General features: G+C 71.3%; 42 protein-coding genes and 3 tRNA genes. 21 read left to right on the top strand and 24 right to left on the bottom strand.

Annotated features, from left to right (window positions below; all coding sequences use genetic code 11):
- Nucleotides 1-647, bottom strand: a 647-nt coding sequence (locus tag AIIKEEIJ_RS19155; protein WP_274387067.1) for an alpha/beta hydrolase family protein, incomplete at its 3' end; no start/stop codon positions are given.
- Nucleotides 648-745: 98 nt separating this feature from the next.
- Between AIIKEEIJ_RS19155 and AIIKEEIJ_RS19150 the strand changes: the two genes are divergently transcribed.
- Nucleotides 746-1,579: a tryptophan-rich sensory protein gene (locus tag AIIKEEIJ_RS19150; RefSeq protein ID WP_161996354.1), complete on the top strand. Its 834-nt coding sequence runs from the start codon at nucleotides 746-748 to the stop codon at nucleotides 1,577-1,579.
- Here AIIKEEIJ_RS19150 and AIIKEEIJ_RS19145 read toward each other — a convergent pair.
- From AIIKEEIJ_RS19145 to AIIKEEIJ_RS19115, 7 genes are read right to left on the bottom strand one after another with little or no spacing between them, the layout of a single operon-like run.
- Nucleotides 1,576-3,609, bottom strand: a complete 2,034-nt coding sequence (locus AIIKEEIJ_RS19145) for a cytochrome c oxidase assembly protein (protein ID WP_161996353.1) — start codon at nucleotides 3,607-3,609, stop codon at nucleotides 1,576-1,578. The genes AIIKEEIJ_RS19150 and AIIKEEIJ_RS19145 overlap by 4 nt on opposite strands.
- A 31-nt stretch (nucleotides 3,610-3,640) precedes the next feature.
- On the bottom strand, nucleotides 3,641-4,861 hold the full coding sequence (locus tag AIIKEEIJ_RS19140; protein WP_161996352.1) for a VWA domain-containing protein: 1,221 nt from the start codon (nucleotides 4,859-4,861) through the stop codon (nucleotides 3,641-3,643).
- Nucleotides 4,858-5,727: an AAA family ATPase gene (locus AIIKEEIJ_RS19135; protein WP_065922679.1), complete on the bottom strand. Its 870-nt coding sequence runs from the start codon at nucleotides 5,725-5,727 to the stop codon at nucleotides 4,858-4,860. Before AIIKEEIJ_RS19135 ends, AIIKEEIJ_RS19140 begins: the two co-directional genes overlap by 4 nt.
- A gap of 25 nt (nucleotides 5,728-5,752) precedes the next feature.
- Nucleotides 5,753-6,640, bottom strand: coding sequence for an XdhC family protein (locus AIIKEEIJ_RS19130; protein ID WP_161996351.1), 888 nt, complete (start codon nucleotides 6,638-6,640; stop codon nucleotides 5,753-5,755).
- Between the two features lie 28 nt (nucleotides 6,641-6,668).
- On the bottom strand, nucleotides 6,669-9,065 hold the full coding sequence (locus AIIKEEIJ_RS19125) for an aerobic carbon-monoxide dehydrogenase large subunit (RefSeq protein WP_043798973.1): 2,397 nt from the start codon (nucleotides 9,063-9,065) through the stop codon (nucleotides 6,669-6,671).
- Nucleotides 9,062-9,541, bottom strand: coding sequence for a (2Fe-2S)-binding protein (locus AIIKEEIJ_RS19120; RefSeq protein WP_006946620.1), 480 nt, complete (start codon nucleotides 9,539-9,541; stop codon nucleotides 9,062-9,064). Before AIIKEEIJ_RS19120 ends, AIIKEEIJ_RS19125 begins: the two co-directional genes overlap by 4 nt.
- Nucleotides 9,542-9,545: 4 nt before the next feature.
- Complete coding sequence (locus tag AIIKEEIJ_RS19115; protein WP_161996350.1) at nucleotides 9,546-10,427, bottom strand: FAD binding domain-containing protein; 882 nt, start codon at nucleotides 10,425-10,427, stop codon at nucleotides 9,546-9,548.
- Between the two features lie 120 nt (nucleotides 10,428-10,547).
- On the opposite strand from AIIKEEIJ_RS19115, the gene AIIKEEIJ_RS19110 reads away from it, so the two are divergent.
- Both AIIKEEIJ_RS19110 and AIIKEEIJ_RS19105 read left to right on the top strand, forming a co-directional pair.
- Nucleotides 10,548-11,270 (top strand): dienelactone hydrolase family protein, encoded by a 723-nt coding sequence (locus tag AIIKEEIJ_RS19110; RefSeq protein WP_029543048.1) that lies wholly within the window; start codon nucleotides 10,548-10,550, stop codon nucleotides 11,268-11,270.
- A gap of 35 nt (nucleotides 11,271-11,305) precedes the next feature.
- A tRNA-Arg gene (locus tag AIIKEEIJ_RS19105) sits at nucleotides 11,306-11,379 on the top strand.
- Nucleotides 11,380-11,531: 152 nt separating this feature from the next.
- On the opposite strand, the gene AIIKEEIJ_RS19100 is transcribed toward AIIKEEIJ_RS19105, so the two are convergent.
- Both AIIKEEIJ_RS19100 and AIIKEEIJ_RS19095 read right to left on the bottom strand, forming a co-directional pair.
- On the bottom strand, nucleotides 11,532-12,401 hold the full coding sequence (locus AIIKEEIJ_RS19100; protein ID WP_161996349.1) for an SDR family NAD(P)-dependent oxidoreductase: 870 nt from the start codon (nucleotides 12,399-12,401) through the stop codon (nucleotides 11,532-11,534).
- On the bottom strand, nucleotides 12,398-12,928 hold the full coding sequence (locus AIIKEEIJ_RS19095) for an NUDIX domain-containing protein (protein ID WP_044476531.1): 531 nt from the start codon (nucleotides 12,926-12,928) through the stop codon (nucleotides 12,398-12,400). Before AIIKEEIJ_RS19095 ends, AIIKEEIJ_RS19100 begins: the two co-directional genes overlap by 4 nt.
- 100 nt (nucleotides 12,929-13,028) lie before the next feature.
- On the opposite strand from AIIKEEIJ_RS19095, the gene AIIKEEIJ_RS32685 reads away from it, so the two are divergent.
- From AIIKEEIJ_RS32685 to AIIKEEIJ_RS19075, 5 genes are all read left to right on the top strand, one after another.
- A complete protein-coding gene (locus AIIKEEIJ_RS32685) occupies nucleotides 13,029-13,196 on the top strand; it encodes a hypothetical protein (RefSeq protein WP_006946627.1) in 168 nt (55 codons plus the stop codon).
- A gap of 141 nt (nucleotides 13,197-13,337) precedes the next feature.
- Nucleotides 13,338-13,619 carry a hypothetical protein gene (locus AIIKEEIJ_RS19090; protein WP_006946629.1) on the top strand — a complete coding sequence of 94 codons (282 nt, stop codon included), beginning with the start codon at nucleotides 13,338-13,340 and terminating at the stop codon, nucleotides 13,617-13,619.
- A gap of 121 nt (nucleotides 13,620-13,740) precedes the next feature.
- The gene (gene otsB / locus AIIKEEIJ_RS19085) at nucleotides 13,741-16,992 is read left to right on the top strand and encodes a trehalose-phosphatase (protein ID WP_161996348.1); all 3,252 of its coding nucleotides are present in this window, start codon (nucleotides 13,741-13,743) and stop codon (nucleotides 16,990-16,992) included.
- A 165-nt stretch (nucleotides 16,993-17,157) separates the two neighbouring features.
- Nucleotides 17,158-17,676 carry a hypothetical protein gene (locus tag AIIKEEIJ_RS19080; RefSeq protein WP_161996347.1) on the top strand — a complete coding sequence of 173 codons (519 nt, stop codon included), beginning with the start codon at nucleotides 17,158-17,160 and terminating at the stop codon, nucleotides 17,674-17,676.
- Nucleotides 17,663-18,247, top strand: a complete 585-nt coding sequence (locus AIIKEEIJ_RS19075) for a hypothetical protein (protein ID WP_029543039.1) — start codon at nucleotides 17,663-17,665, stop codon at nucleotides 18,245-18,247. Before AIIKEEIJ_RS19080 ends, AIIKEEIJ_RS19075 begins: the two co-directional genes overlap by 14 nt.
- A gap of 73 nt (nucleotides 18,248-18,320) precedes the next feature.
- On the opposite strand, the gene AIIKEEIJ_RS19070 is transcribed toward AIIKEEIJ_RS19075, so the two are convergent.
- From AIIKEEIJ_RS19070 to AIIKEEIJ_RS19060, 3 genes are all read right to left on the bottom strand, one after another.
- Complete coding sequence (locus AIIKEEIJ_RS19070) at nucleotides 18,321-20,663, bottom strand: heavy metal translocating P-type ATPase (RefSeq protein WP_029543037.1); 2,343 nt, start codon at nucleotides 20,661-20,663, stop codon at nucleotides 18,321-18,323.
- Between the two features lie 120 nt (nucleotides 20,664-20,783).
- A complete protein-coding gene (locus AIIKEEIJ_RS19065; RefSeq protein ID WP_161996346.1) occupies nucleotides 20,784-22,175 on the bottom strand; it encodes an FAD-binding oxidoreductase in 1,392 nt (463 codons plus the stop codon).
- Nucleotides 22,172-23,812 carry a lactate permease LctP family transporter gene (locus AIIKEEIJ_RS19060; RefSeq protein ID WP_161996345.1) on the bottom strand — a complete coding sequence of 547 codons (1,641 nt, stop codon included), beginning with the start codon at nucleotides 23,810-23,812 and terminating at the stop codon, nucleotides 22,172-22,174. Before AIIKEEIJ_RS19060 ends, AIIKEEIJ_RS19065 begins: the two co-directional genes overlap by 4 nt.
- A gap of 153 nt (nucleotides 23,813-23,965) precedes the next feature.
- Between AIIKEEIJ_RS19060 and AIIKEEIJ_RS19055 the strand changes: the two genes are divergently transcribed.
- Together AIIKEEIJ_RS19055 and gdhA are read left to right on the top strand one after the other, a co-directional pair.
- A complete protein-coding gene (locus AIIKEEIJ_RS19055; protein ID WP_010596353.1) occupies nucleotides 23,966-24,649 on the top strand; it encodes a GntR family transcriptional regulator in 684 nt (227 codons plus the stop codon).
- Between the two features lie 138 nt (nucleotides 24,650-24,787).
- Complete coding sequence (gdhA, locus tag AIIKEEIJ_RS19050; protein WP_161996356.1) at nucleotides 24,788-26,131, top strand: NADP-specific glutamate dehydrogenase; 1,344 nt, start codon at nucleotides 24,788-24,790, stop codon at nucleotides 26,129-26,131.
- Nucleotides 26,132-26,224: 93 nt separating this feature from the next.
- On the opposite strand, the gene AIIKEEIJ_RS19045 is transcribed toward gdhA, so the two are convergent.
- Genes AIIKEEIJ_RS19045 through AIIKEEIJ_RS19035 form a run of 3 tightly spaced genes read right to left on the bottom strand, consistent with a single transcriptional unit; the run spans nucleotide 26,225 to nucleotide 28,810 of the window.
- On the bottom strand, nucleotides 26,225-26,452 hold the full coding sequence (locus tag AIIKEEIJ_RS19045) for a hypothetical protein (RefSeq protein WP_006939021.1): 228 nt from the start codon (nucleotides 26,450-26,452) through the stop codon (nucleotides 26,225-26,227).
- A gap of 13 nt (nucleotides 26,453-26,465) precedes the next feature.
- On the bottom strand, nucleotides 26,466-27,671 hold the full coding sequence (locus AIIKEEIJ_RS19040) for a fatty acid desaturase (protein ID WP_161996344.1): 1,206 nt from the start codon (nucleotides 27,669-27,671) through the stop codon (nucleotides 26,466-26,468).
- Between the two features lie 26 nt (nucleotides 27,672-27,697).
- The gene (locus AIIKEEIJ_RS19035; protein ID WP_006939017.1) at nucleotides 27,698-28,810 is read right to left on the bottom strand and encodes a ferredoxin reductase; all 1,113 of its coding nucleotides are present in this window, start codon (nucleotides 28,808-28,810) and stop codon (nucleotides 27,698-27,700) included.
- Nucleotides 28,811-28,905: 95 nt separating this feature from the next.
- On the opposite strand from AIIKEEIJ_RS19035, the gene AIIKEEIJ_RS19030 reads away from it, so the two are divergent.
- From AIIKEEIJ_RS19030 to AIIKEEIJ_RS19020, 3 genes are read left to right on the top strand one after another with little or no spacing between them, the layout of a single operon-like run.
- Complete coding sequence (locus AIIKEEIJ_RS19030; protein WP_029543027.1) at nucleotides 28,906-29,607, top strand: TetR family transcriptional regulator; 702 nt, start codon at nucleotides 28,906-28,908, stop codon at nucleotides 29,605-29,607.
- Between the two features lie 23 nt (nucleotides 29,608-29,630).
- Nucleotides 29,631-30,470: an alpha/beta fold hydrolase gene (locus AIIKEEIJ_RS19025; protein ID WP_161996343.1), complete on the top strand. Its 840-nt coding sequence runs from the start codon at nucleotides 29,631-29,633 to the stop codon at nucleotides 30,468-30,470.
- Between the two features lie 4 nt (nucleotides 30,471-30,474).
- Nucleotides 30,475-31,416, top strand: coding sequence for an SGNH/GDSL hydrolase family protein (locus tag AIIKEEIJ_RS19020; protein WP_051359185.1), 942 nt, complete (start codon nucleotides 30,475-30,477; stop codon nucleotides 31,414-31,416).
- Here the strand turns inward: AIIKEEIJ_RS19020 and AIIKEEIJ_RS19015 are convergent.
- Nucleotides 31,400-31,999, bottom strand: coding sequence for a TetR/AcrR family transcriptional regulator (locus tag AIIKEEIJ_RS19015; RefSeq protein ID WP_006939010.1), 600 nt, complete (start codon nucleotides 31,997-31,999; stop codon nucleotides 31,400-31,402). The genes AIIKEEIJ_RS19020 and AIIKEEIJ_RS19015 overlap by 17 nt on opposite strands.
- A 95-nt stretch (nucleotides 32,000-32,094) precedes the next feature.
- Between AIIKEEIJ_RS19015 and AIIKEEIJ_RS19010 the strand changes: the two genes are divergently transcribed.
- Complete coding sequence (locus AIIKEEIJ_RS19010; protein WP_006939009.1) at nucleotides 32,095-32,916, top strand: acyl-CoA thioesterase; 822 nt, start codon at nucleotides 32,095-32,097, stop codon at nucleotides 32,914-32,916.
- Here the strand turns inward: AIIKEEIJ_RS19010 and AIIKEEIJ_RS19005 are convergent.
- The gene (locus tag AIIKEEIJ_RS19005) at nucleotides 32,901-34,232 is read right to left on the bottom strand and encodes an MFS transporter (protein WP_006939008.1); all 1,332 of its coding nucleotides are present in this window, start codon (nucleotides 34,230-34,232) and stop codon (nucleotides 32,901-32,903) included. The genes AIIKEEIJ_RS19010 and AIIKEEIJ_RS19005 overlap by 16 nt on opposite strands.
- Before the next feature lie 165 nt (nucleotides 34,233-34,397).
- On the opposite strand from AIIKEEIJ_RS19005, the gene AIIKEEIJ_RS19000 reads away from it, so the two are divergent.
- From AIIKEEIJ_RS19000 to cmrA, 3 genes are read left to right on the top strand one after another with little or no spacing between them, the layout of a single operon-like run.
- Complete coding sequence (locus tag AIIKEEIJ_RS19000; protein ID WP_065922688.1) at nucleotides 34,398-34,943, top strand: PadR family transcriptional regulator; 546 nt, start codon at nucleotides 34,398-34,400, stop codon at nucleotides 34,941-34,943.
- Entirely contained in the window at nucleotides 34,940-36,967 is a 2,028-nt protein-coding gene (locus AIIKEEIJ_RS18995; protein WP_161996342.1) for an FAD-dependent oxidoreductase, read from the top strand. Before AIIKEEIJ_RS19000 ends, AIIKEEIJ_RS18995 begins: the two co-directional genes overlap by 4 nt.
- 26 nt (nucleotides 36,968-36,993) lie before the next feature.
- A complete protein-coding gene (cmrA, locus tag AIIKEEIJ_RS18990; protein ID WP_006939004.1) occupies nucleotides 36,994-37,797 on the top strand; it encodes a mycolate reductase in 804 nt (267 codons plus the stop codon).
- Nucleotides 37,798-37,803: 6 nt separating this feature from the next.
- Here the strand turns inward: cmrA and AIIKEEIJ_RS18985 are convergent, their stop codons facing one another.
- Nucleotides 37,804-39,552, bottom strand: coding sequence for a helicase HerA-like domain-containing protein (locus AIIKEEIJ_RS18985; RefSeq protein WP_161996341.1), 1,749 nt, complete (start codon nucleotides 39,550-39,552; stop codon nucleotides 37,804-37,806).
- Between the two features lie 83 nt (nucleotides 39,553-39,635).
- On the opposite strand from AIIKEEIJ_RS18985, the gene orn reads away from it, so the two are divergent.
- Both orn and AIIKEEIJ_RS18975 read left to right on the top strand, forming a co-directional pair.
- Nucleotides 39,636-40,235, top strand: a complete 600-nt coding sequence (gene orn, locus AIIKEEIJ_RS18980; protein ID WP_029543010.1) for an oligoribonuclease — start codon at nucleotides 39,636-39,638, stop codon at nucleotides 40,233-40,235.
- An 83-nt stretch (nucleotides 40,236-40,318) separates the two neighbouring features.
- Nucleotides 40,319-40,396, top strand: a tRNA-His gene (locus AIIKEEIJ_RS18975).
- A gap of 147 nt (nucleotides 40,397-40,543) precedes the next feature.
- Here the strand turns inward: AIIKEEIJ_RS18975 and AIIKEEIJ_RS18970 are convergent.
- Entirely contained in the window at nucleotides 40,544-42,004 is a 1,461-nt protein-coding gene (locus AIIKEEIJ_RS18970) for a selenium-binding protein SBP56-related protein (protein WP_161996340.1), read from the bottom strand.
- A gap of 271 nt (nucleotides 42,005-42,275) precedes the next feature.
- A complete protein-coding gene (locus AIIKEEIJ_RS18965; protein ID WP_050036335.1) occupies nucleotides 42,276-43,418 on the bottom strand; it encodes a L,D-transpeptidase in 1,143 nt (380 codons plus the stop codon).
- Nucleotides 43,419-43,768: 350 nt separating this feature from the next.
- Here AIIKEEIJ_RS18965 and AIIKEEIJ_RS18960 point away from each other — a divergent pair.
- A tRNA-Lys gene (locus tag AIIKEEIJ_RS18960) sits at nucleotides 43,769-43,841 on the top strand.
- A 126-nt stretch (nucleotides 43,842-43,967) separates the two neighbouring features.
- Here the strand turns inward: AIIKEEIJ_RS18960 and AIIKEEIJ_RS18955 are convergent.
- The 3 genes from AIIKEEIJ_RS18955 to AIIKEEIJ_RS18945 are packed head-to-tail and all read right to left on the bottom strand — an operon-like array spanning nucleotide 43,968 to nucleotide 45,907.
- Nucleotides 43,968-44,537 carry an SRPBCC family protein gene (locus tag AIIKEEIJ_RS18955; RefSeq protein WP_161996339.1) on the bottom strand — a complete coding sequence of 190 codons (570 nt, stop codon included), beginning with the start codon at nucleotides 44,535-44,537 and terminating at the stop codon, nucleotides 43,968-43,970.
- A complete protein-coding gene (locus tag AIIKEEIJ_RS18950; protein ID WP_161996338.1) occupies nucleotides 44,537-45,244 on the bottom strand; it encodes a hemerythrin domain-containing protein in 708 nt (235 codons plus the stop codon). The genes AIIKEEIJ_RS18955 and AIIKEEIJ_RS18950 overlap by 1 nt, the downstream gene beginning before the upstream one ends.
- A gap of 6 nt (nucleotides 45,245-45,250) precedes the next feature.
- Nucleotides 45,251-45,907 carry a TetR family transcriptional regulator gene (locus tag AIIKEEIJ_RS18945; RefSeq protein WP_202917262.1) on the bottom strand — a complete coding sequence of 219 codons (657 nt, stop codon included), beginning with the start codon at nucleotides 45,905-45,907 and terminating at the stop codon, nucleotides 45,251-45,253.
- A gap of 249 nt (nucleotides 45,908-46,156) precedes the next feature.
- Here AIIKEEIJ_RS18945 and AIIKEEIJ_RS18940 point away from each other — a divergent pair.
- Nucleotides 46,157-46,591: SDR family NAD(P)-dependent oxidoreductase (locus AIIKEEIJ_RS18940; RefSeq protein ID WP_161996337.1), on the top strand; the 435-nt coding region annotated here is incomplete at its 3' end.

The raw sequence follows: 46,591 nt of genomic DNA, 5'->3' as shown, positions 1-46,591 counted from the left end.
AACACCGTCTCGAGGTTCGACGGCGCGCCGGTGGCGATCATGCCGCGGAAGTCGAGTTCCGGGGCCCGCGACGTGGCCAGGCGCGCGGTGTGCAGGGCGGCGTGACCGCCCTGCGACTGGCCGATCACGATCCACCGGTTCGACAGCGAGGGCTCGGCGGCGCGGGCGGCCCGGACGACGTCGACGACGCTGTTCGCGGCACTCGGCCCGTCGAGGTAGGTGTGCAGCCCGTCGCTGCCCAAGCCGGGATAGTCCGAGGCGACCACGGCGTAGCCTCGGGACAGCCAGTGGCCGAGGTATGCCCGGTCGCGGTCGGCGCGCGGGTTGCGCGACGGGGCGCAGTCGTCGCCGATGCCGACGGTGCCGTGCGCCCACGACACGACCGGCCAGCCGCCCGCGGGGGCCTGGCCGGGCGGCAGGTACAGGACACCCGACACGGTGGTCTCCGCACCGGACCGCCACTGGGTGCGGAAGGTCAGCCGCTCGGCCGTGGCCGCACCCGGCACCGACAGCGCACCGGGCAGTGACTCGACCGCGACCACCTCGCCGGGCGCGGGCTGCGCGCCGGCCGTCGCGGGCACGACCAGCCCGGCCGCCACGGCGCCGATGCACGCGAGCGCCCGCAGCCGCCACCCCGTACCCCTCATCGCGCTCCTTCCGTCGTCGGTGCCAGGCGCTCAAGTTAACAGCCGAGCCCGAACGGACGGGACGTTTCGGACACGGCGACGCCGGGCATCTTCCGGGGATGACGACTTCCCCGGCGAGCTCGACGCGACCCCAGGCCACCTCCGCCGACCGGCTCCGCGTCGCAGGCGTCGCCGTGTCGGCGATCGCCGCGGTCGCTCTGTCCTTCCTCGGTTCCGGGGCCGTGGTGGGCACACCGATCTCCGAGGTGGCCGGTGGGGCGCTGTCCGCCGACGCGACGGCGGTGGCGCCGGGCGGTCCGGCGTTCTCGATCTGGTCGGTGATCTACCTGGGCCTGCTGGCGCTCGCGGTGTGGCAGGCCCTGCCCGCGCACCACGCCGACCCTCGCCAGCGGGCGCTCGGCCGGTGGATCGCCGCGTCGATGCTGCTCAACGCCGCGTGGATTCTTGTCGTGCAGCTCGAGCTGCTCGCGCTCAGCGTCGCGGTCATCGTCGCGCTGCTGGCCGTGCTGGTCCGGATCTTCCTCGGCCTGACCCGCACCGCGCCGTCGTCCCGCCTCGAGGGCGTCGTCGTGGACGGCACCATGTTCCTGTACCTGGGCTGGGTGGCGGTGGCCACGGTCGCGAACACCGCGGCGGCGCTGCGCGCCGCGGAGGTCGACCCGTTCGCGCTGGGCGCCGACACCTGGGCGGTGCTCGTCCTGGTCGTGGTCGCCGCGGTGTCGGTGCTCCTCGCCGTCGCCGGGCACGGGCGGCTCGCCGTCGCCGCGGCCATGGCGTGGGGGCTGGTGTGGATCGCGGTGGCCCGCAGCGGCGACACCGGCTTCACCTCCACCCCGGCCGCCGTCGCGGCCGGCGGCGCGGCGGCCGTCGCGCTGCTCTCCGCGGTCGGCGTGCGACTGCGCACCGAGACCGCGCGGCGCCGGCGACCCTAGTGGCCCTCGCGGTCCCGCCGCGCCAGCTCGGCGAACATCGCGTTGTGGGCGGCGAGATCGGCGTCGTCGTCCCGCTCGGCGGCGCGGTCCACCCGTCGCGCGGTGCGCTCGTCGCTGCGCGACCACTGCACCAGCAGGGCCAGCATCACCAGCACCAGCGGGATCTCCCCGGCCGACCAGGCGATGCTGCCGCCCACCTTCTGGTCGGCGAACAGGTCGCTGTTCCAGGCCAGGCCGAGACCGCGGTAGTAGGACTCGGCCATCACCGTGCCCATGCTCATCAGGGTCACACCGAAGAACGCGTGGAACGGCAGCGAGCCGAACACCATCGCCAGCTTCGTCACCGGCGTCACGTCGCGCGGCGACGGGTCCACGCCGATCACGACCCAGTAGAACAGGTAGCCGCTCATCAGGAAGTGCAGGTTCATCAGCACGTGCGCGGCGTGACTGTCGGCGTTGGCCTCGAAGATCCCGCCCAGGTACAGCGCGTAGAAGCCGCCGACGAACATCACCGACGCGACGACCGGATGGGTGAAGAACCGCGACGGCGGGCTGTGCAGGAACGCCAGGAGCCATTCACGCGGGCCGGGGTAGCCGTCGCGGCCCGCCGGTTTGAAGGCCCGCAGCGCCAGGGTCATCGCCCCGCCGAGGGCGAGCAGCACGGGCGCCAGCATCGACATCGCCATGTGGGCGCCCATGTGCACGCTGAACATCGCCGGCGAGTACATGCCCACGCCCGACGACGTGGCGACCAGCAGCACGAAGCAGCCGGAGAACCAGGCGATCGACCGGCCGACGGGCCAGCTGTCGCCGCGCCGGCGCAGCGTCCACAGCCCGATCGCGTAGCCGACCGCGAGAACCAGGGCGATCGTGCCGAAGATCAGGTCGAAGCGCCACGCGCCGAAGAAGAGGGTGCCGACCGTCGGGGGGCCGTCCAGGTTGTAGCCCAGCTCCACCTCGAGCAGCGACGGCACCGTCGCCGGCGGGGGCGGCGGGGTACGGCCCAGCCCCACGGCCAGTCCGACGGTGGCGGCCAGGATGACGGCCTCGACGGCCGCGAACCGGACGAGCGCGCCCCGGTCGTCGGGGTTCGCCTCGAGCGCGGGCAGCGCGCGGCGCCGCTGCATCCATCCGAGGGCGCCCAGGGCGATCAGCGCCAGCGCCTTGGCCAGGACGAGCCGGCCGTAGGTGCTGGTGAGCAACTCGTCGGCCGGCAGCCGCACCGCGGCGTTGACGATGCCGCTCAGGGCCATCACCGCGAAGGCCACCCCGGCGACGAACGAGAACCGGCGGGCGGCGAGGTCGGTGTGCGCGCCGCGGCGCCACCCGTGGGCGAGCAGGGCGAACAGGCCGCCCGCCCACACCGCCGCCGCGACCAGGTGCAGCACCAGGCTGTTGGTGGCCATGTCGTGCGATCCGCCCGACGACGAGTGCCCCGTCAGGGCCAGCGGCATCAGCGTCACCAGGGACAGCAGGAGCAGGTACGGCACCCACGACCAGCGCACCGCGGCGCGGATCAGCACCGCCAGGATCAGGGCGAGCGCCGCCGTCCACGCCCACGCGAGCGCGGTGTCGATCTGCCCGATCGCACCCCACAGGTTCTCCGGCTTCAGCGCCTCGGCCAGCGGCTGCCCGGATGTGTCGGACAGGGTCAGCGGCACCAGCACCGCCGAGCAGAACGCCCAGATCAGGGCGGCGGCGCCCGCGGTGCGCACGGCCCTGTAGCCGTCCACGTCGAGCACCCCGCTGCGCTGCGGCGGCACCAGGAACGCGGCGAAGAACAGCGAACCGAACGCGGCGACGGCCGCGACCTCCGCGATCGCCCGCACCGCGGGCAGCCCGTAGGTGGTGAGCGGACCGGGGTCGGGGATGCCCAGCAGCACCAGCGCCTGCGCGGCGGACAGGCCGACCACAATCGGCGCGACGACCGCGGCGACGAGCCCGAGGAGGACGTACAGTGCCGACGTGTTGCGCCGCCCGGCCGGCGGCGAGGACGTCGGCGCGGCCGACGCGAGCTCGGGTGATGCCATACCTAACAGGGTAGGACCTCGACGAGCGCCGCTACGACGGGCCGTCGGAGACGTGCGCCACCCGGCCGGCAGCCGGGTCGAGATCGAACGCCGCGCGCAGGGCATCGAGGGTGTCGGCCGCCAGCAGGGCGTCGCAGTGCGGCAGCGCCGCCGCCATCGGCCCGGTGTCGGGACGGTACCCGGGCCGGCCGGCCCGCGGGTTGAGCCAGATCAGCCGGTGTGCGCGGCGGCGCACCCGCGCGACGGCCCGGCCGAGGGCCTGCGGATCGTCGCTGTCCCACCCGTCGGAGGCGACGAACACGACGGCGCCGCGCAGCAGGTTGCCGTGGTGGGAGGCGAGCAACGCCTCGAGGCTGCCGGCGATGTGGGTGCCGCCGTAGCGGTCGACGACCGTGTCGTTGGCGCGGGCGACCGCGTGCTCGGCGGAGCGGTGCGCCAGGGTCGCGGTGAGCCGGGTCAGGCTCGTGGAGAACGCGAACACCTCGGCGTCGCCGGCGCGCACCGCGGCCCGCATCAGGTGCAGGTAGATGTCGGCGTAGCCGTGCATGGAGCGGCTCACGTCGCACAGCACCACGATCCGGCGCGGACGGCGGATCGGGCGGGCGCGGCGCAGGCGCACCAGTTCGAACCCGGTGTGCCGGGACGCGTCGAGGGTGGCGCGCACGTCGAGGCGGCCGTGGTGGTGCGGCGTGCGGCGGCGGCCGAGGCGCCGCGGCCAGCGCACCCGGGCCTGCTCGAGCCACTGTCCCAGGGTGCGCAGGTCCTCGGGCCGCAGGTCGGCGAACGGCTGGTCGGCGCGGATCTCGACGGGGCTCGGGGCCCACGGCCCGGGCCGGACCGTCTCGGGCGGTTCGCCGGACCGGCGCGGCCTGCGGGTGTGCCACGGCACGCCCGGCTGCGGCGACGCCGGCGCCGGGTTCGGCGCCGCACCCTGCACGACGGCGTCGCCGGCACCGACCGTCCCGTCGGGGCCGGTGCGGCGGGCGTGCGGGTCGACGGCGAGGACCTGGTGGTCGAAGACCTCGGCGAACACGGCGTCGAACGCCGCGAGCGCGTCCTGCCGATCGACGAGGGCCACCCGCGCGGTCCAGTACAGCCGGCTGCGGGTGCGCGGCGGGTACAGCCGCAGCGCCCGCACCAAGGTCGCGGCGGCGGTCGCGGCGACGGGCACGCCGGCGCGGCGCAACCGGTCGGTGAGCGCCACGGTGAACGCGGCGAGGTCGACGCCGCGCAGCAGCAGCGCGGTGCTCACGCCCGGTACTCCTCGTACTCGGCACGGATCGTGGTCCGGTCGTCGGGGGTCTTGGCGAGCGCGGTCAGCGTCGCCACCGCGCCCGGGTGGACCAGATCCCCCACCCCGAGCGCGACGAGCGCGGACACCCAGTCGATGGTCTCGGCGATGCCCGGCGCCTTGTCCAGGTCCAGCCGGCGCACGGAGGCGACGAAGTCGGCGGCCGATTCGACGAGCGCGAGGTTCGCGGCGGGGACGGTGCGGCGCAGGATCGCGACGGCGCGGTCCCGGTCCGGGTAGTCGATCCAGTGGTAGAGGCAGCGCCGGCGCAGCGCGTCGTGCAGGTCGCGGCTGCGGTTGGAGGTGAGCACGACGATCGGGGGCCGCACGGCGGTGAGGGTGCCCAGTTCGGGGATCGTGACGGAGAACTCGCCGAGGAACTCGAGCAGCAGCGCCTCGAACTCGTCGTCGGCCCGGTCGATCTCGTCTATGAGCAGTACCGGCGCGGTGGGGCCGCGGTGCCGCACGCAGCGCAGCACCGGCCGCTCGAGCAGGAACTCCTCGGTGTAGAGGTCGGCCTCGCTCAGACTCTCACCCCGGGTCTCGGCGAGCCGGATCGCGAGCAGTTGCCGCTGGTAGTTCCAGTCGTAGAGGGCCTCGCTCGCGGCGAGGCCCTCGTAGCACTGCAGCCGGATCAGCTCGGTGCCCACGGCGGCGGCGAGGGCCTTGGCGGCGGTGGTCTTGCCGACGCCGGGCTCGCCCTCGAGCAGCAGCGGCCGGCCGAGCTCCACCGCGAGATACAGGGCGGTGGCGGTGCCCTCGTCGAGCAGGTAGTCCTGGTCGTCGAACCGGCGGATGACGTCGTCGACGCCGCCGAACACGCTCATCGGCCGGCTCCCGGGGCCGGTCCCGTCACGAACACGCGGCGTGTTCCTTCTGGTAGGTGCGGCGGCAGCCCGGGCAGCAGAACCACACGTCCGCGCCGGCGTCGGTCAGGTGCGGGGTGTCGGCGGTGACGGTGACGGTCATCCCGCACACGGGGTCCACCGCGGTGTGCGGCGGCGCGGCCGGCGCGACGGGCGCACCGAGGCCCTCGCGGCGGATCGCCTGCACCAGTTCGGCGACGATCGACAGCCCGATCTCCGCGGCGGTGCGCGCACCGATGTCGAGACCCGCGGGGGTGTGCACGCGGGCCCGTTCGTCGGGGCGCACCTCGGCCTGCGCGAGCACGTCGGCGCCGCGCCGCCGGCTGGCGACGAGGCCGACGTAGCCGATGCCGGCGTCGAGGGCGGCCCGGATCATCCCGGCCTCCTCGCCGCCGAGGCTCGCGACGACGACGGCGGTGGCGTCGGCGTCGGGGGCGGCGCCCGGGCCGGGGCGGGTGACGGCGAAGTCGAGCCGCGCGGCGATGTCCGCGACGGCCTCGGCCACCGGCGTCGACCCGGAGACGACGAGGATCGGGGTGGGCAGTTGCGGCTCGAGGAAGATCTCCGTCGCGCCGCCGGACAGGCACGGGTTGACCGCGACGGTCGCCCCCGGAGTGTCCGGGAAGGTCTGCGTCGCGCCGGGCAGGACCCGCAGCAGGATGCTTTCCCCCGTGTTCAGGGCCTGCCGCGCGGCGTCGCGCACCGAGGTCTCGGTGCACTGGCCGCCGACGAAGCCCTCGATCGTGCCGTCGTCGAGCACCAGCGCGCAGTCGCCGGCGCGGGCGGACGTCGGCCGCTGGGCGCGCACCACCGTGGCGCGGACGAACGCCCGTCGCCGGCGGGTCAGTTCCGCGGCGCGCACCGTCAGATCCATGTGGCTCTCCCTGGTTCGGGCCGGTCGGTCAGATCGGCGGGGTGGGCCGGCCCTGCATCGCCTCCCACACCCGCGACGGGGTCAGCGGCATGTCGGCGTGCCGCACCCCGAAGGGGCGCAGCGCGTCGACGACGGCGTTGACCACCGCGGGCGGCGAGCCGACGGTCGCGGACTCGCCGATGCCCTTCGCGCCGATCGGGTGGTGCGGCGACGGGGTGACGGTGAAGCCGGTCTCGAAGTGGGGCACCTCCATCGCCGTGGGGATCAGGTAGTCCATGAGCGAGCCGCCGAGGCAGTTACCGTCCTCGTCGAACTCGATCATCTCCATCAGTGCCATGCCGATGCCGTCGACGATGCCGCCGTGCACCTGCCCCTCGATGATCATCGGGTTGATGCGGGTGCCGCAGTCATCGACGGCGAGGAACCGGCGCACCGTCACCTCCGCCGTCCCGGGATCGATGTCGACGACGCAGAAGTACGCCCCGTACGGGTAGGTGAGATTCTCGGGGTTGTAGCAGATCTGCGCCTCGAGTCCGCCCTCGACGCCCTCGGGCAGATCGCCGGCGCCGTGCGCCCGCATCGCGATGTCCTGAATGGTCACCGACGCGGTCGGATCGCCCTTGACGTGGAAGGCGCCCTTGACCCAGTCGAGGTCGGCGACGGACACCTCGAGCATGCCGGAGGCGATGATCCGGGCCTTGTCGCGCACCTTGCGGGCGACGAGGGCGGCGGCCGCGCCGGAGACCGGGGTGGACCGGCTGCCGTACGTGCCGAGACCGAACGGGGTGTTGTCGGTGTCACCGTGCACGACGTCGATGTCCTCGGGTGGGATGCCCAGTTCCTCGGCGACGATCTGCGCGAACGTGGTCTCGTGGCCCTGCCCCTGGGTCTGTACCGACAGCCGCACCACCGCCTTGCCGGTGGGGTGCACGCGCAGTTCGCAGCCGTCGGCCATGCCGAGGCCGAGGATGTCCATGTCCTTGCGGGGGCCGGCGCCGACGGCCTCGGTGAAGAACGCCACGCCGATGCCCATCAGCTCGCCACGCGCGCGGCGTTCGGCCTGCTCGCGGCGCAGTTCGTCGTAGCCGACCATCTCCACGGCCTTGCGCAGGGTGGTTTCGTAGTCGCCGGAGTCGTATTTCCAACCGGTCTTGCTCGTGTACGGGAACTGTTCGGGGCGAAGCAGATTCCGCAGCCGCAGCTGCACCGGATCCAGCTCGAGGTCGTAGGCGAGGCAGTCCACGAGCCGCTCGACGAGGTAGACGGCCTCGGTGATGCGGAACGAGCACGCGTAGGCCACGCCGCCGGGCGCCTTGTTGGTGTAGACGGCGGTCATGTGACAGTAGGCGGCCTCGATGTCGTAGCTGCCGGTGAACACCCCGAAGAACCCGGCCGGGTACTTCACCGGGGCGGCGGTGCCGTTGAACGCGCCGTGGTCGGCGAGGACCTGGGTGCGGATCGCGAGGATCTTTCCCTCCCGGGTCGCGGCGATCTCGCCGACCATCACGTAGTCGCGCGCGAAGCCGGTGCTCACCAGGTTCTCGCTGCGGTCCTCCATCCACTTGACCGGCTTGCCGGTCACGAGCGAGGCGACGATCGCGCAGACGTACCCGGGATAGATGGGCACCTTGTTGCCGAACCCGCCGCCGATGTCCGGGGCGATCACCCGGATCTTGTGTTCGGGCAGACCGGCGACGAGGGCGTAGAGGGTGCGGTGGGCGTGCGGCGCCTGACTGGTCGACCAGAGCGTGAGCTTGCCGCTGATACGGTCGTAATCGGCCACGGCGCCACAGGTTTCCATGGGCGCCGGGTGCACGCGGGGATAGACCATCTCCTGCCGGGCGATCACGTCGGCCTTCGCGAACGCGGCCTCGGTGGCGGCGGCGTCCCCCGTTTCCCAGTCGAAGCAGTGATTGTCGGTCTTGCCCTCGAGGTCGGTGCGGATCACGGGCGCCTCGGGCGCGAGCGCGCGGCGGACGTCGACGACCGGGTCGAGGATGTCGTACTCGACGTCGATGAGCTCGAGGGCGTCGCGCGCCGAGTAGCGGTCGTCGGCGACGACGAAGGCGACCTCCTGGCCCTGGAAGCGAACCTTGTCGGTGGCGAGGACGGCCTGGACGTCGTTGGACAGGGTCGGCATCCATGCCAGGCCCTTGTCCGCGAGGTCGGCGCCGGTGACGACGGCCCTCACCTTCGGGTGGGCCTGCGCGGCGGTGGTGTCGATGCCGAGGATCTTCGCGTGGGCCACGGGTGAGCGCAGGATCGCCAGGTGCAGCATGCCCGGCAGCTGCACGTCGTCGACGAAGCGGCCGTGGCCGCGGATGAAACGCGGGTCCTCCTTGCGCAGCATGCGCCCGTGACCGCACGGCTTCTTGTCGTTGTCGACGGTGTCGAGCAGCTCGGGGGTGGGGTCGACGGCGGTCATGACGGCGCCTTCTCGGTGACGGGGTGCTCGGCGGCCCAGCGGATGGACCGCACGATGGTGGTGTAGCCGGTGCAGCGGCAGATCTGCCCGGAGATCGCCTCGCGGATGGTCTGCTCGTCGGGGTCCGGGTTGCGGTCGAGCAGGGCCCGGGCGGTGATCATCATGCCGGGGGTGCAGAAGCCGCACTGCAACCCGTGGCAGCGCATGAAGCCCTCCTGCACGGGGTCGAGCACGCCGTCGCGCTCGAGTCCCTCGACCGTGCGCACGTCGTGGCCGCTCGCCATGACGGCGAGCATGGTGCACGACTTGACGGGCTCGCCGTCGACCGCGACGACGCAGGTGCCGCAATTGCTGGTATCGCAGCCCCAGTGCGTGCCGGTCAGGCCGAGGTGATCGCGCAGGAAGTGGACGAGCAGCAGCCGCGGTTCCACCTCGGCACTGACCTCGTCACCGTTGACGGTCATCGAAACACGCATCGGGTCAACCCCTTTCGGAGGTGGTGAGCCGCTCGACGGCGCGCCGCAGGGTGCGCACCGTGAGTTCCGCGGCGAGGTGGCGTTTGTAGTCGACGGTGCCGCGCTGGTCCGCGACCGGGTCGCTGGCGGCGGCGGCGAGTTCGCCGGCCTCGCGGTAGAGGTCCTCGGACGGCGTCGCGCCGCGCAGCCGATCGGAGATGCCGGCCAAAGCCTGCGGGTCCGCCCGGAGCGCGGTGAGACCGACGCGGGCGTCGTCGATGGCCCCGTCACCCATCCACACCGCGGCGCCGGCCGCGGCGATCGCCCAGTCCCCCGTTCGTCGCTCGACCTTGGCGTAGGCGCTCGACCCGCGGCCCCGTCGCGGCAGCCGGACCTCGACGAGCAGTTCGTTGGGGGCGGCGGTCGTCTCGTAGGGGCCGAGATGGAACTCCTCCATCGTCAGCGTCCGGCTGCCGTGCGGACCGCGCAGCACGACCGAGGCGTCGAGGACGTCGCACACGGTGGACAGGTCCTCGGCGGGGTCGGCCTGGCACAGCGACCCGCCGATCGTGCCGCGGTTGCGCACGACGGGATCGGCGATGACCCGTTCGGCGTCGCGGAAGATCGGGAAGATCTCGGCGAGCGCCTCGCTTTCGAGGAGTTCGCGGTGCCGCGCCAGCGCGCCGATCCGCACGACGTCGGGCTCGACGGCGATGTAGCCGAGCTCGCCGGCCAGGTCGTTGATGTCGATCAGGCATTCGGGGGCGGCGAGCCGCAGTTTCATCATCGGCAGGAGACTGTGCCCGCCCGCGACGACCCGGGCTTCCTCGCCGCGTTCGTCGAGGAGTGCGATGGCGTGATCGATGCCGGTGGCGCGCTCGTATTCGAAAGCCGAAGGTATTTGCATGTGGCATACCTCACATTTCAGCTACCTACGGAGTGTATGCCCGCGCTTGCGGCGCGACGGGCGGATTCGCCGCCCGATAGATTCGGACGCACACACCCGGCCGGAAGGACGTCTGCCCGAATGAACGAGATCCGCACCTCCGTCGTCGCGGTCGGGCCGCTGCAGGGCTACCTCGCGGCGCCCCGGGACGGCAGCGGCGTGGGCATGGTGCTGCTGCCGATGATCACCGGAATCGGCGCGCAGGTGCGCGAGTACGCCGAGGACATCGCAGCCACCGGGATCACCGCGCTGGTGTGGGATCCGTTCCACGGCCCGAACGCCGACGACACCCCGAGGGAACGCCTCTACGAACTCATGAACGGCCTCGACGACGATGCCGCGCTCGCCGAGATCCGCGGGCTGACCGACCACCTGCTGGGCGAGCTCGGCGCCGAACGCGTCGGCGTGCTCGGTTATTGCCTCGGCGGGCGCCTCGCGCTGCTCGCCGGCGCGCGCGACGAGCGGCTTGCGAACGTGATCGCCTACCATCCGTCGATCCCGGCCGTCCCGGCCGCGAACCACACTCACGACACCGTCGCCGACGCCGCGCGCATCGCCGCACCGGTGATGGTGCTGCACGCCGGCGCCGACACGATCATGACGGCCGACGTGTTCGCCGACCTGCAGCGGTCGCTGCTGTCCCGCACCTCGGGCGCGACGATCGTGCACGTCTACCCCGGCGCCGAACACGGCTTCAGCACCCGCGCCCGGCACGGCAACCCTGTCAACGCCGACGCGTACGCCCTGTCGTGGCCGCAGGCGCTGAACTTCATGGCGCAGACCCTCGCCGCGGGCCGCCGGTGAGGGCCGCCGCGGCGAACGGTTAAGATTCTGGCCGCGCCTCCGTAGCTCAGCTGGATAGAGCAAGAGCCTTCTAATCTCTAGGTCGCAGGTTCGAGTCCTGCCGGGGGCACTGGGACACTGCCGGCCTCCGGCCGGGGTGCGCCTGCAGGGTTCGAACAAGATCGACGAAGGCGCACCACACTCCACTCAGCGCCCGTAAGCACTGCACGGAGATCTCGCGTCCTCGCGGGGCCGGCCACGTCCCACCATCGGCGCGACAGGTCAGGCGAGACCGGTGAGATGTTCGGCGATCGTCCAGAAACGTCCGGCCTGGGCAACGTCGTGGGACTGCGCGCTGGAGTCGATTTCGTGACACTCGCCGAAGAACTTTCCGCCCACCCCGTCGAGCGACGGGTCGACCGCCGTGAACACCAGCGAATCGGTGGCCGCATCGACGGACGTGGCGAAGGGCATGTGCGGCAACACGTGCGCCATGATCAGCCGCATCAGACCGCGGGTGCTCGCAGCAGCGGTGGTGGGCACGAAACCGGGACACACGGCGTTCGCAGTGATCGGCCGCCCGGCGAGGCGGCGCTGGAGCTCGTAGGTGAACCACATCACCGCCAGCTTGGAATTCTTGTATGCCCGCTCGGGGTTGTAGCCGTGCTCGAGCTGGACGTCGGCGAAGTCGAAGTCCACCGGCGCTCCGCGGGAGCCGGGCAGGTGCAGCCGCGAGCCGACGGTGACCACACGCGCCGACGGGCTGCGCTCGAGTGCGGGCAGGAGCAGGGCGGTGAGCAGGAACGGAGCCAGGACGTTGACGGCGAGGGTCTCCTCGCACCCGTCGACGGTGAGCCGGCGTTCCTTGCTCGTCTGCAGGATGCCGGCGACATGCAGCAGCACGTCGATCGGTTCGCCCCGCTCGGCTTCCGCGACGCCGAAGAACCGGACCTGCTCCAGAGAAGACAGATCGACCCAGCGCGGCTCGACCCGAGCGTCGGGATCCGTCCGCTGGATCGCTTCGGTTGCGTCCTCCGCGGCAGCGCGGGTTCGCGCGGTGAGCAGGACGCGATGTCCCCGAGCGGCGAGCTTCTCGGCCGTGGCCCGGCCGAGCCCCCGCCCTCCTCCGGTGACGAGCACGGTCTTGCTCATATGCCCGGTTCTTCCGTTCCTGCACCGGGCACCGGCGGACCGGACGCGAACGACCGGCCGGCAGCGTGCACGCGCTCGCCGAGCCGGGCGAGGATCGGGCGTTGCCCCTTCACGAGCTTGATGGCCGCGACGGCGGGCGGAAACCAGCGAGCGTCGTCCACCTCGGGAAAGCTCTGCACCTTTCCGGACCGCGGCGGCCACTCCAGGTCGAAGGTGTTGCTGCCGACGAAGGCCAGATCGTCGGCGGTCTCACCGGCGTAGACGGTGACGATCTTGCCGGAGGGCTGCTTGAACCGCCCGAGCATCTCGTAGTTCACCTGGGGCGCGGGCATCCCGCATTCTTCCTCGAACTCTCGCAAGGCCACGGCGAACGGGTCTTCGTCGTCGCCGTAGACCCCCTTGGGGATCGACCAGGCCGCCTCGTCCTTGCCGACCCAGTACGGCCCGCCCGGGTGCACGATCCACACCTCGAGCACGCCGTCGGCGTCGATCCGGTACAGCAGAAGGCCGGCGCTGGTCACTGCCATCGCTCCCCCTTCCCGTCGCCGTACGCTCCCGCCCCACACGGTAGTTCTTCCGGGCACACTGAGACCCGGCAAGCGCGCCCCCGAACCGGAAGGACTCTCAATGACCGATACGACCGGCGACCATCCCGTCACCGCCCGCGCGAACGGGCCCGGCGTCGTGCTCGACCTGCCGGAAGGCCTCGGCGTCGCCCTCGACATCGTGCAGGCGAAGGCACTGCTGGACCAGTTGCAGGCGGCGATCGAGGAGGCCGAGCGGTTGGAGGACTGAGACCGGATACATACGTACCGGTTCGTGCGAACGCCTGCGCGCCGGGCACCCACCGGTGATCATCGAGAGCGGGCTTCGGCAGAGTTCAGGGTCGCGACGGTGTGCCTGCGCCCGGACCGTTCCCACGCCGAAGGAGTCCTCGTGTCGAAGAACGTCGCCCACAGGGCCGCAGCACTCGCCGGTCTCGTCGTCGCCGCGATCGTCCTGGGGGCCACCGTGGGAGCCGGAACGGCCACCGCCGCGCCGTGGCGCATCGGTCCGCTCTACCGCGCCGAGTTCGCCGGACCGGACGGCGACGCCGTCTGTCCCAAGGCCGAGGCGTTCGATCGGTCCATCGGCGCCGTCGTCCTCGTGTCCTGTTCGTGGGACCCTACGACGAACGCCTGGTTCTACGTCGTCTTCAATCCGAGGACCTGGTCGTAGCCTGCACCGAAACGGACTGCACGCCGCCGGTCCCGTCATAGAATGGGGAACCCCTTGTGGGCCTGTCCTGCAACGGTGCGGAGGGACAGACTGCCATGCACTCATCATCCGAGCCGAGCCGATGACCACCCCCACGGTCGAACCGCGCCCCCGCGAGCGCCGGCTGTCGGAAATCCCGGACGCCTTGGCATCTCGTCACCAGGCGACCGCCATCCTGCGCACCCGGCGCTACGCCGTGTTCCTGGACTTCGACGGCACCCTCGCCCACCTCGTGAACGATCCCACCGCTGCCACCCTGGTCGAGGGCGCGGCGAAAGAGCTTGCCCGGCTGGCCCGCTACTGCCCCGTCGGCGTGATCAGCGGCCGCGACGTGACCGACGTGCAGGCACGGGTCGGCGTGCCCGGACTCTGGTATGCGGGTAACCACGGTTTCGAACTCGTCGGGCCGGACGGCGAGTACCACCGGAACGATGCCGCCGTCCCCGCGGTGCCCGACCTCGAGCGAATCGCCGGCGCCCTGCGGGACCGCCTGGCCGGCGTGCCCGGCGTTCTGGTGGAGCACAAGCGTTTCGCCGTGGCAGTTCATCACCGCAACGTCGCCGAGGACCGGATCGAGGAGGTCGTCGCAGCAGTGCACGATGCGGCCGACCGGGACGTCCGGCTCCGCGTCACGAGCGGACGCAAGGTCACCGAGCTCCGCCCCGATGTGGACTGGGACAAGGGGCGGGCGGTGGCCTGGGTGCTCGAGCACCTCCGCGGCGCAGACGACCCGATGCCGGTCTACATCGGCGACGACCTCACCGACGACGACGCGTTCGGCACCCTGACATCGACCGGGATCGGCATCGTCGTGCGCTACAGCGAGGAAGGCGATCGGCGGTCGACGGCACAATTCGCGGTCGACGGTCCGGACCGGGTTCGTGAGCTACTGGAGCGGCTGGCGGATCTGCTCGGCAGCGACCCGGGGATCGCGCCGCCCCCGGACGACGCCTGGACGATGTTCTTCGAGGGCTACGACCCGCTCACCGAGAAGCTGCGCGAGGCCCTCTGCACCGTCGGGAACGGCTTCTTCGCCACCCGAGGCTGCGCGCCCGAATCCCGCGCGGACGGCGTGCACTACCCCGGCACCTATGTGGCCGGCATCTTCAACCGTCTCCAGGACGATGTGGCGGGGAGTGCCATCGACCACGAGAGCCTGGTGAACCTGCCGAACTGGTTGCCGGTGACCTTCCGGGTCGACGGCGGGCAGTGGTTCGACCTCGACACCGCAGAGCTGCTCGACTACCGCCAATACCTCGACCTCCGCCGCGCCGTCCTCATCCGGCGGTTCCGATTCCGCGACGCGGCGGGGCGCACCACGTCGGTGCGGCAGCGGCGCCTGGTTGCCATGCATCTGCCGCACGCCTGCGCCCTCGAGACGACGATCGTGGCCGAAGACTGGTCGGGCCGGCTCGAGATCCGCTCGCTGCTGGACGGCGCGGTCCGGAACTCCCTCGTCGAGCGCTATCGCGACCTCGCCGACCAGCACCTCAAGCCGCTGCAAGCCACCGCGCTGTCCGTCGACTCGGTGCTGCTGGCGGTGCAGACCAACCAGTCGCGGATACCGGTGGCGATGGCGGCCCGGAACACGGTGTGGTGCGACGGGGAGCCCGTTGCCGGCGAGTACCGGCTGGTCGACGGCGACGATCGGATCGGACACGACATCACCGTCGACGTCGAGACGGACCGGCCCGTGACGCTGGAGAAGATGGTGGCGGTGTTCACCGGGCGCGATCAGGCGGTCTCCGAGCCGGCCGACGAAGCCGCCCGCTGGCTTCCCCGGCTGGGCCGGTTCGACGAACTGCTCGACGGCCATGTGCTCGCCTGGGGATATCTGTGGGACCACCTGGGCATCGAGTACGAGGGTCCGGGCCACGGCCACGCCCTGCGAGTCCTCCGGTTCCATCTTCTGCACCTGCTGCAGACGGTCTCCGCGAACACCGCCGACCTCGACGTGGGCGTGCCGGCACGGGGGTTGCACGGCGAGGCGTACCGCGGGCACGTCTTCTGGGACGAGCTGTTCGTGTTCCCGGTGCTGAACCTGCGGCTGCCCACGCTGACCCGGTCGTTGCTGCGCTACCGCTACCGCCGCCTGCGGGAGGCCCGCCGGATGGCGCGCGAAGCCGGTCACCGCGGTGCGATGTTCCCGTGGCAGTCGGGCAGCGACGGCCGCGAGGAGAGCCCGCAACTGCACCTCAATCCCAGATCCGGCCGCTGGAACCCGGACCCCAGCCGGCGCCAGCACCACACCGGCATCGCGATCGCCCACAACGTGTGGCAGTACTACCAGGTGACCGGCGACCTGGAGTTCCTGATCGAGTACGGCGCCGAGATGCTCGTGGAGATCGCCCGCTTCTACGCCGATCTCGCGTCCTACGACGAGGAACGCGGACGGTACAGCATCCGCGGCGTCATCGGCCCCGACGAGTTCCATTCCGGCTACCCCGACGCACCGTACGACGGAATCGACAACAACGCGTACACCAACGTCATGTCGGTCTGGGTGATCCTGCGCGCCCTCGAGGCGCTCGAGCTGATCCCGCTGCAGATCCGCTCGTACCTGACCCAGGCCCTGGGGCTGCACGCGCAGGAGACGGCGCGCTGGGAGGACGTCACCCGCAGAATGTTCGTCCCGTTCCACGATCGTGTCCTCAGCCAGTTCGAGGGGTACGAACGCCTCGCCGAACTGGACTGGGACGGCTACCGACGGCGCTACGGCGACATCCAGCGCCTCGACCGGATCCTCGAGGCCGAGGGCGACGACGTCAACCGCTACCAGGCGTCGAAGCAGGCCGACGTGCTGATGCTGTTCTATCTGCTGTCCTCCGACGAACTGCGGGAACTGCTCGAACGGCTCGGCTACCGGTTCCCGAACGAGGACATCCCGCGGACCATCGACTACTACATGGCGCGAACGTCGCACGGTTCCACCCTGAGCGGGGTCGTCCATTCCTGGGTGCTGGCACGCGCCCACCGGGACGAGGCCGTCGACTTCTTCTACCAGGCGCTGAAAGCCGACATCGCCGATATCCAGGGCGGCACCACGATGGAGGGTATCCACCTGGCGGCCATGGCCGGCAGCGTCGATCTGTTGCAGCGGTGCGTCCCCGGCCTCGAGACCCGGGGCGACCGGCTCGTGTTCGCCCCGCAGTGGCCCGAACCACTCGGTGCCCTCGAATTCCCGATCTTCTACCGGGGGCACCGCCTTCGCCTGCGCATCAGCGGCACAGAGGTGCAGGTGAGCGCCGGTCCCGGGATGCAGGCGCCGATCGAGATCGAATGCCGCGGCCGGGTCGCCCAACTGCACCCGGGAGGCACGGTTCGCCTGAGCTAGTGCGACGACGACGAACCCGCGACCGAGGGCAGGACGTCGGGCCTTCGCCGCGTCGGCATCGCCCGTGCGGCGTCGCTGGGGACCTACGGCCCTGGAACGAGCACGGTTCCGCGGTTCACGATGAGAGGGGCCCGCTTCCGCGGGCCGTGATCAGGAGGACGCGCCGTGGATTCTGCTGCCTCGTACGTCCGGAAGCAGGCCGTCGTCACCGGCCTGGTGAACGTCGTCGTCAATCCGCTGCTGGCGTGGGCGGGAAAGCGCGGCACGACGTTCGTGCCGCTGTGGTCGGCCGACGGGATCGTCGTCGACATCGCGCTGACCGCGATCATCCTCTCCGTGCTCGTCTCCTGGTTCTCCGCTGCCGGGGTGCGACGGGCGTTGCGCGCAGGGCTCGATGCGACCACCGCCGACGCCCCGCAGGCCGGTCGGTGGCTGGCGCGATTGCCGTCCGGCACGTGGTCTCTGGGCCTGTCGCTCGGGGTGGCGGCCGCGGCCGTCTCCGTGCTCGCGATCTGGGTGCTGCACCTCCTCGGTGTGTCGGGGCTGTCGACGGGATGGTTCCTGGTGCTGAAGGCCGTCTACGGCGGTGTCCTCGGCTACCTCGTCGCGCGCTGGGTGATGGTCCGGCAACTGTCGGCGACTCGAACCGCGCAGCTTCCGAGGAGCAACAATGCCGGACGGTGAATCCACCGCGACCGAACGGCAGCTGCCGGTCTTCGAGCAGCGGGTCGTACGCGCGCGGGTGGTCGACGCCCCGGCCGGGGACACGTTCGCCGCGATCCGGCGCATCGACTTCATGCGGTCCCCGGTGATCGCCGCCCCCAATCTGGCCCGGATGGCCTTCGACGCCGTGCGCGCGCCGCGGCGTCGGGAGGTGCGGGCGCACCGCTCGATCCGCCTCGGTGACCTGATCGGTCCGCAGGGCGGCTTCGAGGTGGTCGCCGAGGAACCGGGGCGGGAACTCGTGCTCGGCTTCGTCGGTCGGTGGTGGGAGCCGGGTTACGGCCGCGTCGACTGGGATCCCGGGGCGCCCCTGTCGAGCATCGCGATTCCCGAATGCGGGGTCGGCACATGGAGTTTCACCGTCCTGCCGTACGACGCGCAGACCTGCGTCCTGCTCACCGAGATCCGGGTGCACGGCACCGACGAAAAGGCCCGCAGACTCTTCCGCCGCTACTGGACGGCGGTCGGGCCGTTCGTGCGGGCCATGGCACGGCCGACTCTGTCGATGATCGCGGCCGAAGCCCGGCGTTGACCCGGCCGTCCCACCGCGAACATCGCACCGGCAGAACCGGATACGTACGGCCGCAGCCGTCCGCCCGGACCGGTCATGCCGAGCCGTCCGCCCGTTCGGCCTCGGGCGCGAGGGTGAAGTAGTTCTCCTCCTCCTGCACGAAGTGCAGCCGCAGCAGCGCGTACAGCCCGTACAGGCAGGCGAGCAGGTCGTCGCACTGGTCCGGCCGCAGGCCGCCGGCGGCGTCGGCCTGCGCCAGGTGCGTGCGTAGGCGGCGGCTGAGCCGGTCGATCTCGGCATGCATCCGGCTCATCGTCGCGGTCGCCTCCCCGCTGCCGAGCGGCACCGCGAGCGCCGGGTACAGCTCGCTGTCCTCGGCCTGCTCGTGCGGCAGCAGCGTGTCGAACAGGAACGCGTCGACGCGGCGCAGCGCCGTGTGGGCGGCGGGCCGATCGCCGGACGCGAGCAGCTGGGCGGTGTCGCGCAGGATCGACAGCTCGTCACGCAGGACGTCGTGTTCGGCCGAGAACCGGTGCAGCATCGCCTCGGTGTCGTCGGGCAGGGCCAGCTCCCGGTCCCGGTCGCCGCGCAGGGCGCGCAGGGCGTTGAGGATCACCGCGACGTCGATGCCCTCCTGCAGCAGCGCACCCACCGCGGGAGGCAGGTAGCCGAACGCGGCGAAGCCCATGGCGACCAGCGACAGGCCCATGCCGACCGTGGCGCTCTGCACGGCGATACGCCGGGAGCGACGCGCGATCTCCATGGCATCGGCGAGCCGGTCGAGGCGGTCGGTGGTGAGCACGATGTCCGCCGCCTCCGAGCTCGCCGTGGATCCGCGGGCGCCCATCGCGACGCCGACGGTCGCGGCGGCGAGGGCGGGGGCGTCGTTGACGCCGTCGCCGACCATCACCGTCACCGCCGACTCCCGCTCGGCACGCACACCGTTCACCTTGTCCGCCGGGGTCTGCTCGGCATAGACCCCGTCGAGGCCGAGGACGGAGCCGATCTCCTCGGCCGGTTCGCGACGGTCGCCGGTGAGCATGACCAGCCGGTCCAGCCCGGCCGAGCGCAGCCGCCGCAGCGTGCGGGCGGCGTCGCGGCGCAGCGGGTCCACGAGCAGCAGGGCGCCGGCCAGGTCACCGTCGACGGTGACCCAGGCGACGACGGCGCCGTCGAGCGCGGCACGGCTGAGCACCGCCCGGGCCCAGCCGGGCGCGTCGGCGGGCAGCGGCAGGCTGCCGACGGTGACGCGCCGGCCGTCGACGGTCGCGGCCACGCCGGTGCCGGCCTGCTCGGCGACGTCGGTGGGCAGCGACAGGGTCAGCCCGCGCATCTTCGCCTCCTGCACGATGGCCTCGGCGAGCACGTGCGGGGAGAGCTGGTCGGCGGACGCCGCCAGGCGCAGCAGCTCGGCGCCGTCGCCCCCGGGTGCGGTGACGATGTCGGCGCCGGCGGGCCGGCCGCTGGTGAGCGTGCCCGTCTTGTCCATCACCAGCGTCGTCGCGTGCCCGAGGTTCTCGAGTGCGCCGCCACTGCGGATCACCACCCCCAGGCGCGAAGCGCGGGAGAGACCGGAGACGATCGCGACGGGCGCGGCGAGCAGCAGGGGGCACGGGGTGGCCACCACCAGCACGGCGACGGCACGGGTCGCCGACCCGCTGAGCAGCCACGCGAGCCCCGCCACCGTCAGCGACAGCGGCAGGAACCACGCGGCGACCCGGTCCGCGATCCGCACCACCGGGGCGCTCTCGGCGGCGGCCTCGCGGGCCAGGCGCACGATGCCGGCGTAGGTGCTGTCCTCGGCGGTGGCACGGGCGTGGATCTCGAAGGCGCCGCCGGCAGCGACGACGCCGCTGCGCACGGCCTCCCCGGTGCGGCGCTGCACGTGCATCGGCTCGCCGGTGAGGACGGACTCGTCGAGCACCGCGAGTTCGGACGTGATCCAGCCGTCGACCGGCACCACCTCGCCCGGCCCGACGACCAGGGTGTCCCCGGGTACGACGTCGCCGAGCGGCACCACCTGCACCTCGTCGCCGACGCGGCGGCGCGCGGTGTGCGGGGCGTGCTCGAGCAGGGCCCGCAGGTCCTTGGTGGCGCGGCGTTCCGCGGCGGCGTCGAGGGCCTGCCCCGACGCGAGCATCACGCCGATCAGCGCCCCGGCGACGTACTCGCCGACCAGCAGGGTGCCGACCAGGGAGAGCACCGCGATCAGATCCACCCCGACGCGGCCGCGGCGCAGCGCGTCGATCACCCACCAGGTCGCGGGCACGATCGCGACGACGGTGCCGGCGATCCAGCAGGCGTCGGCGACGGCGTGGGCACCGAGAAGCCAGGCGATGCCCCCGGCCGTCAGGGCGGTGAGGGTGACGGCGAGCAGCGCGGGTTCGAAGGCGCGGCGCAGCCGCTCCCGCCGCGTGGATTCCGGTTGTGTCGCCACTGCCGCACTCCCCCGTTCCGCACCGGTGCCGATGTCACCTCCCACCGTGCCACCACCAGCCGTCGGCCGGGTAGGGACGGAGGTCCGTCGACGGGTCCGTCCCCGGGGGTCGCCGGCCGGTCAGATCCCGCGCCCCGGGTTGAGAATCCCGCTCGGGTCGAACGCCGCCTTGATGCGCTGCATGAGCGCACGCTCGACCGTGCCGACCTGGGTTTCGAGGTACGGCTGTTTGAGCACCCCGATGCCGTGCTCTCCGCTGATCGAACCGCCGAGCGCCAGGCATTCGGCGACCATCTCGTCGAACGCCTGCCGGGCGCGCCCCGCGACGACCTCGTCGGCGGCGTCGAACACGATGGTGGGATGCAGGTTTCCGTCCGCCGCGTGCCCGAACGTGCCGATGAGCAGCTCGTGCCGCGCGGCGATCGCCTCGATCGCCGCGAGCATCTCGGGCAGCCGCGGCACGGGAACGGCCAGGTCGTCGAGCAGGGTGCTGCCACACCGCTCGAGCGCGGTGAGCGCGACCCGCCGCGCGGCCATGAACTCCTCCCCCTCCACCGGGTCGGCGGTGTCGTACACCTCGGTGGCGCCCGCCGCGGTACAGGCCCGCGCACACACCTGCGCTTCGGCGGCGGCGTCGCGCCCGTCGCACTGGACGAGCAGCAGCGCACCGGCCGTGTCGTCGAGTCCCATGTGCGTCATGTCGTTGACGGCGGCGATGGTGGTGCGGTCCATCAGTTCGACGAGGCACGGCTCGGCCTGCTCCCGGATCGCCAGCACCGCGGCGACGGCCTGCGCGGTTTCCGGGAAGCTCGCGACCACCGTGGCCGCCGCGGCGGCGGCGGCGCGCAGCCGCACGGTGGCCTCGACGATGACGGCGAGGGTGCCCTCGGACCCGACGAGCAGTTGCGTGAGGTTCAGTCCCGCCACGTTCTTCCGGGTGACGGCGCCGGTGTGGATGATCCGCCCGTCGGCGAGCACCGCCTTGATGCGGGCGACATGGTCGGCCGTGACCCCGTACTTCGCGCAGCAGGTGCCGCCGGCGTTGGTGGCGAGGTTGCCGCCGATGGTGGAGACGGCGCGGCTGCCGGGGTCCGGCACGTACCACAGCCCCCGCTCGGCGGCCGCGGCGGCGAGATCGCCGTTGATCACCCCGGGTTGCACTGTGGCGGTGCGTGATTCGGTGTCGATTTCGACGATGGCGTTCATCTTCTCGACGCTGAGCACGATGCCGCCGTCGAGGGCGTTGGCCGCACCCGCGAGACCGGTGCCGGCGCCGCGGGTGACGACGGGGATGCCGTGCCGGTGCGCGATCGTCAGGGTGGCGACGACGTCGTCGGTGTCCCGCGCCCGGACCAGGGCGAGCGGCATCCCGGCCGGCGTGAGCAGCGACTGGTCGCGCCGATAGGCGAGCATCCGGTCCGGATCGGTGACGACGGCGTCGCCGAGGGCGTCGACGAGCGCGGCGACGACCGGCTCGGTGTCGGGGACGGGAGTCACGACGCTGGTGTTCACGGAACCATCCAATCGAGAACGGGGGTGGACTGCAGGTAGATGACGACGGTGAGGAACACGAGCAACCCGAGGCTCCAGCCGATCAGACGGCGCAGGATGACACCCTCCGCCCCGGCCAGGCCGACCGCGGCCACCGCGACCGACAGGTTCTGCGGCGAGAGCATCTTGCCGAGCACACCCGCGGACGAATTGGCCGCCGCCATGAGCACCGGGTCGAGCCCGGCCTGCTGCGCGGCGGTCATCTGCATGACGCCGAACAGCGAGTTCGACGACGTGTCGGATCCGGTGATGGCCACGCCGATCCAGCCGATCAGCGGCGAGACGAGGGCGAACACCCCGCCCGCGGACGCGAGCGCCATGCCCAGGCCGGCGGTCTGACCGGACAGGTTCATCACGAAGGCCAACGCGAGCACCGAGGTGACGGTGACGATGGTCCAGCGCAGCTGCACGAGGGTGTCGGCGTAGGCGCGGACGGCGCGGCGTACGCCGATCCCGTACATCCCGGCCGTGACGGCCCCGGCGAGCAGCAACAGGGTGCCGGTGGCCTTGAGGTGGTCGAGCTTGAACGTCTGCGCGCTCAGCGGCTTGCCGTCGACGTCGACGATGTCGAGTCCGGGCCAGCGGAACGACACGGTGCCGATCTCGGTGAGCCACGTCTTGACGAACGGGATCTGCGCCACGGTGAAGATCGCGATGATCGTCAGGTACGGGGCGAGGGCCAGCAGCGTGCGCCGCGTCCGGCTGTATCCGTCGAAACGCGACGGCGGGGCGGCGATGCCGACCGCGGTGCCGGCGCCGACCGGTGCGGTGAGGGCGGTGTCGGTCGTGGCGACCAGGCGCTCCTCCGGCTGCCACACCTTCAGCATGCCCAGCACCGCGCCGACCGTGACGATCGCGGCGACGACGTCGGTGAGCTCGACAGTGAGGTAGTTCGCGGTGACGAACTGGGCGAGGCCGAAGGTCAGGCCCGCGACGACCGCGACGGGCCAGGTCTGCCGAACTCCGCGGCGGCCGTCGACGAGGAACACCATCACCATCGGCACGACGGCCGCGACGAACGGCGTCTGCCGGCCGGCCATCGCGGACAGGTCGTCGAGCGGCAGCCCGGTGACCCCGGCGAGCGCGAGGATCGGGGCACCCATCGCACCGAAGGCCACGGGCGCGGTGTTCGCCAGCAGGGACGTGCACGCGGCTTTGAGCGGTGCCATGCCCGCGGCCATGAGCATCGCCGCGGAGATCGCGACGGGCGCGCCGAATCCGGCGAGCGACTCGAGCAGCGCACCGAAGCAGAAGGCGATGAGAATGGCGAGGATGCGCTGGTCGTCCGAGATGGACCGGATGACCCGGCCGAGCTCCTCGAACCAGCCGGTGACAACCGTGAGCTTGTAGACGAAGAGGGCGTTGACGAGGATCCACAAGATCGGGAACAGGCCGTAGAAGGCTCCCTCGGCGGTCGCGGCGGCGGCCTGGCCGAGCGGCATGCCCCACCCGGCGAGCGCCAGACCGACGAGGGCCGCACGGTGCGCCTTCCATCTGAAGACGCCGAGCATGACGAACATCGCGGCCAGCGGGATCGCCGCGACCACGGCCGACCAGGCGAGTGAGCCGCCGATCGGGTCGAGTGTCTGTTGGTACATAGCGCGCCTCTCGTTGTGATGCCTGTCACCGTTTCCCAGAATTGTCAGACAAGTACACATTCCTGTCAAGAATGCATGTGCGGCGTCGTGCAAGAATGCTCGTGTTCGCGCAGGTCCGTGCGGGTGCGCGGAGAGCCGGGAAGGAGCGGGGCATTGGTCGGACGCGTCGAGGCCCTGTCGATCGTCGACGCCCTCGCCCTGGAACTGCGGCGGCGCGTGTTCGCCGGGGAGCTGACGCACGAGGACGCCCTCACCGAAGCCGAGGTGTCCCGCGCCTACGAAGTCGCCAGGCCGACCGCCAAGGCCGCCATCGAGAAGCTCGTCGGCGAGGGCCTACTGCAGCGCAGCGCCCACAAGACCGCCCGCGTGCCCCAGCTGGGCCCCGACGACGTGCGCGACATCTACCGCACCCGCGCGCACCTGGAATCGGTGGTGCTGCGCGCGCTCGCCGAGACCCGGGCGGTGCCTCCGGCGGCGTCGGCCGCCAACGCCGAGATCTCGGCCATGACCGAGGCCGACCCGCTCACCGTCGTCGAACCCGACATGCGCTTCCACACCGCCCTGGTGGACGCGCTGGGCAGCCCGCGCACCAGCCGCATGTTCGGCTCGCTCGTGTCCGAGGTGCGGCTGTGCATGGTGCAGGTGCAGGGCAAGCAGCTGCTCACCACCACGAGCATCGCGGCCGAACACCAGCAGATCCTCGACGCCGTCCTGGCCGGCGACGGCGATGCGGCGGTCGAGGTGATCACCCGGCACCTCGGACGCGCACGCGAACGCCTCGTCGCCGCGCTCGGCGGCAGCCCGGGCCCGGAAGCCACCCTTCCCGAGCCCGCGTAGCCGTCCCCCGGTTCGGCCGACACCCTCGACGCCCGGAGCCCGGGCATACTGCCCCCTTTTATCGGATGCCCGGTGCCTGCGCCTATGATTCAACGTGTTAACGCCATGTAACAGTTTCCTCACAGTCAGGTGGTGAGCGTGTCGACCCGGGACCGCATTGCAGAGATCTACGAACAGGTGAAGGCGCGCAACGCCGGTGAACCCGAGTTCCATCAGGCAGCCGCCGAGGTGTTCGAGTCCCTGCATGTCGTCCTCGAGCGTCACCCCCGCTACTTCGAAGCCGGCCTCATCGAACGGCTGACCGAGCCCGAGCGGCAGATCATCTTCCGGGTGCCGTGGATCGACGACCAGGGCAACGTGCACGTCAACCGCGGCTTCCGGGTCCAGTACAACAGCGTGCTCGGCCCGTACAAGGGCGGCCTGCGCTTCCACCCGAGCGTCAACCTCGGCATCGTGAAGTTCCTCGGCTTCGAGCAGATCTTCAAGAACGCCCTCACCGGCCTGCCCATCGGCGGCGGCAAGGGCGGCTCGGACTTCGACCCCAAGGGTCGCTCGGAGCAGGAGATCATGCGCTTCTGCCAGTCCTTCATGACCGAGCTGCACCGCCATATCGGCGAGTACACCGACGTCCCGGCCGGCGACATCGGCGTCGGCGGACGCGAGATCGGGTACCTGTTCGGCCAGTACAAGCGCCTGACCAACTCCTACGAGTCCGGCGTGCTCACCGGCAAGGGCCTGACCTGGGGCGGCTCGCAGGTACGCCGGGAGGCCACCGGGTACGGCGTCGCCTACTTCGTGGCGGAGATGGCCAAGTCCGTGAACTCCTCCCTCGAGGGCCGCAAGGTCGTCGTGTCCGGTTCGGGCAACGTGGCGATCTACGCGATCGAGAAGGTGCACCAGCTCGGCGGCATCGCCATCGCCTGCTCCGACTCCTCCGGCTACATCGTCGATCAGAACGGCATCGACCTCGAGCTGCTCAAGGAGATCAAGGAGGTCCGGCGCGGCCGCATCTCCGAGTACCTCGACGAGCGTCCCGACGCGCAGTACTTCCCGGGTGGTTCGATCTGGGACGTGCCGTGCGACGTCGCCATCCCCTGCGCCACCCAGAACGAACTGGACGAGACCGCCGCGAAGACCCTGGTGAACAACGGCGTGCGGGTCGTCGCCGAGGGCGCGAACATGCCCACCACCCCCGGTGGCATCGCGGTGTTCCGCGAGGCGGGCGTCGCGTTCGCCCCGGGCAAGGCGGCGAACGCCGGCGGTGTGGCGACCTCCGCGCTCGAGATGCAGCAGAACGCCTCGCGCGACTCGTGGCACTTCAACTACACCGACGAGCGCCTCGCCGGCATCATGCGCGACATCCACCAGAACTGCGTGGAGACCGCAGCCGAGTACGGCAAGCCCGGTGACTACATCCACGGCGCCAACATCGCCGGCTTCGTGAAGGTCGCCGACGCGATGTTCGCGCTCGGCGTCATCTGATCCGAACACACGCCGACGGCGCGGGGCGGGCACCGGATCCCGGTGCCCGCCCCGCGCTGTCTGTGTGTTCTTCAGCTACCCGGCGTTCTTCGCCTACCCGCCGGACGGCTCGGACGGCGGCTCTGCGACGCGCTCGTCGTCGGCGCTCGCCTTGCGGGCGGCCTCCCGCATCTCGATGCCGTCGCTGATCCAGTCCCCGACCTCCCGGGTGACCTCGCGGACCGCGCCGGTGATGATGCCGGCGATGTTGCCGACGTGCGTCGCCGCGGACTCGGTCAGTTCCTGGAGCGTGTCCTTGTTGCGTTCGAACCTACCCACCATGGCGGTGCCCCCTTCAGGCGCTGTCGTGGGCGAGGGTACCCGCGACCGGCACGCCGCGCTCGATGAGCACCGACGTCGTGGGCTCCTCGGAGACCCAGCTCGGCGGCAGGGCCAGCTTCACGATCTTGCGCCACACCGAGCCCACCTGGGCGAGCAGGCCCCCGGTGTTGTAGGGCAGCCCGTAGCGTTCGCACAGTTCCCGCACCTCCAGCGCCAGCTGCGGGTACCGGTGCGCCGGAAGATCCGGGAACAGGTGGTGCTCGATCTGGTGCGAGAGATTGCCCGACATGATGTGGAACAGCGGCGTGCCGGTGATGTTCGCGCTGCCGAGCAGCTGACGGACGTACCACTCGCCGCGGGTCTCGTGCGCGGTCTCCTCCTCGGTGAAGGACTGCACCCCGGACGGGAAGTGCCCGCAGAAGATGATGGAGAACGCCCACACGTTGCGGACCAGGTTGGCGGCCGCGTTGCCGAGCAGCGTCGGCACGAACATCGGCCCGGACAGCAGCGGGAACGCGACGTAGTCCTTGACCACCTGCCCGCGCGCCTTACGCCACCACCCCCGGGCGAGCGGGATCACGTCGCGCCAGCTGCGTTTGCCGGCGACGACGTTCTCGACCTCGGCGTCGTGCAGCATCACACCCCACTCGAACAGCAGCATCAGCCCCGTCGCGTAGACGGGATTGCCGAGGTAGTAGGGGTGCCAGCGCTGCGCCGGATCCATCCGCAGGATGCCGTAGCCGACGTCGCGATCCATCCCGAGGATGTTGGTGTAGGTGTGGTGCAGGTAGTTGTGCGAGTGCCGCCACTGGTCGGCGGGACATACGGTGTCCCACTCGAAGGTGCGGGAGTTCAGTTCCGGCTCGCGCATCCAGTCGTACTGGCCGTGCATCACATTGTGGCCGATCTCCATGTTGTCGAGGATCTTCGACACGCTCAGCGCGGCCACGCCCGCCACCCATGCCGGCGGCAGGAAGCCCACGAACAACAGGGCACGACCGGCGATCTCGAAGCGCCGCTGCGCCCCGACGATGCGGTAGATGTACTCGCGGTCGGCCGCGCCGAGCGAGGCGACGGTGCGCTCGCGCAGGGCGTCGAGTTCGCGGCCGATCTCCTCGACCTGCTCGCGGCGCAGCACGACCGGCGACGGGTCGGGATCGCGACGGCCGGACAGGAACGCCGGCAGCGGAAGGGACAGGGGGATGGACAAACCGAACATGGTGTCCTCCAATTGTTTCGAGTGGGTCAGAGGTCGAAGGCCGCGTCGCCGACGGGGACGTTCACGCAGATCTGCACCTCGGCGCCGGGCTCGTCGTCGATCTCGCCGGTGCGCACGTCGCGGGTGCCGCCGGACAGCCGGGTCACGGTGCAGGAGTGGCAGATTCCCATGCGGCAGCCGTGCTGCGGGGTGAGCCCGGCCGCCTCGGCCTGTTCGAGGGCGGTGACGCCGCTGTTCTCGGCGCGGACCCCGGACGCGGCGAAGGTGACGGTGCCGCTCGCGTCGTCGTCGCGGACGACGACGGGCGGGGTGAACTGCTCGGTGCGCAGCAGGTGCGCGGCGCCGGCGTCGCCGTAGACCTCCCGCACGCTGTCGACGAGCCCGGCCGGGCCGCAGACGTAGGCGGGTGCGCCGGCGAACCACGGGGCGACCCGCTCGAGATGACTCCGGTCGAAGCGGCCACGCAACGCACCGTCGTCCGCCCGGGTGTAGGCGAAGGCCACGTCGACGCCGGCGTGGGCGCCGGCCAGGGACTCGATCGCGTCGCGGTGCGGCACGTGCGCGGCGGTGGGCGCGTAGTGCAGGAACGCGACGGTTCCGGAGTGGCCCTCGTCGGCGAGGGTGCGCAGCATCGACAGCACCGGAGTGATGCCGCTGCCGCCGCTGACGAGCACCAGCCGCTCCGGCCGCTCCGCCGGGAGACAGAACTCGCCGGCGGCCGCCGCGAGGTCGACCACGTCGCCCGCGGTGGCGTGCTCGTGCAGGTGCCGCGAGACGACGCCGTCCGGTCGCACCCCGACCGTGAGCTGGATGCGCCCGTCGGCTCGATGCTGGGAACTCACCGGCGAGTAGCTGCGGCTGTGCCGCACACCGTCCACCACCACGCCGAGTTGCAGGTGCTGACCGGCCCGGAACTCCAGGGGCCGGCCCGGGCGCAGCTCGAGCGTCACCGCACCCGGGATATTTCGGTCAACGTTCGTGATCCGGGCGCGCGTGTGCTGCACGGCCAGGAGCGGATCGGCCAGTTCGAGGTACCGATCCGGGTGGTGCGGCGCGGAGAGTACATGCAGCGCCTTGATCAGGGCTTTGCGTCCGATCGACGGCCCCGGCCCGCGTCGGGCGCGGTGAAGCAGGGTCATGGCGTCGCTCCTCTCGAGCGAGAATCCAAAGTCAGTGCACAAATGTGCACTGAGTTCAGTGTGCCAGGGTCGCCCGGTGGGCTGTCAACGTTGTTGTGGCGGCCGTCACCACGGTCCCCGACCGCCGCCGCGTCGCACTGCCTAGACTCGGAGCCGTGTCCGCAGCCCCCGTTCCCGAACCCGCGACGCGAGCTGCGCGCAAGGAGCGCACCCGCCAGGCCCTGCTCGACGCGGCGCTCGAACTCTCCGCCGATCGCAGCTTCGCGACGGTGAGCCTGCGCGAGGTGGCCCGCCGAGCCGGGATCGTGCCCACGGCGTTCTACCGCCACTTCGGCTCGATGGAGGAACTCGGCGTCGCCCTCGCCGCCGACACCATGCGCATGCTCCGCACGCTGCTGCGCGAGGCCCGGCGCACGCGCGGCCCGTCCTCGGCGCGGGCGTCGCTCGAGGCCCTGGTGCGGCAGGTCCGCGCCCACGAACAGGCGTTCCGATTCCTGGCCCGGGAGCGCTACGGCGGCCAGCCGGCCGTCGCGCGCACCGTCACCGTCGAGTTGCGGCTGATCACGGGCGAACTCTCCGTCGATCTCTCCCGCATGCCCGGAATGGCGGACTGGGACGTCGACGACCTGGAGATGGCGGCCGACCTGCTGGTGACTGCCATGCTCGAGGTGGTGCTCGAACTGCTCGACGTGGACCGGCCCGGCGGGCCGGCGGAGGCCGAGGTCCTCGCCCGCGCCGAAAAGCAGATGCGTCTCATCGTTCTCGGCATGGGCGCGTGGAAACCTTCCCACCGCTAACGGCAACCCGTACGGTGGGCGCCATGTTCGAGACCACTCACGTCACCCTCGGAGACCTCACCTTCGACGTTCACGTCACCGGTCCCGCCGACGGCACGCCCGTCGTGCTGCTGCACGGATTCCCGGAGACCGCCCGCAGCTGGGAGGCCGTGGCGCCGCAGCTCGCGGAGGCGGGTCTGCGAGTGCTGATGCCGGACCAACGGGGGTACTCCCCCGGCGCCCGCCCGGACGGCGTGTCGGCATACACCGTCGACCTGCTGGTCGGTGACGTGATCGGGCTGCTCGACGCGACCGGCCTCGGGCAGGCCCACCTGGTGGGGCACGACTGGGGCGCCGCCGTGGCCTGGCAGGTCGCGGCGCGGCACCCCGACCGCATCAGCACCCTGACCGCGGTGTCCGTGCCGCACCTCGCGGCCTACGGCTGGGCCCTGCGCGAGGACGCCGATCAGCAGGCCCGCGCCGCCTACATCAAGCTGCTCCGGCAGGAGGGAAAGGCCGAGCACGTCCTGCTCGAGGACGACGCCCGTCGCCTGCGCGCGATGTACGGCGACCGGGTGAGCCCCGAGTCGATCGACGAATACGTGCGCGTGCTGTCCGAGCCCGGCGCCCTGACCGCCGCGCTCAACTGGTACCGCGCGATGACCCGGGAGCTCTCCGAACTGGCACCGGTGCGGGTGCCCACCACCTACGTGTGGAGCACCGAGGATTCGGCCCTCGGCCGGGTGGGCGCGGAGCGCTGCGGCGAGTTCGTCGACGCGCCTTACGAATTCGTCGTCCTCGACGACGTCAGCCACTGGGTGCCGGAGGAAGCACCGGACGCGCTGGCGAAGGCGATCCTCGCCCGGATCGGCGACCGGCCGTAAGAGCATGTCCACAGGAGGGGCCGTGACCACCGCAGCCTGCCACCGCCGTATGCGTCGCCGGCTCGGCGCGGTCGCGGCCGCCTCCCTCACCGTGCTCGCCACGGCCTGCACCGATCCCGGGTCGCCCGCCGATTCCGCGCCCGAGCCCGGCCCCGCCTACAGCTCCTATGTGGCCCTGGGTGACTCGTTCACGGCGGGCCCGATGATCCCGCCCCAGATCGACTCGGCGTGCGCGCGCTCGGGGAGCAACTACCCCCATGCGGTGGCCGAGACGCTGGGCATCGACAACTTCCGCGACGCGTCGTGCAGTTCCGCGACGACAGCGAACCTGACAGGGCCCCAAGTGGTTTCGTCGGGCGCCACCGTCCCTGCGCAGTACGATGCGCTCACCCCCGAGACCGAGCTGGTCACCGTCGGGATCGGCGGCAACGACATCGGCCTGGTCGCCCTGGCCGGATCGTGTCTCGCGCTCGACCGCTCGTCCGGCAGGGCCGCGGCACCGGCCGGACCCCTGTGCGCGACCGCGAACGTCCGCGACGGCCTCGACCTCGTGGACCGCGCGATCGACGACTTCGCCCCCACCTACGGCGTGATCGTGCGGGAGATCCGCAACCGCGCCCCGGACGCGCGCATCCTGCTCGTCGGCTACCCGACCGGGATCCGGGACGGCGGATGCTATCCCGATCAGCCGATCCTGCCGGACGACGCGACGTACCTGCAGGCGAAGATCGACCGGCTCAACACGGCGATGGAACAGCAGGCCGACGCCGCGGGCGTCGACTACGTCGACCTGCGCGAGTCCACCGTCGGGCACGACGCGTGCCAGCCCTCCGCGCAGCGCTGGACCGAAGGCCTGTTCCCGTCCCAGCCGGCCGCCCCGCTGCACCCCAACGCCGACGGCCACCGCAACGCAGCCGAACAGGTCCTGGTCACGATCGCGGACTAGCCGCGGGGTCGATCGCCGATCGGCACAGGGCCGAGAGCTCGTCGACCACCGCGTCGAGCGGCGCCGAGCTGCGCTGCGCCTGGGCGAGCACCAGCGCACCCTCGAGCGCGCCGACGATGAGCACCGCCAACGACCGGGCGCGTTCCGGGCCCACCCCGTCCGCGACGAGCGTGCCGGTGAGCAGGCCGCACCAGTGCTCGAACGCCTCCCCGGCGACGTCACGAGCGCCGCGCTCGGTGCCCAGGGCCGCCGCGACGATCGGGCAGCCGACCGCGTAGTCGCCGGCCTCGAGACCGCGACGCCACAGGTCGGCGAGAGCCTGCAGTGCGCCGGGGGTGTCCGAGGAGTCCAGCACCCGTGCCATCCCGTCACCCAGGTGGTCCGCGGCACTGCGGGTGGCCTCCTCGACGAGCTGCGCCTTTCCGCCCGGGAAATGGTGGTAGACCGACCCGCGCGGCGCGCCGCTGTGGGCGAGCACGTCGGCGAACGAGGTCGCCGCGACGCCCCGCTCGCGGATGAGCCGGATCGCGCTGCGGATCATCGCGGCACGAGGGCCGGTGGTCGGGTCGCTTCGCCTCGCCATGTCCGTGCTCCGCTCTTGCCGTCGGTTTCTATGTATGTTGTCATACTTAGGTCCGGACCGTGCCGGAACGGACCCGTTCTTCCCGAGGAGTCGTCGTGACCGAGATCGCCGCCCCGCCCCACCCCTTCGACGCCGCCGTGGCGCTCGAGCCCGCGGAGGACGGTCACGCGCGGGGGCGGACCAGCCCGGAGTACACGAACATGGTCGGTCCGTTCGGCGGCGTCACCGCCGCCGCCCTGCTGCGGGCCGTCCAGCAGCACCCGGACCGGCTCGGCGATCCCATTTCCCTCACCGTCAACTACGCCGGCCCGGTCGCCGACGGCGAGTTCGACATCACCGTGCGGGCGGTCCGTACCAACCGCACCAACCAGCACTGGCTGCTGGAGCTGACGCAGGACGGTGTGGTCACCACCACCGCCACCGCGGTGTTCGGCACCCGCCGCGACACCTGGTCGGACACCGAGCTCGACATGCCGGCGGTCCCGTCGGCGGATGCGGTTCCCACCCGGACCTTCCCGGACTTCATCGCGTGGGCCCGCAACTACGAGATGCGGTTCGTCGAAGGCGCGGTGCCCCAGCAGGACGCCGGCGAGCACCCCGACTCCACCACGACGCTGTGGGTGCGCGACACCCCGGCCCGCCCGCTCGACTTCCCGGCGCTGACGGCGCTGTGCGACGTGTTCTACCCGAGGGTGTTCCTGCGCCGCGGCCGGTACATGCCGGCCGGGACCGTGTCCCTGACGGTGTACTTCCACGCCGACGCCGGGCAACTCGAGGCCCAGGGCGACGACTTCGTCCTGGGCACCGCGCGCACCCACCGCTTCTCGCAGGGCTACTTCGATCAGGCCGCCCAGCTGTGGGGCCGCGACGGCACGCTGCTCGCCACGACCCACCAGCTCGTCTACTTCAAGGACTGACCCTCCGGGGCCCGCACCGCGAGCAGCGCCGCCAGCCCCGCGCCGAGCACCACGAGCAGGCCGGCGATCCCGGCCCGGTCCGCGTCGAACGTCCAGGCGAAGAGCCCGAACAGGGTCGGGGCCAGGAACGACACGGCGCGGCCCGACGTCGCGTAGAGCCCGAACATCTGCCCCTCCCGCCCGGCCGGGGTGATGCGCGCGAGGAAGGTGCGGGCCGACGACTGCGCGGGCCCGACGAACAGGCACAGCAGCAGACCGAAGATCCAGAACATCAGCGGCCCCGACACCACGAGCAGCACGACCCCCACGGCCATCATCGCGGCGAGCGAGGCGACGATCACCGCCTTGGGGCCGACCCGGTCGTCGAAGCGCCCCGCGACCAGCGCACCGAGGGCCGACACCACGTTCGCGGCCACGCCGAACAGCAGCACGTCGGCGGCATCGATGCCGTACACGTTCACCGCGAGCACCGCACCGAACGTGAACACCCCGGCCAGGCCGTCGCGGAACAGCGCCGAGGCGCCGAGGTAGCCGACGGTGCGCCGATCCATCGCCCACAGCTCGCGCAGGTCGCGCAGCAGCACCCGGTAGGACTGCACGATCCCGGCCCGCTCCGCGCCGGGATCGGCACCGGTGGGCGGAACCTCCGGCACCGCCAGCAGCACCGGGACGGCGAAGACCGCGAACCACACCGCCGCGGCCACCACGACCAGGCGGATGTTGAGGCCGCCCTCGGTGCTCACGCCGAGGAAGCCGCGGGTGTCGCCGTCGCCGGCAATGAACCCGAAGTACCCCAGCAGCAACAACAGCAGCCCACCGAAATAGCCCATGGCCCAACCCAAACCGGAGACCCGGCCCATGTTCTCCTCGGTGGAGACCTGACGCAGCATCGCGTTGTAGGGCACCTGCGCGAGTTCGACGACGACCGACGACACACCCAGCAGCACGAGGCCGAGCCACAGGTAGTGGTAGTCGTCGCGCACGAACACCATCGCCGCCATCAGCGCGACACCGGCGTAGGACAGCACCGCCAGGGACCGCTTGCGCCGGCCGGCCGCGTCGTAGCGCTGGCCCGAGACGGGGGCGGTGACCGCGATGAAGAACCCCGATATGCCCAGCGCCCACCCGAGCCACGTGCTCGCCGACATCGACCCCGGCAGGTCGTCGCCGACGGCGTCGGTGAGATACACGGAGAAGACGAAGGTCAGCACCACCGCGTGGTAGGCCGACGACCCGAAGTCCCACATTCCCCAGGCGAAGACCTGCCGTCGCGAGGTGGCCTCCCCGATCCCGGCGGCGTCCGTGTGCGCGCTCATGCCCGCAGCCTAGGAGATCGTCGCGCCGAGAACCGGCCTCCGGTGATCCGCGCGATTTCCGGTCAGCCGCGACCGCACTCCGCGTTCGCGGCTGACCGAGAGATTCGCGACCGTCACCCCAGCTGTGCACTTGATTGCATATGCACCTCGGTGCATACTCTCGGCATGGCCCTGGAACACGCGCTGCTCGCCGCGCTCGACGAGCGGTCCGGCTCCGGCTACGAACTGGCCCGCCGGTTCGACAAGTCGATCGGCTTCTTCCACAGCGCGACGCACCAGCAGATCTACCGCGTGCTGCGGCGAATGGAGGACCACGGCTGGATCACCGGCCGCACCGTGCCGCAGGACGGTCGGCCCGACAAGAAGGTCTACCGCGTCAGCTCCGCCGGACGCACCGAGCTGGACCGTTGGATCGCCCACCCCTCCGACCCCGAGCAGCTGCGCAGCGACCTGGCCGTGAAGATCCGCGCCGCCGGGCCCGGCACCCTGCCCGCCCTCCTCGCGGAGCTCACCCGCCACCGCGACGCCCACGCCGCCCGCCTCGACGTGTATCGCACCATCGAGAAACGCGACTTCCCCGCACCCCACCGGCTCACCGGGCCCTCACTGCACCAGTACCTCGTCCTGCGCGGCGGCATCCGCGTCGAACAGGGCTTCGCCGACTGGTGCCAGGAAGTGCTCGACGCCCTCACCACCGAGGACCACTCGTGACGAACCCCTACCCCCACCTGCTCTCACCGCTCGACCTCGGACCGTTCACGGTGCCCAACCGCGTCGTCATGGGCTCGATGCACACCGGACTCGAGGACCGCGCCAAGAACACCGGCCGCCTCGCCGCGTACTTCGCCGAGCGTGCCCGCGGCGGGGTCGGCCTCATCGTCACCGGCGGCTACGCACCCAACCGGACCGGGTGGCTGCTGCCGTTCGGCGCCAAGCTCACCAACCGGTTCGAGGCCCGGCGGCACCGGACGATCACCGATGCCGTCCACGCCGAGGGCGGTCGCATCCTGCTGCAGATCCTGCACGCCGGGCGCTACAGCTACTGGCCGCTGAGCGTGTCCGCCTCGTCGATCAAGGCGCCGATCAACCCGTTCCGGCCGCGCAGGCTCACCTCCTGGGGCGTGCGCCGGCAGATCCGCGCCTACGTCCGCTGCGCCCGCCTCGCCCAGCGGGCCGGCTACGACGGCGTCGAAATCATGGGCGGCGAGGGCTACTTCATCAACCAGTTCCTCGCCGAGCGCACCAACCGGCGCACCGACGAGTGGGGTGGCAGCCCCGAGAACCGTCGCCGGCTGCCCGTCGAGATCGTCCGCCGCACCCGCGAGGCCGTCGGCCCGGACTTCGCGATCTGCTTCCGGCTGTCCATGGCCGACCTCGTCGAAGGCGGCCAGCGCTGGGACGAGATCGTCGCCCTCGCCCAGGAGGTCGAGCGGGCGGGCGCAACGCTGATCAACACCGACATCGGCTGGCACGAGTCGCGGGTGCCCACCATCGTCACATCCGTCCCGCGCGCCGCGTTCGCGGACGTCACGGCCGAACTGGCGAAGCACGTCGCAATCCCCGTCGCCGCGTCCAACCGGATCAACATGCCCGAGACCGCCGAGGAGATCCTGGCCCGCGGCGACACACAGCTCATCTCGATGGCCCGGCCGATGCTGGCCGACCCGGAGTGGGTCCGCAAGGCCACCGCCGGCGCCGCCGACGAAATCAACACCTGCATCGCCTGCAACCAGGCCTGCCTCGACCACGCCTTCGTCAACAAGCACGTCTCGTGCCTGCTCAACCCCCGCGCCGGGCGGGAGACCGAGCTCCTGCTCGCCCCCACCCGCCGCCGCAAGGCCGTCGCGGTCGTCGGCGCCGGGCCCGCCGGGCTCGCCGCGGCGGTGAACCTGGCCCGCCGCGGACACGCCGTCACCCTGTTCGAGGCCGACGACGAGATCGGCGGCCAGTTCGGCATCGCCCGCCGCATCCCCGGCAAGGAGGAGTTCGCCGAGACCCTGCGGTACTACCGCCGCCAGCTGGAGCTGACGAAGGTCCAGGTCGAGCTCGGCACCCGCGCGACGGCCGACGACCTGATCGGTGCCTACGACGAGGTGGTCGTCGCGACCGGCGTCACCCCCCGCGTGCCCGCGATCCCCGGCATCGACCACCCGAGCGTGCTGTCGTACCCGCAGGTCGTCCGCGAGGGTGCGCCCGTCGGCGCCCGCGTCGCCGTGATCGGGGCGGGCGGCATCGGCGTCGACGTCTCCGAGTTCCTCACCCACGACCACTCCCCCACCCTCGACCTGGCCGAATGGAAGCGCGAGTGGGGCGTCACCGACCCGAAGGCCGCCCCGGGAGCGCTCACCGAGCCCCGCCCGTCGCCGTCGCCGCGCGAGGTGTTCCTGCTGCAGCGCAAGCCCGGCCGGATCGGCGCGCGGCTCGGCAAGACCAGCGGATGGGTGCACCGGGCGTCGCTGCAGCACAAGAAGGTGCACGAGATCTCGGGCGTGAACTACGAGCGGATCGACGACGCCGGCCTGCACATCAGCTTCGGCGAGGACCGCCGCGACCCGAAGGTGCTCGACGTGGACAACGTGGTGATCTGCGCCGGGCAGGAACCCGTCCGTGACCTCGTCGAGCGGCTCACCGCCGCGGGCGTGACCACGCACGTCATCGGCGGTGCCGACGTCGCCGCGGAACTCGACGCCAAGCGCGCGATCGAGCAGGGCACGCGCCTCGCGGACCGCATCTGAACCGGCCGCGGCTACGCTGACCGACCATGACTCTGCCGAACCCCACCCCCGACGCCCGCGCCGTCGTGACCGGCGCCTCCTCCGGCATCGGCGAGGCCCTCGCCGCCGAGCTCGCCGCGCGCGGGCACTCGCTGATCCTGGTCGCCCGGCGCGGCGACGTGATGGAGGAGCTCGCCGCGACGCTGCGGGCGAAGCACGGCGTCACCGTCGAGGTCCGCGCGTGTGACCTGTCCGACCGCGACGCGCGGGCGAAGCTCGTCGACGAACTCGGCGAGCGCCCGATCAGCATCCTGTGCAACAACGCCGGCATCGCGACCTTCGGCCCGGTGGCCCAGCTGGATCCGGGCTACGAGCGGGCCCAGGTCGAGCTGAACGCCGTCGCGGTGCACGACCTGACCCTCGCGGTGCTGCCGCAGATGGTCGAGCGCCGCTCCGGGGCGATCCTGATGGTCGGTTCCGCGGCGGGCAACATGCCGATCCCCCACAACGCGACCTATGCGGCGACGAAGGCGTTCGTCAACACCTTCTCCGAGTCGCTGCGCGGGGAGCTGAAGGACAGCGGCGTGCACGTGACGCTGCTGGCGCCGGGCCCGGTGCGCACGGAGACCCCGGATCCGGCGGAGGCCTCGATCGTCGACAAGCTCGTGCCGGACTTCCTGTGGATCTCCAGCGAGCACACCGCGAAGGTGTCGCTCGACGCGCTCGCCGAGAACAAGATGCGCATCGTGCCGGGCCTGATCAGCAAGGCGATGTCCGTCGCCGGCAACTACACCCCGCGCGGCGTCGTCGCGCCCATCGTCGGCGCCTTCTACCGGAAGCTGGGCGCGTAGCCCCCGTCAGCGCCTGCGGCGGCGGCCGGTGCCGAAGATGCTGCGGCTGATCTCGCGCCCCGCGGCCGACGCCGCGGACCGCAGGAAACCCTTGACGGCCGCGCTGCCGAGGACCTGCTCGACCATGCTCGGCCCCGCGTCCCGGGGCGGTGGCGTGCCGGGCAGGTCCGGCAACGGCGGGACCTGCGCCCGTGGGTCCAGGTCGGGGGCGCCGGCCACCTTCGCGGTGAGCCTCTCGTAGGCGGACTCGCGGTCGACGGTCTGCCCGTACTTGCCGTACAGCGCGCTCCCGCGCGCCGCGGACCGGATCGCCTCCTCGCCGACGGTGTCCAGCAACGAACGCGGCGGACGGATCCGCGTCCACGCGACAGGCGTCGGCGCGCCCTTCTCGGACAGCACCGTGACGACGGCCTCACCGATTCCGAGGGTGGTCAGCGCCTCCTCGAGGTCGTAGAACTCCGTCTCCGGATACGTGCGGACGGTCTTGGCCAGCGCCTTCTGATCGTTCGGTGTGAATGCGCGCAGCGCGTGCTGCACCCGCGCGCCGAGCTGGGACAGCACCACATTGGGCACATCCGTGGGCAGCTGGGTGCAGAAGAACACTCCCACGCCCTTCGAACGGATGAGCTTGACCGTCTGCTCGATCTGCTGCAGGAACGCCTTCGAGGCGTCGGCGAAGAGCAGGTGCGCCTCGTCGAAGACGAACACGAGCTTCGGCTTGTCGAGGTCGCCCTCCTCCGGCAGCGTCTGGAACAGGTCGGCGAGCACCCACATCAGGAACGTCGAGAACAGCACCGGCCGCGCCGCGTGGGCGCCGAGCTCGAACAGGCTGATCACGCCGTTGCCGCCGACGACGCGCAGCAGGTCCTCGGTCTCGAACTCCGGTTCTCCGAAGAAGGTGTCCCCGCCGCCGGCCTCGAGGTTGACGAGCGCCCTCAGGATCACGCCGGCGGTCGCCGGGGAGACCCCGCCGATACCTTTCAGCTCTGCCTTTCCCTCGTCGCTGGTCAAGTGTGTGACGACCTGCCGCAAATCCTTGAGGTCGAGCAGCGGCAGCCCCTGGCGGTCGGCCCAGTGGAAGATCAGCCCCAACGTCGATTCCTGGGTGGGGTTGAGGCCGAGGACCTTGCTCAGCAGGATCGGACCGAACGCGGTGACCGTCGCGCGGACGGGCACGCCCGGGCCTTCGGTGCCGAGCGAGAAGAACTGCACCGGGTAGGCGGTCGGTCCCCATCCGGAATCCCCGGTCTCCGCGGCGCGGGTCCGGAGCCCGTCGTCGTCCTCTCCGGGCGCCGACAGCCCCGACAGGTCACCCTTCATGTCGGCCATCACGACCGGGACCCCGGCGGCCGAGAGTTGCTCGGCGATGCCCTGCACGGTCTTGGTCTTGCCGGTGCCGGTCGCACCGGCGACCAGTCCGTGCCGATTCATCGTGGCGAGCGGGATCCGTACCCGGGCCGACGAATCGACCACCCCGTCGTGGACGACCGCACCGAGTTCGAGGGCGACCCCGGCGGCGGCGTATCCCGCGGCGATCTGCCGGGCCGGCCCGGCGGGTGCGATCTGCCGGGCCGGCCCGGCGGGCGCGGCGTCCGTCGCCTCGGCGGCCCGCGCGGCCGCCTCCGCCTCGCGCTGTGCCTGCTCGGCCGCCTTCAGGGCCGCTTCGGCGACGCGTGCCGCTTCCTCCGCGGCCGCGCGGGCGGCCGCCGCCTTCTCGGCCGGCGACAGTGCCGGCGGTGTCGGATCGACCGTCATGCGGTGTCCTCCTCGTCCACGTGCGGCCGCGGAATGGTCACCGTGACCTTATCGCCACGACCGGCCTGACTACTCTGTGTTTCGTGCAGGACAAACTTGTGTGGATCGATTGCGAAATGACCGGATTGCGGATCGACAGCGACAAGCTGATCGAGATCGCCGCCCTCGTCACCGACAGTGATCTCAACGTGCTCGGCGACGGGGTGGACATCGTCATCCACGCCGACGACGACGCGCTCGCCGCGATGCCGGACGTCGTCACCCAGATGCACGAGCGCTCCGGGCTCACCGACGAGGTGCGCCGGTCCACGGTGAGCGTCGCCGAGGCGGAGAAGATGGTGCTCGACTACATCCGGGCCCACGTCCCGGAGGCCGGCACCGCGCCGCTGGCCGGCAACTCGATCGCGACGGACCGCGGGTTCATCGCCCGCGACATGCCCGAACTCGACGCCTACCTCCACTACCGCATGGTGGACGTCAGCTCCGTCAAGGAGCTGTGCCGGCGCTGGTACCCGCGGATCTACTTCGGGCAGCCGGCGAAGGGCCTGTCGCATCGGGCGCTCGCCGACATAAAGGAGTCGATCCGGGAACTGCGGTACTACCGGCGAACCGCGTTCGTCGCCCCACCGGGCCCGCCGTCGGCCGAGATCGCCGCTGTCACGAAGGAGTTGGGTCCGGCCTGACCTGCGGATTCGCCGTTTCCGGCAAAGTCAGGCTAGTATCTGTACCGCAGGCGCAACCGGCCCAGGCCGATCGCGAATGCGATGGTGAGTGTAGTTCAGTTGGTAGAGCACCAGGTTGTGATCCTGGCTGTCGCGGGTTCGAGTCCCGTCACTCACCCCCACAGGGCGAGTCCCTGACCAGCAGAGATGCCGGTCAGGGACTCGTCTTTTTCGGCGTCGCGCAGCTCTGCACCAGCGCTCCGTCCCGAGATGCGGCGCTTGGGCGGACGACCGCCGAATCGCGCGATCGACCCGCCGTGCAACGGCGATCACCCGGTGAAGCAGTACGAGTCGCTGGACGCATCCCCGCCCTGCAGGCGGGTCTGGTGCACCCTGCGTCCGCGGAAGTCGTCGCCGTGCGGGAAGAATCCACCGTCGATGACCAGACCACCGGCGGAGACGTCGGCATCGAACTTCGCCATCCACGCCCCCACCCCGTCCGGGTAGAAGACCTCGTCCCAGGCCGCATAGAGCGAGTTGGTGGCGTAGACCCGGCGCCCGTCGCGACTGACCTCCACCATCTGCGGAGCTCCCGCGAGCCGGAGGTCCGGATCCGCCGGGTGCGGCTCGCGTCGCACGATCCCACCGAGGCGCACCGATCCCGTCTCCCTCGGGTGGAACGGATCGCCGACGTCGTACTGCTTGAGTTCTCCTGTGCCCCAGCACGAGACGTACAGCCAGCGGTCGTCGACCGACAGATCGATGTCGGAGACGAGCGGCGGTACCGCGCCGAAGGGTTTCAGCGCGGGCGGCAGATCGTCGGCCTCGGCCGGCTCCGCCGGAATGGTGATCACCTTCTCGACCACCCACCGGTCGTCGCTCTTGTGCCACATCCACACGGAGGCCGACAGATCCTCCACGCTGATGACGACTCCCACGAACCCGAACGCCTCGGAGGGATTGTGAGCCGGGCGGAGTTCGAGAACCATCTGGTGCTCGTCGCCGAGGTCGACGCGCTGGGTCAGCTTGCGCTCGGACATGCTCCAGAAGTCCAGGTGGTGTCCGAACCTGCGGCCGAGGAGGTCCTCGGCGTCGAGTCCGTTCTCGATCATCGACGGCGTGGCCCACTCGGAGGTGATCACCGTGTCGTACTTCAGGTGCCACCACACGTCGTACGCCAAGAACTGCTCGCCGTGCTCCGCCTCCCACGCTCCGACGACGTCGAATGTGTCGTGGTCGAGCAGCGCGACACCGCCCGGACCCTCGGCGCCGTCGGCGCCTCCCAGGGCGGACATGAAGATGCCCCCCGGTCCGCAATGCACCGTGTGCGGCCGCGAGTATCCCGCCTTCGCGGCGAGCTCGGCGGCCTCGATCGTGCGGGTCACCACCGGGTGCCGCGGGTCGGGTTTGGTGTCGAGGATGTACGTTCTCGACGAGCGGATGCCCGGCACCACCAGGTATCGCCGCTCGAGCGGCTGCCCGTGATGCCCGGCGTGGTGATCGCCGTGCCCCTCGTGACCGTGCCCCTCATGACCGTGCCCCTCATGACACAGCGCGCTCGAGCAGGCGTTCCACCCGAAGTGGTGCAACTCGTTGCCCGCCGTCGGCAACTCGGTCCAGCCGACCACACCACCGTACGTCGGCGAACCCGGCTCGCAATCGACCACTGCGATCGCATCCTTCGCCCGGCCGGCCGGATCGAAGGCAGCCACATAGGCAAGCCGCTCGGGCGCGGCTGCTACGGCGTCACTCGGGGTGCGGTAGAACGTGGGATCTGTCGTCGTAGACATGAATCCTCCTCGACTCGGTCCTGTCCGCCGGGCCACCCTCGGTGGTCCACGGTCGGTCGACGTCACAGGTAGGCATGCCTTTCCCTGATTGTCCGCCGCGCAGGACCGCATGTCGACCTTCCGCGGGGGCGGGCTGCCCGGAAGGCGCCGCCCGACATGGGAAGACCCCCGGGATCGTCGATCCCGGGGGTCTCGTGCCAACCCCTACCACAGGAGGCGGCCCCAGCCTGCCACACGCCGGGGTGGCGCCGCCGGGCGGCCCCGCGGCGGATCAGGCGCGTGCGTTTCCGGCCTTCCACGTCGACCACGGGATGTTCCAGTCCCCGAGCCCCTCGGTGCCTTCGAGGATGCCGCCGACGGTGTTCTTCACGATCACGATGTCGCCGCGCTTGGTGTTGTCGAAGATCCACCTGGCGTTGGCCGGGCTCAGGTTGAGGCAGCCGTGGCTGACGTTGCGGGAACCCTGATCGCCGAGCGACCACGGCGCGGAGTGGAAGAAGATGCCGCTGTACGACATCCGCGTCGCCCAGTCCACCGGGGTCCGGTAGCCCTGCGGGGAGTCGACGGCGACGCCGTAGGTCGACGAGTCCATCACCAGATGCTCGAACCGGTCGCCGATCGTGTACACGCCGTTCGGGGTGGGCGTGCTGTCCTTGCCCATGGACGTGGGCATCGTCATCACGTCGACCCCGTTGCGGTTGACGGTGACCTGCTTGGTGTTGTCGTCGGCCGTGATGATCACCGCGTCGCCGACGGTGAAGGTCGAATGCACATCCGACTGCCCGAACAGACCGTCGCCGAGATCGCGGCCGTAGACCTTCACGTCCACCGTGACCGTCGTGCCCGGCGCCCAGTAGTTCTCGGGCCGCCACCGCACCTCGCGGTTGCTGAGCCAGTAGAACGCGCCCTCCACCGGCGGGTCGGTGACGACGGTGATGGCCTGCTCGACGGCGAGGCGATCAGGGATGTTCTCGTCGAACTGGATCGCGACGGGCTGGCCGATGCCGACGACCGAGCCCTCGCCCGGCATCACGTAGGGCTGGGTGAGGTTGCCGGGGGCGCTGGTGGCGAAGGAGGCGACGGTCGTGGTCGCTCCGCCGAGCCCGTACGCGACGGCCTCGAGCCGGTACTGCCGGCTGTAACCGAGGGGCTCGGTGTTGGCCCAGGTGGCTCCGTCCGGGCCGAGCGCCCCGGCGACGGGTTCCCCGTCCGGGTTGAGCAGCGTGACCGACTCGAGCTTGCCGTTGACCACCGAGACCGTCACGGGCTCGATGGGCGAGAAGCCGACTCCCCCGTCGACGACGCTCGCCGACACCGTGGGCTTGATGAGCGCGGCGAGCGGATTCGAATCGATCGGCACCTCCTCGGCCCCGCCGGCGCTGCTCGCACCGGAGCAGGCCGTGACGAAGGTCATGACGCCGACCAACACGGTCCCGAGCACCACCGCGACGGCGCGCCGATTCCGCCGTCGGCGCGGCGCCGCACTGTTCCCAACCACTCTCCACCCTCCGATTCCGGGCCTCCCCCGGGCCGCAAAAGTGCACGTCGATGCGTGTGCGCTCGATGATGCCAGCCCCGCTCGAGGCGGAGCCGTCGCGACGTCGACGACGCGAATAACGTTCGAATACCAATCGCCGCCGGACCCCTCGGCGTTACGTGTCGCTCCCACCGAAATGCGGCATGACCTGCCGATTTGGTGCGCTACTGGAAGGTGTGTAATCTTTCCTTCGTCGCCGGGACAACGGCCCGGAGACGCACCGCCAAGCGCCATTAGCTCAATTGGCAGAGCAGCTGACTCTTAATCAGCGGGTTCGGGGTTCGAGTCCCTGATGGCGCACAAGAAAGGCCAGACCTCCCCACGAGGTCTGGCCTTTTTCTTTACCCACGCCCTTGCCACCCCACCAGCCACCCCGCCTTCGACGCGGCCTCGAACACCGGCCGCGCCTCCGCGGGACCGCCCGGACTACGCCGAGTACCAGCGACGTTCCGTACCGCGGCCGAGGGAACCGTCGGCCACAGCGCTTCCCTCGCGAGGCGGGCGCATGGCCGGCGTGTGCGACTCGGCCTCGACCGCCGCCAGTTCGGCGAGTCGGCGGAGGTCGCCCTCCAGTGCCGCGCGCCGGTCTCGGTGCGCCTTGACCAGCCGCCAATAGACCCGGTCCAGGCCCGGTGCCACGTGGAGCACACGGTAGGTCTGGACGATCTTGGTGCCTCCGGGGACGGGTTCGAGGTCGATGCGCCATTCGGTGCTGTCCGCCCGGCCCAGGAGACCCGTTGTCCGCCACGCCAGCGTCCGCGGCGGCTCCACAACGGTGAATACGCACGACCGGCTCCACCGGAGGCCGCCGGAGCGGTTCCTGCCCCGGAACCGGATTCCCGGCGCTGCCGCTCGGGCGTTTCCGAGCAGGCGCGCTTCCCGGCATTCGTGACTCCACTCACCGACCCGGGTCACGTCGGTGATGATCTGCCACACCGCCTCCGCCGGGGCGCGGCTCACCGTCTCGGTCCTGCCGTGCCGCGCCAAGGTGCCCATCAGGATCGCCCCTCGAGAAGCGCGAGGTTGAGCGACGGCAGCTCGGCGGCGGGCCCGTGGCCCCACCGCAAGCTGGACTTGCGCCGGTAGGTGCGCGCGAAGCCGTGCAGCAGGATGAAGCGGGGCACGGCGGGGACCACGTGCATGATCAGCTCACGGTCGTCCTCGCCGAGCCCGTCGATGACCCAGTGGGCCTCCGCGCCGAGTTCCAGGAAGCTCTTGGGCCTGACGAAATACTCCTGTTCCACCTCGTGGTACTCGGCGGTGGTGAGGGTCGCGGCCACGACCGGCATCATCTCCAGCTCTTCACGCCGCAGATGGGGAAGGAGCACGTCGGTGAGCCCGGCCAGCGCTTCGAGCAGCGGTTGCCGAGCGTTCGCGTCGTCGCGGTAGGCCAGCGCTGCGTCTTCCAGGGCGGTGATCGCCGGTGCGATCCGCTGGTGGTCGGCGTCCATCTGGTCCAGCAGGGCGCCGGCGTCGGGGTTCTTCACCCGGATCAAGGGCCACAGCCCGACATCCTCGCCGGTGTGATGGATGTGCAGGAAGCGCATCATCCACAACACGTGCTCCGCCAGTCCGCGTCGACGCCGAGGGTCCGGGTACGGCTCGGTGGTGAGCACGATCCGGGTGCGTTCCAGGTCACGGCGAAGTGCGCTGTGCACTATTCCCATGCTGCGTGTGTCTGCGGGTCCATGGTCGGTAGTCATGGCCCATCACCTTCCACTCTCCAGGCCCAGGAGCCGGATGATGGCTCCGGTGAGCCAGTTCTCGTACTGCTCAGGGCTCCAGCCGGTGCTGCCGGTCAACAGCTCGTACACCTCCATGCTGAGCACGGCCCACAGCCCCTCGGCCTCGACCGGGCTCAGTTCACGGCCGGCCATCATCGCACCGCCGACCCGCACGTTCAGGCGCTGGCGCTCCCGTGCCTGTTCCAGCCATGTCGCGAGGTCCGACTCCACGACGGCTGCCGCGCGCAGGGTGCGCTGCAGGCCGACGGTTCGTCGGTTGATGCCGGTCACCAGGGCGGCTGCCGCGGCGGCCCGATCCCGAGGGGTGCCCTGCGACAGGGCGGCGAACTCCGGCCGGTCCATCAGCGCCACCCGTTCGTCGTCCCCGACAACGGCGACGTCGAGCACCTGCATGAGGAGTCCCGCCTTGGAACCGAAGTGGGCATACACCGTTTCGACCGATGTGCCCGCCGAGCGCGCGACGTCTCGGACCGCGACCGACCACCCACCCTCGGAGAACAGGGTGGTGGCGGCGTCGAGGACGGCCCGCCGATTCTGCTCGGCCTGGCGCCGGCGAAGGGTCGAGTCGTACCGCCGCGGCTTCTCCTCCACCGGGCCCACGTCGCGCGCTTCTGCGCTCATACTCCAACGGTAGAACCGTTCCGTTTTCAATACAAGTAGCTTCAGGCCAAATCTTTCGTGCACGCTGCCCGCACCGATCGGAGACCCCTACCGCGCCGGGGCGCCCGGCGTCCGTTGCCCACCGGGAATGTTCTCCACGACCGGACCGGACGCCGAGTATGCCGATCCACCTTGCGATTTCGGTCCGACCACCAGCGAACCCCTCTAGCCTCGGAGGCGGATCACATCGACCGTCGAAGGAGTGTCGCCATGGGTCAGCTCGAGGGCAAGGTCGCGTTCATCACCGGTGCCGCACGCGGACAGGGCCGCAGTCACGCCGTCCGGCTGGCCCAGGAGGGGGCCGACATCATCGCCGTCGACCTCTGCGCCCAGGTCGACACGGTGGGATACCCACTCGCGACGGCCGACGACCTCGCCGAGACCGTCCGGCAGGTCGAGGCGCTGGACCGGCGGATCATCGCCGGCCAGGCCGACGTCCGCGACAGCGCCGCCCTGAAATCGGCGGTCGACGAGGGCGTCGCCCAGCTCGGCCGGCTCGACATCGTCCTCGCGAACGCCGGCATCGCCAGCTTCGCGCCGGTCGAGGACCTGACGGACGAGATGTGGGACGACATGATCGATATCAATCTCACGGGGGTGTTCAAGACGGTGCGGGCAGCCGTGCCGCACCTGAAGGCCAACGAC

The organism is Rhodococcus sp. YH1 (assembly GCF_009939605.1).
In the GTDB taxonomy this organism is placed as follows: Bacteria; Actinomycetota; Actinomycetes; order Mycobacteriales; family Mycobacteriaceae; genus Rhodococcus; species Rhodococcus aetherivorans.
The sequence above is the reverse complement of the archived record's forward strand: the minus strand, read 5'-3'. Positions and strand labels throughout refer to the sequence as shown.

What these genes read in the sequence shown, in the direction of transcription:
- AIIKEEIJ_RS18985 (WP_161996341.1), bottom strand. Translation starts at nt 39,552, where the DNA reads ATGACGGTCGATCCGACACCGCCGGCACTGTCGCCGGCCGAGAAGGCG.
- AIIKEEIJ_RS18945 (WP_202917262.1), bottom strand. Translation starts at nt 45,907, where the DNA reads ATGAGCGCAGAAGCGCGCGACGTGGGCCCGGTGGAGGAGAAGCCGCGG.
- AIIKEEIJ_RS19045 (WP_006939021.1), bottom strand. Translation starts at nt 26,452, where the DNA reads ATGGTGGGTAGGTTCGAACGCAACAAGGACACGCTCCAGGAACTGACC.
- AIIKEEIJ_RS19015 (WP_006939010.1), bottom strand. Translation starts at nt 31,999, where the DNA reads ATGGCGAGGCGAAGCGACCCGACCACCGGCCCTCGTGCCGCGATGATC.
- AIIKEEIJ_RS18965 (WP_050036335.1), bottom strand. Translation starts at nt 43,418, where the DNA reads ATGACCTTCGTCACGGCCTGCTCCGGTGCGAGCAGCGCCGGCGGGGCC.
- AIIKEEIJ_RS19115 (WP_161996350.1), bottom strand. Translation starts at nt 10,427, where the DNA reads ATGCAAATACCTTCGGCTTTCGAATACGAGCGCGCCACCGGCATCGAT.
- AIIKEEIJ_RS19000 (WP_065922688.1), top strand. Translation starts at nt 34,398, where the DNA reads ATGGCCCTGGAACACGCGCTGCTCGCCGCGCTCGACGAGCGGTCCGGC.
- AIIKEEIJ_RS19095 (WP_044476531.1), bottom strand. Translation starts at nt 12,928, where the DNA reads ATGGCAGTGACCAGCGCCGGCCTTCTGCTGTACCGGATCGACGCCGAC.
- AIIKEEIJ_RS18970 (WP_161996340.1), bottom strand. Translation starts at nt 42,004, where the DNA reads ATGTCTACGACGACAGATCCCACGTTCTACCGCACCCCGAGTGACGCC.
- AIIKEEIJ_RS18955 (WP_161996339.1), bottom strand. Translation starts at nt 44,537, where the DNA reads ATGGGCACCTTGGCGCGGCACGGCAGGACCGAGACGGTGAGCCGCGCC.
- AIIKEEIJ_RS19040 (WP_161996344.1), bottom strand. Translation starts at nt 27,671, where the DNA reads ATGTTCGGTTTGTCCATCCCCCTGTCCCTTCCGCTGCCGGCGTTCCTG.
- AIIKEEIJ_RS19120 (WP_006946620.1), bottom strand. Translation starts at nt 9,541, where the DNA reads ATGCGTGTTTCGATGACCGTCAACGGTGACGAGGTCAGTGCCGAGGTG.
- AIIKEEIJ_RS19035 (WP_006939017.1), bottom strand. Translation starts at nt 28,810, where the DNA reads ATGACCCTGCTTCACCGCGCCCGACGCGGGCCGGGGCCGTCGATCGGA.
- AIIKEEIJ_RS19020 (WP_051359185.1), top strand. Translation starts at nt 30,475, where the DNA reads ATGTCCACAGGAGGGGCCGTGACCACCGCAGCCTGCCACCGCCGTATG.
- AIIKEEIJ_RS19075 (WP_029543039.1), top strand. Translation starts at nt 17,663, where the DNA reads ATGCCGGACGGTGAATCCACCGCGACCGAACGGCAGCTGCCGGTCTTC.
- AIIKEEIJ_RS19125 (WP_043798973.1), bottom strand. Translation starts at nt 9,065, where the DNA reads ATGACCGCCGTCGACCCCACCCCCGAGCTGCTCGACACCGTCGACAAC.
- AIIKEEIJ_RS19005 (WP_006939008.1), bottom strand. Translation starts at nt 34,232, where the DNA reads ATGAGCGCGCACACGGACGCCGCCGGGATCGGGGAGGCCACCTCGCGA.
- AIIKEEIJ_RS32685 (WP_006946627.1), top strand. Translation starts at nt 13,029, where the DNA reads ATGACCGATACGACCGGCGACCATCCCGTCACCGCCCGCGCGAACGGG.
- AIIKEEIJ_RS19150 (WP_161996354.1), top strand. Translation starts at nt 746, where the DNA reads ATGACGACTTCCCCGGCGAGCTCGACGCGACCCCAGGCCACCTCCGCC.
- AIIKEEIJ_RS19110 (WP_029543048.1), top strand. Translation starts at nt 10,548, where the DNA reads ATGAACGAGATCCGCACCTCCGTCGTCGCGGTCGGGCCGCTGCAGGGC.
- AIIKEEIJ_RS19145 (WP_161996353.1), bottom strand. Translation starts at nt 3,609, where the DNA reads ATGGCATCACCCGAGCTCGCGTCGGCCGCGCCGACGTCCTCGCCGCCG.
- cmrA (WP_006939004.1), top strand. Translation starts at nt 36,994, where the DNA reads ATGACTCTGCCGAACCCCACCCCCGACGCCCGCGCCGTCGTGACCGGC.
- AIIKEEIJ_RS19100 (WP_161996349.1), bottom strand. Translation starts at nt 12,401, where the DNA reads ATGAGCAAGACCGTGCTCGTCACCGGAGGAGGGCGGGGGCTCGGCCGG.
- AIIKEEIJ_RS19060 (WP_161996345.1), bottom strand. Translation starts at nt 23,812, where the DNA reads ATGTACCAACAGACACTCGACCCGATCGGCGGCTCACTCGCCTGGTCG.
- AIIKEEIJ_RS19135 (WP_065922679.1), bottom strand. Translation starts at nt 5,727, where the DNA reads ATGAGCGTGTTCGGCGGCGTCGACGACGTCATCCGCCGGTTCGACGAC.
- AIIKEEIJ_RS18950 (WP_161996338.1), bottom strand. Translation starts at nt 45,244, where the DNA reads ATGACTACCGACCATGGACCCGCAGACACACGCAGCATGGGAATAGTG.
- otsB (WP_161996348.1), top strand. Translation starts at nt 13,741, where the DNA reads ATGACCACCCCCACGGTCGAACCGCGCCCCCGCGAGCGCCGGCTGTCG.
- AIIKEEIJ_RS19130 (WP_161996351.1), bottom strand. Translation starts at nt 6,640, where the DNA reads ATGGATCTGACGGTGCGCGCCGCGGAACTGACCCGCCGGCGACGGGCG.
- AIIKEEIJ_RS19025 (WP_161996343.1), top strand. Translation starts at nt 29,631, where the DNA reads ATGTTCGAGACCACTCACGTCACCCTCGGAGACCTCACCTTCGACGTT.